A 57,671-nucleotide genomic window follows, 5' to 3' on the forward strand; every position below is an offset into this window, starting at 1 on the left:
GCCCCAAAACAGAGAGGGAGGCCCAGCGCCACCCTCTCTGTTTCAAGGCAATCCGGAAAGAGGCGGGATCTCGCCCAGCCCAAAAAGCGGTTTTTCCCATGGGGATCAACTGCCATAATTGACCTCAAATACCTTTGCACTATTTGGCCTCTATGCAAACACTGCAAAATCACTTCCTGCTTGCCATGCCAAGCCTGACGGATCCCTACTTCGAGCGCTCGCTGGTCTATCTGTGCGAGCACAACGAAGAGGGCGCCATGGGACTGGTCGTCAACATTCCGGTGGAGATGTCGCTGGAAACCATGCTGACCCAGCTCCAGCTCAATCCGCCCAACAACCCGGAGCTCAAGCAGCCGGTACTGCAAGGGGGGCCGGTTCACGCCGATCGCGGCTTCGTGCTGCACAGCTTCCGCCCCGGTTTCAACTCCACCCTGCAGGTGGGGGATGAGATGATGGTGACCACCTCCAAGGATATTCTGGAAACCCTGGGTACGAGCGAGGCTCCTGCCCATTGGCTGGTGGCCCTTGGCTATGCCGGCTGGAGCGCCGGGCAGCTGGAGCAGGAGCTGGTGGACGGCGCCTGGCTGGTGATCCCCCCCAATCCGGCTCTGGTGTTCAAGACCCCCATTCACAAACGTTGGCAGCAAGCTGCCGCCAGCATAGGGGTGAACCCGGTTCACCTCTCCAGCGACATCGGCCACAGCTGATCGGCTGGCCCGCTCCGCTCTCTATTTCGAGGATTTATCAGTTATGTCATCACGCAGCATCATGGGCTTTGACTATGGCACCAAGAGCATTGGTGTCGCCATCGGTCAGGAGCTGACTGGCACCGCCCAGCCTCTGCGCGCCCTCAAGGCCAACGACGGCATCCCCAACTGGGACGAGATTGAGAAGCTGCTCAAGGAGTGGCAACCGGACCTGCTGGTGGTCGGTCTGCCGCTGAACATGGATGGCACCGATCAGGAGATCACGGTACGGGCCCGCAAATTCGGCAACCGGCTGCATGGCCGTTTCGGCAAGCCGGTGGAGTTCAAGGATGAACGACTCACCACCACAGATGCCCGCGCCCGCCTGTTTGAGCGAGGCGGCTATCGCGCGCTGGAGAAAGGCAGTGTGGACGGGGTATCGGCGCAGCTGATCGTCGAAGCCTGGATGGAAGAGCAGTACAACTAAACCATCAACAGCAAGGCAAGGGTCGCCGCCCTTGCCTTGTCTCGCACTATCCCCTCATTACGCCTGTGATTGTCCCGCCACCAGCCCCTCGGCCTCTGTCGGCGTCGCATTCATCATCCGGTTGAGCCAGGGCACCATCAGCCCCATCACTACCGCAATCAGCAGGGTCGCCATCCCGATCTTGCCAAATACGCCGGTGTAAATGGGCAAAGTTTGCAGCGGATCCGTCATCCCTTGCGGCACGGCGGTAAAGGTCGCCACATAGCCACCCAGCAGGGATGCCATCGCCTGAGTCAGGAACCACATTCCGAGAATGAAGCCCATCAACCGTTGTGGCACCAGCGCGGCGACCATCGCCAGCCCCAGCGCACTGATCATCAGCTCGCCCAGACTCTGGAACAGGTAGATAAGCACCATAAACCAGGGGGAAGTCAGCCCCTGCTCATCGGCAAACCACCAGCCGGATGCCGCCGCCGTCAGAAAGCCCAGCGAGCAGAAGAACATCCCGAGGGTGAACTTGAGCGGCATGGTGAGATCCCGCCCCTTGCTGCCCATCCGGGTATAGATCATCGCGAGTACCGGGCTACCCACCACCACCCAGAATGGGTTGAGCGCCTGGAAGCTGATTGGGTTGACGCTCATGCCCAGCATCTCGTGGTGCATGTTGTTGATGGCAAAGAAGTTCAGAGACGTCGGCATCTGGGCATACAGCACGTAGAAGAGCACCGCCTCCAGCATCAGCACGAAGGCCACATACATCTTGTTGCGGCCCACGGTGTCAAGCTTGAACGCCTCACGAAAGAAGAAGATCACCACGGCGATGGTCACCGTCATCAGCACCATGTTGGCGATCACCACGTGGTGCATCAGCCAGGCGCAGAAGAAGACCATGGCTACCGAGCCCAATATAACCAGCAGCAGCTTGCTGTAATCGAGCGGCAGGTGATCCGGCGCGGAGCCAATATCCTTGACCATATTGCGGCAGGCAAAGAAGGTAAGCAGCGCAATAATCAGCCCCACCCCGCACAGGTTATAGGTCACGGTATAGCCGTAGTGTTCGGCAATTACCGGCGCGAGCGAGAGGGAAATAAGGGAGCCGATATTGATCGACATATAAAACAGGGTAAACGCCCCATCCAGCCGCGGATCTTTTGGCTGGTAGCATTTTGACAGCAGGCTGGCCGGATTGGCCTTGAACAGGCAGTTACCGACCGCAATGGTGCCCAGCGCATAGAAAATCAGGTCGGGATTGTAGATCGACAGACCGGTCATAAAGTAGCCTATCACCAGCACTACGGCCCCCAGCACCATGGTGCGCTTGGTGCCGAGAACATGGTCACCGACATAGCCACCGACCGAAATCAGGCCATATACCAGCGCCGAGAAGGCACCGAAGGTAATAAAGGATTGCTCTTGGGAAAATCCCAGTTGTTGCACAAAGAAGACCGCCAATATCCCCTGCACGCCGTAATAACCGAAGCGCTCCCAGAGTTCGACGAAAAATATCATAAAGAAGGGTTTGGGTTGTTGTAACAACCCGGTCGGTGCTGTTGCTGGACGCATATCAACCTGCCTTTGCTGAGATTTATTTTTATTAATCTGATGGTGGCTGCCGCACTATTTTTTGCCCGCCATTGCTATAACGGAGAGCACAGTCAGCCTGCCAATCTGGCTATTTTCGGGTGCAAGCGCCCCGTTCGATGAAAGGTGTTTTTCATCTAGCCGGTTTCAATTACGGGTTATCGGGGGATGGTGAGTGGCGTCTCCCAGTACAGTTACCGGCTCCGGGTTCTACCTTTGCTGCATCCCTTCACTCAAGCCGGTTTATCAACCTTGATGCTTATTCCTCTCTGCTCCGTCACTCATGGCTGGTGGCCAGATAGCCGGGGCATGACACGGCCACAGACGACCTGTGGGGCTGGCTCACGCCGCGCTCTACTGACAGTCACCTACGCAGGCGCTATCTAACCCCGCCATTCCAAGGGGTGTCATGCTATATCACTGCAAATACAGGAACTTAATGGTCGATCACACTTTAAAAGTGACCATTAGTGAAGTTTTCTAATGAAACCACATGAATTTTTTTCGTGAAAAGAGCTTCACTCGAGACGTGCAACCAAGGCTAATCTGTGCATAAAGAGAGTTGAATGGCACACAGTTGAACCCGAACTCGGCACTTAAGTCGTGCAAAAGCCCACTCATCCGGGCGATACGACAACAAAAAGCCGGAGCAGATGGCTCCGGCTGCTCGATGGGCACCGTCACGGCCACATTAGCGTGGCGATTCGTCGTTGTAGAGCCGCCGGATCTCGTTGCGCAGCCACATCACCTTGGCATCCTGATTGTGCCGTTTGTGCCACAGCAGGATGAAGGCGATCTCCAGCTGGGCGTAGAGCTTCTCGGGGAGCGGCAGCGGCATGGCGATCAGATTGTCGTGATGCCGACTGGCATAACCACCGCAGTAGGAAGGCGCCACCGCAATCAGTTCGTGGCTCGACTGGGAGGCAATATGCAGCGCCTGCTCGAAGCTTGAGACCATGATGGGCACCTCCCGCTTCAGCCCCTCGTCCTCCAGCAGACTGTCGAGGGCCCAGGTATCGTTCGCCTCCCACACCATGCTGATCTGGGGGCAGGCCAAAAAGTTCTCCAGCGACCACTTCTGCTCCAGCAGCGGGTGATCCTTGCGCAGGAACACCACCGGGCGATCGGTGAACAACACCTCGTGATCGATGTAATAAGGCAAGCGGTTGACCTTGGCCAGGGAGCGGCCATGGGTCTCGCGGGCGCAGAAGCCGAGATCCGCATCACCGTTGACGATGTCGTTGAGGGAGTGGTGATCCCACCCCAGCATCCTGACCACAGAGTTGGGGTACTTCTGGTAGATGGTCATGGGCAGATCGCTCAGGAAGCTGATGTAGAAGGGGGACTCCATCACCAGCGTGAAACGGGCACCGTCTGGGATCGCCTCGCTATTGAGCGAGGTGATGCTGTCGGTGAGCTGGAACCAGAGCTTCAGCTCCTCCTCCAGAGTCAGGGAGAGGTTGGTGGGCTGCAACCCCTGCCGCACCCGCACAAACAGGGGATCGTCAAACCACTCCCGCAATTTGGCCAGAGACTTGCTCACCGCCGACGGAGTGACACAGAGCTTTTTGGCCGCCCCTGCCACACTGCGCTCCTGCATCAGGTACTTGAACACCACCAGCAGGTTCAAATCGAGTTCACCCAGATTGCGCATATCCCCTCTCATCTTCCATCAGCCCTGCGACCGCACTTCACGAAGCGCGAGCCATGGTAACAGCCCTTTGACAGCCAGGTAACTGAGCAGTGCCAGCAGCAGAGCGCAGATCAGCATCTCGGTCGGGGCAAAGCCAAGTTGACCCAGCAGCCAGATATAGAGGCCGGAGAGGCTGATCTGCATGATGCAGAGCACGGCGCTGGCAAAGGCCACGTTATGCTGACAACCATCGAGCGCCTCCCCCATCGCCACCCCGAAGCCACAGGAGAAGCCGACACAGACCAGCGCAAACCCCGGCAGCAGCAGATGGATATCGCCCCCCGTCTGCCAGCTGCCGATCAGTGAGCACGCCGCCAGCAGATAGGAGAGATGAGACACCGCCAGCACTTTCTGTTTGCCCAGCCAGCGCAACAGCAGGGGCGTCAGGAAGGATGTGGACATACTCACGCCGGCCATCACCATCATCACGATGGAGTACTGCTCGGTGGTGAAGCCAAACTCCTTCATCAGGATCAGCGGCGAGACGCTGACATAAACCAGAATGGCGGTCACGCTGGCACTGGTCAGCAGGGAGAGCAACATAAAGCGCGGCGAGCGCAGCAGGGCAAAAGGCAGCGCAGCGCCACTGCCCGGTTGCCGGGTCGGGCGGGTCTCCTTGAGCAGAAGCAGGTTGACCAGACCGCTGACGGCCGCCACCAGCGCCATCGCCACGAAGATCCCGCGCCAGTCAAAATGGGACAGGATGAGGTAACCGAGCACCGGCGCCAGCACCGGGATCACGCAGATGACCCCGTTGATCATCGAGAGCGCCATCGCCAGCCGCTCCTGACTCAGCACATCCCGCAGCACGGTAAAGGTCATGATATAGAGCGCCCCCGCCCCGACTCCCTGCCAGAAACGGCCGAAATAGAACTGACTTATCCCCTCTGCGCTGCCTGCCACCAGCGAGGCGAGGACAAAGATCAGCGCGCCCCCGAGCACCACCCAGCGCCGCCCGTAGCGATCGGCAATCATCCCGCCCAGCAGCACGGTGGCCGCCATACCGAACAGATAGATAGAGAAGGCGGTGTGGATCTGCGCCTCGCTCGCCTGCAGGGCATCGGCAATCTGGGGCACAGCGACCAGATAGAGATCGATCCCGACCGGATAGAGAATGATCATCAGAAAAGTGCACAACAGGAATACAGGCATGGATGCTCCATAACAGATTGGCGTGCCGATGCCTGCCAGATCACAGCGACAGGCGAACAGTGGCGGGGCCAAGGTGGTGACAAAGCTAGCAACACAGCGCGTCGCAATGGGGCAACTATATGGGCGCCCAGCGCCCTCACCTAGTGAAGAGATGGCGATCAGTACATTCCAATCAGGAAATATTGTATTAAGCTACGTGCCTGATCGGCCATATTTAATCGAGCAGACTCAGCAATAAACCGGGTCACCTCCCGCTCATTGCCATCCCTGCGCTGCACTTTACCGCCCGTCTGTTATCTGCCTTCGCCCTTGCGGGCGTATAAGCTGTAGGTGCGACGCAATACAGGGAATGTGTATGAAGGGAATGAAGAGAGAAGAGCAGATTGCCGGGCTGCTGGCGGCACTGGAGCAAGTCATTCTGGGCAAGCCGCTACAGCTGAAAATCGCGCTGGTGACCCTGCTGGCGCGCGGTCATCTGCTGATCGAGGATCTGCCCGGTATGGGCAAAACCACCCTGGCCCACGCGCTGGCACAGGTGCTGGGGCTGGCATGCAGGCGCATGCAGTTCACCGCCGATCTGCTCCCCGCCGACCTGCTGGGGCTTCAGATTTTTGACCCCCAGCAACAAACATTTCGCTTTCACCCCGGCCCCATCTTCACCCAGGTGCTGCTGGCAGACGAGATCAACCGCGCCAGCCCCAAGGTGCAGAGCGCCCTGCTGGAGGCGATGGCCGAGGGCAAGGTGAGCATCGAGGGCCACACGCACCCACTCCCCATTCCATTTTTCGTCATCGCCACCCAGAACCCGGCGGATCAGGCGGGCACCTATCCACTGCCGGAGTCCCAGCTCGACCGCTTCGCCGTGCGACTCTCGCTGGGTTTCCCACCGCGAGAGGCGGAGCGCCAGTTGCTGCGGGGCAACCAGCCGAGCGGCCCATTACCCGCCATGCTGGATGCTACCGGACTCGCCACCTTGCAAAGCGAAGGGGATGCCATCCATGTTTCCGATGCCACCCTCGATTACCTGCTGGCGCTGGTGCACCAGAGCCGCTTTGATGGGGATCTGCCACAGCCCCTCTCCCCCCGGGCAGCCCAGACCTTGCTGGCGGTGAGCCGGGCCTGGACGCTGGTGGCCGGGCGGCGCTTTGTCACGGTAGAGGATGTGCAGGCAGTCTTCCCCTATGTGGCCGAGCATCGGCTGCGGGGCAGCTTTGGCGTGCAACACGGCGAAGCCTGTCCCCTTAGCCAGCGATTGCTGGCCCGGGTCGATCCGGACAATCCCTGATGAGCAAATTGCTAAACCGTTGGCAGCAGTGGCGAGCCCGCTGGCAGCGACGCTGGCTCGACCGCCGCATTCCCCCGGCCCGCCAGATCACGCTGGGTACCCGCAGCCTCTTTATCCTCCCCACCCGCATGGGGCTGCTCTATCTGCTGGTGCTGCTTGCCATCTATCTGCTCGGCACCAACTACCAGAACAATCTGGTATTGCTGGTGGCCTACTGCCTCGGCAGCCTGTTTATGGCCGCCATGTGGCTCACCCACCGCAACCTGCTGGGGCTGGAGCTACTGGGAGGCCCGCTGGTACTGGGGGAAGCGGGTAGCCAGCTTCCTATCCGTATCTTGGTGCAGAGCCCGCGCCCGGTGCAGGCACTTCACTTTAGCCTCAACGAAGGGACCCTCTGGCTGGCACAGGCCGACGCTGTGCCCAGCACAATTATCCTGCCAGTATCGGGCTCGCGCCGTGGGCCACTGCCCCTTGGCAGATTGCGGGTTGAGAGCCGCTACCCCCTCGGCCTGTTTCGCTGCTGGTCCCTGCTGGACTTGCAACTGGAGGGCTGGCTCACCCCCAAACCCGCGTTCGGGGCACTAAGAGGGGAACATGCGACCCAAAGCGAAGGGCATCAGGGCCAGCCCGCGCCAGCTCCCCTCGGTGACTTTGATACCCTGCGGACACATCAGGCCGGTGAGCCACTGAGCCGAGTCGCCTGGAAGCAACTTGCCCAAGGGCGCGGCCTGCTGACCAAACAGTTCCATGAACCGCAGCAGGATGACACTCACCTCACATTGCCGCGGGTCGCAGGCGGGGATCTGGAGCAACGGCTGGCGGTGCTGGCCTGGTGGTGCGCCGATTACGGCAAGCGGGGCATCCCCTTCACCCTGACGCTGGCAAACCAGACGCTGGGGCCCGATAGTGGCGCCACCTTTGTGCAGCGCTGCCTGCTGGCACTGGCCCAGTTCGATGCCACACCACCGAAGAGCACGCCAGATGCTGCTCGATAACCGCCGCCTGCTGCCACTCATCGCCCTGCAACAGCAGCTGCTGGTCGCGGCGCTCTGGCCCCAGTTGCAGCTCTGGGTGGTGGCGGTAAGCGCCATCACCCTCGGCGTCCGGGCCATGATGCTGTGGCGCGGCTGGCCGCCCCTGCCTGCCCGCGGGTTGGCGCTGCTGGCCATCACTACTGTGCTGTTGCTGGGACTACAGTGGCGTGGCTTGGGCACCCTGCCCGCCCTGATCAATCTGCTCTGGCTCGGTTATAGCCTCAAAATGATCGAGGTACGGCGCGAGCGGGATATCGAGCTGGTGCTGCTGCTCGCCTTCTTTCTCATCGCGCTGGCGCTGGTGCAGCGACAGAGCATCGGCTGGACGGCCGGAATGACAGTAGCGCTCTGGCTGGCAGTGACCGCGCTGGTGGCCGCCATCGCTCCCGAGCAGAAACGGCCTTGGCGCAGCGCGGGCGGCGCCCTGCTGCTGGCGCTTCCCCTGCTCATCACTCTGTTTCTGCTGCTGCCAAGGCTGCCGCCCCTCTGGCAGATGCCCACCACCAGCCGCGCCCTGTCGGGGCTCTCGGAAGAGCTGGCCCCCGGCGATATCAGCGAACTGGTCAACTCCTCGGAACTGGCCTTTCGGGTCACCTTTGCCGATGGCCCGCCCCCTGTCCGCGAGCGCTATTTTCCGGTGATGCGCCAAGAAGTTTTCGATGGTCACCGCTGGTTGCTGAGCCCCGAGGTCAAAGCATGGCAGCAGACAGTGCCGGTGCAGACCGGGCTCACCCTTCTGGCATCCTCTTCACGGGCAAGCAATCAGCTGGCAGATAGTCCATTACCCGCCGGGAGCTACGAGGTGATCGCCGAGCCCCAGCGCCACCGCTGGGCCTTCGCCCTCAGTGAACCGCGTCTGCTGGCGGGCCCGGTGCTGCTTACCCCTCTCGACACCCTCTATCGTCAGGGGAGCGGCGAGGTGGCGATCCGCTATCGCATTGGCCGCGGTGAAGCGCTGCCCGAGGATGACCACCAAGCCGCCCAGCGCAACCTGCAACTGCCAGCCGGAGGCAACCCGAGAGCGCGCGCCCACGGCCAAGGGCTGGCTGTGCGCTATCCGGATCGCGCAGCGCTGGTCGCCGCCCTACTCGCGCAGTTTCGCAGCCAATCCTATTACTACACCCTGACACCACCACGACTTGGCAGTGACGGGGTGGATGAGTTCCTGCTCGATACTCGGCGCGGCTTTTGCGGCCACTACGCCATGGCGACCGCTTTCGTGCTGCGCGCCGCCGGTATTCCGGCACGGCTGGTCACCGGTTATCTCGGCGGCGAGTGGAATCCCACGGGCAACTATCTGGCGGTACACCAGTTCGATGCTCATGCCTGGGTAGAGTATCTCGATGAAGATGGATCATGGCGGCGAATCGACCCCACTGCGGCAGTGGCACCGGAGCGTATTGAAGGCGGCGTGAGGGAGGCGCTGAACGACGAGTTTACCGCCGCCGACCCGCTCGCTTTGCAGCGTTATCGCAACTGGGCCCTGCTCAATCAGCTGCGCTGGTGGGGCAACAATATCGACTACCAGTGGAGTCGCTGGGTGATTGGTTACGATGCGGGTCAGCTCTGGCAGCAAATTGGCCTGCGCTGGCCCGCACTGGCGGGACACACTCCCTGGTTGATCCTCGCCAGCCTGATGCTGGTCGCCCTGCTGGTGAGTCTGCCCCTGCTGTTGCCCGCCCGCCTGCCGCCAGAGCGGCGCATCTGGCAGCCCCTGCTCAAACGGGGTAAACGCAGCGGCTCCCCACCAGAGCCCACCGAGAGCATGGGGGCATGGTGCGAGCGGCTGGCACGGCTGCGTCCCGACCTTGCCCACCCCCTGCTAAAGAGTGCGTGGCTCTATCGACTCTGGCGTTATGCCCCCCTCAGCGAACGGCAACAAGGGCGCTGCTGGCGCCAGTTGCGACGGCGTGTCAGACAACTCGCCCAGCGCTGGGATCAACAGCCAACGAGTGCGCCATAAAAGAAGGGGGAGCCACCGGCTCCCCCTTCAGGTTTTAATCAAGAGGTTTGACTCACCGCTTGTTATTTTTTGGTCGGATTGTCCCAGATCCCCTCTTCCAGCTGGGAGCGGATCTCAGGGTACTTGTTAGCATCAAAGGTGGGCACCTTGCCCAGCCGGAGCTGGTCGTTGTAATCCTTCGCCAGCTTGATGGCAACGCTGGAGAGCAGCAGGATCGCTACCAGATTGACGATGGCCATCAGACCCATGGAGACATCCGCCATCGCCCACACGATCGGCAACTCACCCACGGCACCGAACATCACCATCCCCAGCACGAACACCCGGAACAGCATCAGGCCACCCTTGTGGTTGTGCTCGAGGAACACCAGATTGGTTTCGGCATAGGAGTAGTTCGCCACGATAGAGGTGAAGGCGAAGAAGAAGATGGCTGCCGCAATGAAGATGTTGCCACCGCTGCCAATCTGGGAGGAGAGCGCCCGCTGGGTCAGCTCGACACCGGTCACGCCGGAGCCCGGCTCGAACTGACCGGACATCAGGATGATGGCGGCGGTACAGCTGCAGATGACGATGGTGTCCATAAAGACCCCCAGCATCTGCACATAACCCTGGGAGGCCGGGTGCGGCGGATAGGGAGTGGCAGTCGCCGCAGCGTTGGGCGCAGAGCCCATGCCCGCTTCGTTGGAGAAGAGACCACGCTTGATACCGTTGATCATCGCCTGGGAGATGGCATAACCGAGCGCACCTGAGCCTGCCTGCTCAATCCCGAAGGCGGACTTGATGATCAGCATGAAGACATGAGGCAACTCGGTGATGTTCATCGCTACAATGACCAGCGCCAGCAGAATGTAGGCCAGCGCCATAAAGGGCACTACCAGCTCGGCAAAACGGGCGATGCCACGAATGCCGCCGAAGATAATCAGGCCGGAGAGCGCCACCAGCGCCAGACCGCTGACCCAGTCAGGAATGCCAAACGCCACCTTCATCGCCAGACTGATGGAGTTGGCCTGCACCGCGTTGAACACCAGACCAAATGCCAGGATCAGGCAGAGCGAGAAGACCACCCCCATCCAGCGCATGCCAAGGCCTTTCTCCATGTAGTAGGCCGGGCCACCACGGTAGTTGCCATCCTCATCCTTGACCTTGTAGAGCTGGGCCAGGGTGCTTTCGACGAAGGCGGTCGCCATGCCGATAAAGGCAATCAGCCACATCCAGAAGATGGCGCCGGGGCCACCCAGATAGATGGCGACTGCCACACCGGCTAGGTTGCCGGTGCCGACACGAGCGGCAAGGCTGGTACAGAGGGCCTGGAAGGAGGAGATGCCTGCGTTGTCCGATTTACGGCTGTTTTTCAGCACGGAAAACATGTGGCCAAAGTGACGGATCTGGATAAAACCCAGGCGGAAGGTGAAAAAGATACCGACCCCGATGAGCAGGTAGATGAGCACGGCTCCCCACATCAGGTCGTTTAGCATCGCAATCAAGGTGTCCATAATTCTCTCGTTGTTATTCACATCCATGGCCAGTCTGCGCTGACCGTTTTCTGTCTGTCGTTTAATTAGCGTTTCGCTAAAGGGGCGGAATCTAGCACAGCGGGAGAGCCCGGAATAGTGATCCCGGTCACGCGAGACACAAAAAACGAACGGTAAAAGCCCATAAAGCTCCATTTAAATCGCAAACTTTCAACAAACTCAATAATTCAATCAGACAGGCCACCATTAAGCCCCATAAGAGAACCATTTTGATATATCCCTGATGAGCTATCCGAAAACGCAAACGCTTGCATGAAATGGCTTTCAAATGGCGACATTTCGCCAAACGTTTTCGCTGTAATTAAATTTCAAGTACGTAGCGAGATAATTTATGTGATCAACGACACAAATATGGATATTGGCTAAAAAAGTTCAGCTGAAAGCAAACCGGAGCGAGGTCGGGATGAAATGTAAAAAACCTTACTAATCATATAGTTTCAAGCCATAAAACGGGATAACTCAACAGCCTGAATGTTTAACAACCAAGCGCCCCTATTGCAGGATGCAGCACATCAGTATTAATTAGGCAGGCAATGACGATGGGCCGCCCCCATCGCGCTTTTCTGAGCCTGAGGCACCAAGATCCTGTAATTTTATTTCAGAACCACCGTCTCAAGCCCGCAACCCAGGGATTACTCCCTCATTAAGAGATGATATTCGCTATGGCCGATAAATTAACCCAGCTGAAAGCCCTGACCACTGTTGTTGCCGACACCGGTGATATCGAAGCCATCAAACGCTATCAGCCCATCGATGCCACCACCAACCCCTCTCTGGTTCTGAAGGCCTCCGAGATCCCCGAGTACGCTCCGCTGATCGAAGACGCCATCAAGTGGGCCAAAGCCCAGAGCCAGGACAAGGCACAGCAAATCATCGACGCGGGCGACAAGCTGGCCGTCAACATCGGTCTGGAAGTGCTGAAGATCGTTCCGGGCCGTATCTCTACCGAAGTGGATGCCCGTCTCTCCTTCGATACCGAAGCCAGCATCGCCAAGGCCCGCAAGCTGATCCGTCTCTACAACGAAGCCGGCATCAGCAACGACCGCATTCTGATCAAGCTGGCCTCCACCTGGGAAGGGATCCGTGCCGCCGAGGTACTGGAGAAAGAGGGTATCCAGTGCAACCTGACCCTGCTGTTCTCCTTCGCCCAGGCCCGTGCCTGTGCCGAAGCCGGTGCCTTCCTGATCTCCCCGTTCGTGGGTCGCATCCTCGACTGGTACAAGGCTAAAAATGGCCGTGATTACACCGCCAGCGAAGATCCGGGTGTGGTCTCCGTTACCTCCATCTACAACTACTACAAGCAGCACGACTACCCGACCGTGGTGATGGGCGCCAGCTTCCGCAATACTGGCGAGATCCTGGAACTGGCTGGTTGCGACCGCCTGACCATTGGCCCGGCCCTGCTGGAAGAGCTGAGCAAGACCGAAGGCGCCGTGGTACGCAAACTGGACTACACCGGTGAGCGCAAGGCCAAACCGACCCCGATGACCGAAGCCGAATTCCGCTGGGAACTGAACCAGGACGCCATGGCTCACGAGAAGCTGGGCGAAGGCATCCGCATGTTTGCCATCGACCAGGGCAAGCTGGAAACCATGCTGGCAAGCCGCCTGTAATCGGTTCTTTTTTCTGATAAAAACCGGGCCCCTAACAAGGGGCCCGGTTTTTTTTCATGGGCTTTTTTAGCGCTGTCATAGAGTCGTCACGAAAACGTTTTAATTTCAGATTCGTTATGTTATACGGGTGGTGAAAACGATAAAAACCAAGGAGGGAGCCATGGAAATGTTCAACTTCGATTATGACGAGGTGGTTGAACTCGGTTCGCGTAGCCGCGGGACAACGGGAAAAAAACGTAAATGGCGTGAAATCGAGGCGTTGAAAGACAAACATCGCCTGCAGAAGGAGCTGCAATCCATCGATATCGCCTATGAAGGTCTTACAGACGAGATTGAACTGTGATACTGCCAGACACCTGTAAAAGCGCTCCGCACAGCCGGGGCGCTTTTTTATGCCGCAATCGGATGATCAAGCGGCTTGTCATGCCACCGCTAGCAATGCCAAAGGATGCTGCAGGCTAATGACAGCCATCACCAATAACATGGCATACCAACCCTGCCCCTCACCCGCGAAGACTGAGCTGTGCCGTTTCAGGGCACGTTGGGGCACTCACCTGAATGACAGAACAACCGCAATAAAAAGCCCCCGTCGCTGACGGGGGCCTGAATACTCGGGGCTGACGGCTGCGCTTAGCAGTAGCCGTAGCCCAGCAGACGCTGGTAACGCTGCTCCAGCAGTTGCTCGGTATCGAGCGGACGCAGTGCGTCCAGATCCTGCTTGATGCGGGCCTTGAGGTTTTTGGCCATCTTCTCCACATCGCGGTGGGCACCGCCGAGGGGCTCGTCGATCACATGGTCGATCAGCTTGAGCTCTTTCAGACGCTGGGCAGTGATCCCCATCGCTTCGGCAGCCACGGAGGCCTTGTCAGCGCTCTTCCACAGGATGGAGGCACACCCTTCCGGCGAGATGACGGAGTAGGTGGAGTACTGCAGCATGTTGACGCGGTCACCCACGCCAATGGCAAGCGCACCACCGGAGCCACCCTCACCGATCACGGTGCAGACCACCGGCACGGTCAGACCGGCCATCACTTTCAGGTTGCGGGCAATCGCTTCGGACTGGCCACGCTCTTCGGCACCGACGCCGGGGTAAGCGCCCGGGGTGTCAATAAAGGTGATGATCGGCATCTTGAAGCGCTCGGCCATCTCCATCAGACGCAGGGCCTTGCGGTACCCTTCCGGACGCGGCATGCCGAAGTTGCGCTTGATCTTCTCTTTGGTCTCGCGACCCTTCTGATGACCAATCACCATCACCGGCTCACCGTCGAGACGGGCGATGCCGCCGACGATAGCCTTGTCATCGGCATAGGCGCGATCGCCAGCCAACTCGTCGAAATCGGTGAAGATATGCTCGATATAGTCAAAGGTGTAGGGGCGCTGGGGATGACGCGCCATCTGGGATACCTGCCAGGCCCCCAGATCACCGAAGATCTTCTTGGTCAGCTCTTCGTTTTTCTTCTCCAGCCGGCGGATCTCGTCTTTCAGATCCACGGCGTGATTGCCTTCACTCACATGTTTGAGTTCATCAATCTGCGCCTGCAACTCGGCAATCGGCTGTTCAAAATCCAGAAAAAGACTCATAGGGCCTTAGAACCTCTAATCAAAAACCAATTCAACCCGCTCTCGTCCAAGCAGGACTCGCAAGTCATCTATCAGTTGATCGGTGGGCGTCACCCGCCACTCGGTACCGAGCGTCAATCGCACCCGGGAGCCGGGGCGACGATAGTTTACCTGAACCGGACAGACTCCGGCACGGGCGGGCTCCAAAATCTCGCACAAACGCGGGAAAAAGCGATCATCAATCCGCTGTTCATCGAGGGAGATGCGGATTGCTCTGGCAAAACGCTCCCTCGCATCGTTGATATCCAGTAATTCTCGAGCCGACATTTTAAGGCCACCGGAGAAGTCATCAAAGCTGACCTGTCCAGAAACCACCAAAATGCGGTCTTTTTGCATCAATTCTTCATATTTTTCCAGCGCTTCACTGAACAGGGTCACATCGAGGCGACCGGAACGGTCGTCCAGAGTGAAGATCCCCATCTTGTTGCCACGCTTGGTCACCATGCTGCGGGCCGCGATCACCAGCCCAGCCGCCGTGGTTACGGTATCGCGGGAGGTGGGATGCAGATCGCACAGGCGACCCGAGGTATAGCGACGCAATTCGCTGCTGTACTGGTTGATGGGGTGGCCGGTGAGATAGAGCCCGAGGGTCTCGCGTTCCCCTTCCAGCCACACCTTGTCAGGCCAGTGCGGCACGTTGGCAAACGCCTTTTTGACGTCGTCAATCTCTTCAGTGAGCACGCCGAACATGTCGACCTGCCCCACTGCCTGCGCCTTGGCGTGCTGCTCGGCGGCCCGCATCGCCTCCTCCAGCGTTGCCATCAGGGCGGCGCGGTGGGGGCCGAGCCGATCCATGGCGCCGGAGAGAATGAGCTTCTCCATCACCCGCTTGTTTAGCTTCTTGATATCGACCCGGTTGCAGAAGTCGAACAGATCGCGGAACGGGCCGTCCTGATCCCGGGCGCTCAAGATCGCATCGATGGGGCCTTCACCGACCCCTTTCACCGCCCCGATCCCGTAGACGATATGACCATCTTCGTTGACCGAGAAGCGATAGCGGCCGGTGTTCACATCCGGCGGGATCACGGTGAGCCCCATCCGCTGACACTCATCCACCAAGGTCACGATCTTGTCGGTGTTGTCCATATCGGCGGTCATCACCGCCGCCATGAACTCGGCCGGGAAGTGGGTCTTGAGCCAGAGGGTCTGGTAGGAGACTAGCGCGTAGGCGGCGGAGTGGGATTTGTTGAAGCCGTAGCCCGCAAACTTCTCCACCAGATCGAAGATCTTCATCGCCAGTTCGCCGTCGACGCCATTCTTGACGGCGCCCTCCTCGAAACCGGCCCGCTGCTTGGCCATCTCCTCGGGCTTTTTCTTACCCATCGCCCGGCGAAGCATGTCCGCGCCACCCAGCGTATAACCCGCCAGGGTCTGGGCGATCTGCATCACCTGCTCCTGATAGAGGATGATGCCGTAGGTCGGTTCCAGAATCGGTTTCAGGCTCTCGTGCTGCCACTTCTCGTCCGGATAGGAGATCGCTTCATTACCGTGTTTGCGGTCGATGAAGTTATCCACCATGCCTGACTGGAGCGGGCCCGGTCGGAACAGGGCCACCAGAGCGATCATGTCTTCGAAGCAGTCGGGGCGCAGCCGCTTGATGAGATCCTTCATGCCGCGGGATTCGAGCTGGAATACCGCCGTGGTCTCGTAGCGCTGCAGCAGGTCGAACGACTTCTTGTCATCGATGGGGATGGCGGCGATATCCACCGGCGGCTTGCCCTCTTTGGCAAGACGCGGGTTTATCATGCCGAGCGCCCAGTCGATGATGGTGAGGGTGCGCAGACCCAGGAAGTCGAACTTCACCAGACCGGCGTACTCCACGTCGTTCTTGTCAAACTGGGTGACCGGGTGGTGGCCTTCGTCATCGCAGTAGAGCGGCGCAAAGTCGGTGATCTTGGTGGGCGCGATCACCACGCCACCGGCGTGTTTACCGGCGTTGCGCACGACCCCTTCCAAGCGGCGGGCCATGTCGATGAGGTCTTTGACCTCCTCATCCTGCTCGTAGAGCTCGGGCAGCTTGGGCTCGGCCTCGAATGCCTTGGCAAGCGTCATGCCCGGATCCGGCGGGATCAGCTTGGAGATACGATCCACAAAGCCGTAGGCGTGGCCCAGCACCCGGCCCACATCCCGCACCACCGCCTTGGCCGCCATGCTGCCGAAGGTGATGATCTGCGACACCGCATCCCGGCCATACATGTCGGATACGTGCTCGATCACCTCATCGCGCCGGTCCATGCAGAAGTCAACGTCGAAGTCGGGCATGGATACCCGCTCGGGGTTCAGGAAACGTTCGAACAGCAGGTCAAATTCCAGCGGGTCGAGGTCAGTGATCTTGAGGGCGTAGGCCACCAGAGAACCCGCCCCCGAGCCCCGGCCCGGGCCAACGGGAATGCCGTTGTCCTTGGACCACTGGATAAACTCCATCACGATGAGGAAGTAACCCGGGAAGCCCATCTGGTTGATCACTTTCAGCTCGATGTCGAGACGCTCGTCATACTCGGGACGACGCTCGGCCCGCACTTGCGGATCCGGGAACAGGAACTCGAGACGCTCCTCCAGACCCTCTTTCGATTTGGCCACCAGAAAATCTTCGGTGGTCATGTCGCCGGTCGGGAAGTTGGGCAGGAAGTACTCGCCAAGACGCACCGTCACGTTGCAGCGCTTGGCGATCTCCACCGTGTTTTCCAGCGCCTCGGGAATGTCGGCAAACAGCTCCGCCATCTCCTCCTGACTGCGCAGGTACTGCTGGGGGCTGTAGCGACGGGGGCGGCGTTTGTCCATCAGGGTATAGCCATCGTGGATGGCGACCCGGATCTCGTGGGCGTCGAAATCATCGGCGTTGAGGAACACCACCTCGTTGGTGGCGACTACCGGCAGCTCGAACTCGGTGGCGATGGCCACCGCCATGTGCAGGTAGACCTCTTCGTCGGGTCGACCGGTACGCAGCAGTTCGAGGTAGTAGGCATCGGGGAAGTGGGTCTGATAGAAGGCGACACACTGCTCGGTCATCTGCCGGTTGCCCTTGAGCAGGAACTTGCCCACATCCCCCTCGCGCCCGCCAGAGAGGACGATCACCCCCTTGGCATGCTCGGCGAGCCAGCTCTTGTCAATAACCGGACGCCCCTGCACGTGGCCGCGCTGGTAACCGCGGGAAATAAGCAGGGTGATGTTCTGGTAGCCGTCGTTATCCATGGCGAGCAGGGTGAGACGGAACTGCTCGTCGCCGAGCTCATCGCTCTGCACCCAGAAGTCGGCCCCGACGATGGGTTTGATCCCCTTGCCGTGAGCTGCGCCATAGAAGCGCACCAGACCGCACATGTTCATCTGATCGGTCAGCGCCAGCGCCGGCATGTTGTTGGCCGCCGCCGCCCCGACGATGGGATTGATCTTCTGCAGGCCATCGACCATGGAGAAGTCGGAGTGGACTCGCAGGTGGATAAAACGGGGTTCAGCCATCGTCATCTCCTCTCGCTGCTCAAACTAAATGGCATGGTCTACTCGATCCCCAATGCGCGGCGCACCGGTTTGAAGCTCTTGCGATATTCGGGCAACGGGCCCCGTTCGGCCAGAATGGCGAGGTGCTCAGCGGTCGGATAACCCTTGTGGCGGGCAAAACCATACTCGGGATGACGGCTGTCCAGCTCGGTCATCTCCGCATCTCGTGTCACCTTGGCGAGGATCGAGGCGGCGCTGATGGCGGCCACTAGGCTATCGCCCTTGACCACGGCACGCGCTTCCATCGGCAATGCCGGGCAGCGGTTGCCATCGATAAAGACCAGCTCGGGGGTGACCTTCAACCCCGCCACGGCACGCTGCATCGCCAGCATGGTGGCATGCAGGATGTTGAGCTCGTCGATCTCCCCCGGAGTGGCGCGACCGATGGCCCAGGCGAGCGCTTTTTCTTTGATCTCGTCAAACAGGGCGAGGCGCTTCTTCTCGGAGAGCTTCTTGGAGTCGTTGAGCCCCGCGATCGGATTGGCGGGATCGAGAATGACCGCAGCGGTGACCACGTCACCCACCAGGGGGCCACGGCCCACTTCGTCCACACCGGCAACCAGCTTGTCGTCAGGAATATCGATCATCATCTTGTAGCCTTGAATCAAAACAGGCCCCGTGGGGCCTGACAGGGGTCGACTGGCGCGGCATCACCGCTCGGAAAACGGATTAACGGGCTGTGCGGCGCAATCGACGGTCCGAAATAGCGTTATCTGCCAAGCAGATCCACCACCGCATCGGCGGCCTGCGAGTCTGCATTGCAGCGGATCAGCTGGTGCAGCTCGGTGAAGGTGTTGACCAGCGCACTGTTGTCGTGCTCGAAGTACTTGCTCACCTCTTCCACCAGATTCTCCGGGGTGCACTCGTGCTGGATGAGTTCCGGCACCAGCATGCGACCGGCCAGCAGGTTGGGCAGAGAGACAAATTCGGTCTTTACCAGTCGCTGGGCCAGCCAATAGCTGAAGGGCTTGAGCTTGTAGCCCACCACCATCGGCTTTTTCACCAGCATGGCTTCGAGCGCCGCGGTGCCGGAGGCCAGCATCACCACGTCGGCGGCGATCATCGCCTCGCGGCCCTGCCCTTCCAGCAGCACCATGTCGAGACCCGGCGCTACCTCGGCCTTGATGGCCATAAACTGCTCGCGCCGTTTCTGGTTGACCAGCGGCACGATGAAGCCGAGATCCGGATAGCGCACCGTCAGGTGTTTGCACGCCTCGAGAAACAGGGGGGACATAAAGCCCACTTCTGCGGTGCGGCTGCCCGGCAGCACCGCCAGCCAGCGGCGATTGGCATCGATACCGAGATTGCGACGCACGGCAGCCTGATCCGGCACCAATGGAATATCGTCCGCCATGGTATGGCCGACAAAACGGCAAGGGGCGTCGAAACGGTCGTAAAAGGCTTTCTCGAACGGCAGGAAGGCGAGCACCATGTCGGTGGCAGCCTTGATCTTGTGAATGCGGTTCTGGCGCCAGGCCCACACAGAGGGGCTGACATAGTGAACCGTCTTGATACCGGCGCGGCGCAGTTTCAGCTCCACTCCGATATTGAAATCCGGTGCATCCACGCCGATAAAGACATCGGGCGGATTGGCAATAAAATGGCGCAACAGTTCGCGACGGACCTTGAGGATGCGCGGCAGACGGCCCAGCACCTCGGTGATCCCCATGACGGAGAGCTCTTCCATCTCGAACAAGGCCTTGACGCCGAGGGCCTGCATCCGCGGCCCGGCGATCCCTTCGAACTGCGCATCCGGGTAGCGGGCCTGCAGCTCGCGCACCAGACCAGCGGCCAGAATGTCGCCGGAGACCTCTCCGGCGACGATACCGATACGAACCGGATCAGGCACGGATGATCCCGCGCTCGTTATCTTTGAGGAAGTCCACATAGAGCTGGACGGCCGGTTCGGCTTGCGCCATCTCGATCAGCACCGGCAGCACCTCTTCGATGGTCTTGCCGGAGCGGAAGATCTCTTTGTAGGCACGCTTGACGGCAGAGATTGCCTCGGCGCTGAAACCGCGGCGACGCAGACCTTCAGAGTTGACCCCGAACGGCTTGGCGTAGTTGCCGGCAGCCATCACGTAAGGCGGCACGTCCTTGTTCAGGGCGGCGCAGCCACCGACGAAGGCGTGGGAGCCGACGCGGCCAAACTGGTGAATGGCGGAGAGACCACCAAAGATCACGAAGTCACCGATCACCACGTGGCCCGCCAGGGTCGCGTTGTTGGCGAAGATGCAGTTGTCACCGATGATGCAGTCGTGGGCAACGTGAACGTTGACCATGAACAGGTTGCCGCTGCCCACCTTGGTCAGGGATTGATCCTGAATGGTGCCACGGTGGAAGGTGCAGTTCTCGCGAATGACGTTGTTGTCGCCAATTTCGAGGAAGGTGCGCTCACCGGCGTACTTCTTGTCCTGGCAATCCTCACCGATGGAGGTGTGCTGGAAGATCTTGTTGCCGCGACCAATCTTGGTCGGGCCCTTGATCACCACATGGGAACCTACCCAGGTGTTGTCACCGATTTCCACCTCGGCGCCGATGACAGAAAAGGGGCCGATTTCAACCCCTTTACCGATCACGGCAGACTCATGGACGATGGCAGTATCGTGAATGATGGCAGTCTGGTCGATCACGTGTGTTAAACCTCGCGTTTGGCGCACATCAGCTCGGCGGTACAGACCACTTCACCGTCGACGGTGGCGACACCGGTGAACTTGGCAATACCGCGACGCTCTTTCAGGAACTCCACGTCCAGCACCAGTTGGTCACCGGGGCCGACCGGACGCTTGAAGCGAGCGTTGTCGATTGAGGCAAAATAGTAGAGTTCGTTGGGAGACGGCTTGCCCACCATGGTAAAGGCCAGGATACCGGTGGCCTGTGCCATCGCTTCCAGGATCAGTACGCCCGGGAACACCGGCTTGGCCGGGAAGTGCCCCTGGAAGATCGGCTCGTTGAACGAGACATTCTTGATGGCGCGCAGGGTTTTACGCTCATCGCTGATCTCGTAGTCGTCTACACGATCCACCATCAGAAACGGATAACGGTGGGGCAGCAGATCCATGATTTCCTGGATACCCAGGCTCTTCTTTTCAGTAGTCAAAACAGTACCCTATACCAATCGTGATTATTCTTGATCCAGCTTCTTCTCAAGCTTGCTTAACCGCTTGTGCATCTCTTCGATACGCATCACCCGGGCGGCGGTCTTGCGCCACTCTTTATTGGTTTGCAGAGGGATGCCGGAAGAGTAGACACCGGGCTCGGTAATGGGTCGCATCACCATGGCCATACCGGTAACGGTGGCCTGGTCGCAGATCTCCATATGCCCGTTAAAGACGGAAGCGCCGCCAATGATACAGTATTTGCCGACCTTGAGACTACCAGCCATCACGGTCGAGCCCGCCACGGCGGTGCCGTAACCGATCTCCACGTTGTGGGCGATCTGGCACTGGTTGTCGATGATGACGTTGTCAGCAATGCGGGTATCTTCCAGCGCACCGCGGTCAATGGTGGTACAGGCACCGATCTCGACCCGGTTGCCAATGGTCACACCGCCGAGCTGGGGGATCTTGATCCACTCGCCACGCTCGTTGGCATAACCGAAACCATCGGCGCCGATCACTGTGCCGGATTGAACCAGACAGTCGGTACCCATGGTCACATTGTGATAGAGGGTGACGTTGGCCCACAGCCGGGAGCGGGCTCCCAGCCGGGTATTTTTGCCAACAAAACAGCCCGGGCCAATGCGTACATCGTCACCCAGCACGACGCCGGATTCGATCACTGCATTGGCGCCGATGGCCACTCTCTCGCCCAGTTGCACGTCAGCCGCGATAACGGCACTCGGATGAATATCCGTGGCCGGCTGCGGGGTAGTGTCCAGCAGTTGGGCTACCCGGGCAAAGCCCACATAGGGGTCTTTGAGCACCAGGGCATTGGTGGGACAAAATGGCAGATCCGCTTCTGTAATGAGCACGGCGGTCGCCTTGCTCTGCTCCAGATAATGCCGGTACTTTTTGTTGGACAGGAAGGTGATATCCCCCTCCCCGGCCTTTTCCAGTGTCGCTACCTTGCGGATTTCCAGGGTTCCGTCGCCATGGACCTGGGCCCCCAGTTGCTGGGCCAGCTGTGCGAGAGTGAATGCCATCAATTAGTTGCTCTTGCTTACCTGAGAAATAACCTGGCCGGAGATGTCCAGCTTGCTGGCGGCATACGGGGCGGCATTGCGCTCCAGCACCAGATCGTAACCATTGCTCTTGGCGATGGAATCGATGGCAGCCTGTACCTTGGTCAGGATCTTGTTGCGCTCTTCGGACTGACGGCGACCGTTGTCCTGCTCAAAGGCTTGACGCTTCTGGTTGAACTCCATCTGCAGCTTGGCCAGCTTCTCCTGGTTCTGCTTCTTCTGCTCGGCGCTCATGAAGGCTTCATCCTTGCGGAACTTCTCGACCAGCTTCTGGCCTTCCTGTTCCAGCTTCTGCAGCTCACGCATACGCGGCTCGAATTCACCTTTCAGCTTGGCTGCAACGGCTTCACGCTGGGGCAGCTTTTGGAAGACTTCGCCCATATCAACCACGGCGATCTTGGTCTCAGCGAAGGCAGAACCCATGCCGGCAGCCATCAGTGCAAAGCTCAAACCAGCTACTTTCAACGCTTTATTCACACTTACTCCTTGTTCCCTCATGGCGAGGGCTACCTGATTTACCCGATTATGCAAGCGGCGTTAGGACCGTCTTGTTACCTGGTGAGGCACGCATACCGCGCGTCCCATCATTGAAGACCCCCACCGCATGGGTGGGGGCGAAACTCTGCTTAGAAAGTACGACCGATGTTGAAGGAGAAGACTTCGGTGCGATCCCCTTCGTATTTCTTGATCGGCTTGGCCAAGGCAAACACCAGCGGGCCCATCGGCGAGAGCCACTGCAGGGAGACACCGGCAGAGACCCGGATATTGCCCGGGTTGGAGTAGTCCTGGCTCAGATAGTTGCAATCAGAACCGGCGGCGCAAGGATATGCCCCGTTGGCAAAATCAGTGCTCCATACGGTACCTGCGTCCATAAAGACGGTTGAACGGATCTGCGGACGATAGGTCTCGGAGACGAACGGGGTCGGGAAGACAAGCTCCAGTGAGGCGACGGCCAGAGCGTTACCGCCTACCGAGGTGTCGGAACCTTCGTAGTAGCCAGTTTCACACGGCTGAGAACCCGTGCAACTGCCAGCACCCGGCTTGTTGTAGGTCTTGTAGATCGCCTTGGGACCAATGGTATTGCTCTTGAAGCCACGTACCGTATCGAAACCACCGGCATAGTAGTTCTCGAAGAACGGCAGCATGGAGTCATCGCCATAGCCGTTACCGTAGGAGACACGACCCTTGCCGATCATTACCCAACTGTGATCCGCATCGAGCGGGAAGTAGTGGGCATCTTCGGCAGAGAGCTTGTAGTACTGCAGCTCCATGCCCGGTACGGTCACCTTGGCGTTGATACGCTGACGATCGCCAGAAGTCGGGAACATCCCCTTGTTCAGGGTAGAGCGGGTCCAGCCAGCGGTGACATCAACGGTCACGAAATCGAGGTTGGAACCATCCTGTGAATAGGCATTCCAGAACTGATCCATCTGTACCGACTGGCGGTTATCGTTCCACTGATCCCAGCAGTAGGTATTGCCATCAGTATCCGGATTGTCCTTCAGACACTCCTGATAGTTCTGGGCATTGAATGACGGACGACTCAGCTTGGTGCTCTCGATACCGGTACTGAAGTCGAGACGGTTGAACTCATTGACCGGGAAGCCGCTGGAGAGACGGAAACCGATGGTTTCGTTCTCGTAATCGACGATATCGGCATCATCGGCGCGGAACTGGTTGTAGTAGACACGACCACCCAGGCTGACACCATCCACGGTGAAGTAGGGGTCGTTGTAGCTCAGGTCAACGTTCTTGGAGTAGTCGTTGGTGCTGGCGTTGATGGAGACCTTTTTACCGGTACCCATAAAGTTGTCCTGGGAGATCCCCGCCTGTAGGCTCAGACCCGATTCGGTACCGTAACCGATACCTGCGTTGATGGAGCCTGCTGGCTGCTCCTTGACCTTGAAGTCGAGGTCAACCAGGTCATCGTTGCCCGGCACCCGTTTGGTGTCCACTTCGACGCTCTCAAAGTAGCCAAGGCGGTTGAGACGGCTCTTGGACTGCTCGATGTTGTCGGAGGAGAGCCAGGTGCCTTCCATCTGGCGCATCTCGCGACGCAGCACCTGGTCTTCGGTGGTGGCGTTACCGCTGAAGTTGATATTGCGCACATAGACACGGGGGCCCGGCTCAACGTTGACGATCAGCTCGACTTCCTTGGTCTTGTCATTGACCTGTGGGAAAGTGACCACTTTCGGATAGGCGTAGCCGTAACGGCCGAGGAACTTGGAGAGCACCTCTTCGGTATGAGTCACCTGACTGGCAGAGTAAGTGCTGCCGGCAGCGATCGGGATCAATCCCTTCATCTCACCACCACGATCGATCAAGTCACCCTTGAGCTGGACACCGGAGACCTTGTACTGATCCCCTTCCTTGATGTTGAGGGTGACGTAGACGCCCTTCTTGTCGGGGGTCATGGAGACCTGGGTAGACTCCTGCTGGAAGCGGATATAGCCGCGGTCCATGTAGTAGGAGCGCAGGGTCTCGATATCACCGGCCAGCTTCTGCTTCTGATAGCGCTGATCGGCGGTGAAGTTCCACCAGGGCACTTCGTCGCGCAGGGAGAGCTGGGCAATCAGCTTCTCTTCAGGGAAGACGCTGTTGCCGACAATGTTGATCTGCTGGATCTTGGCCGCTTCCCCTTCCACGAAGGTGAACTTGAGGTCGACCCGGTTGCGCGGCAACGGGGTGACGATGGCCTTGACCTTGGCGGAGTATTTACCCACGCCATAGTAGAAATCTTCCAGTCCCTTCTCGAGGGAGGTGAGTACGGTGCGATCCAGCGGATCACCCACACGAATACCGGAGGACTCCAGACTCTGGGTCAGTTGCTCCTCTTTGATATCCTTGTTGCCGGCAAACTCGATGCTGGAGATGGTCGGACGCTCCTTGACCATCACCTGCAGCACCTGGCCGTCACGGTAAACCTTCACATCCTCGAAGTTACCCGAGGCATAGAGCTTTTTGATGGCGCTGGCCAGAGCCACGGAATCGACGGTATCACCGACCCGGATCGGCAGGTTCAACAGTGCGGCACCCAGGGTCACCCGTTGCAGACCTTCGACCTGGATATCTTGCACCACAAAAGAGGCAGGGGCCGCCTGGGCCAGGAAACTGGCACCCAGCAGGCAACTCAACACCAATGCTTTTTTAACAGCCATTTTGTTCTTATGTGTCCTTGTTGATGCTCTGGCCTCAGAGGCGAGCGAAATCGTTAAACAGCGCAATGCCCATCAATAACATCAGAATGGCGGCGCCGATCCTGAAACCCACTTCCTGTATTTTCTCTGATACCGGCTTGCCGGTGACCGCTTCGATCAGGAAATAGACCAGATGGCCACCATCGAGCACCGGCAGGGGGAACAGATTGATAATCCCCAGGTTGACGCTGATCAGCGCCAGAAAACTCAAGAAATAGACCAGACCATAGTCGGCACTGCTGCCGGCGCCCTTGGCAATGGAGATGGGGCCGCTCAGGTTGTCCAGTGACACGATGCCACCGATCAACTTGCCAATCATGTCAAAGGTGAGCGTGATCAGGCTCCAGGTCTTGTCCGCGCCATGCCACAGCGCCTGCAAAGGCCCATACTGTAACAGAATTCGATATTCATCCGGTAATGGAACCAGTTGCGGCGAGAGACCGACGAATCCTACCAGCTTGCCCTGCACCTTGCGGCTATCCGGGGTCAGAGTCACGTTGAGATCACTGTTGTTGCGCTCAACCACCACTTGCAGGGGTTCACCCGGTGCCTGCTGCACCAGCTCGACAAACTGGGCCCACGCGGTAATAGGCTGATCGCCGACCTGTTTGATACGGTCACCAACCTGCAGCCCCGCCTTTTCACTGGCACTCTTGGCCACCACGGCAGCCACGACGGGCAGCACTTTGCCACTCAGGGGGACGATCCCCAAGCTGCCGATGGGCGACTCTTTATCCGGATCGAAGGTCCAGCCGGTCAGCGACAAGGTTTTATCGGTGGCATAGCTGGTATTGGGTGCCTGCACCTTGAGAGTCACAGCATCGTCACCCAGATGGCTGATAAGGGCGTAAGTGACGCTCTCCCAGTCACCGGTCTGCTCATCGCCGACCCCGACAATCTCCATCCCCGGCAGCACACCCGCCTCGGCTACGATGGATGCCGGACGCACTTCACCGATCACCGGCTTGACGCTCGGCACCCCGATGATAAACATCAGCCAGAGGGCAAACAGGGCAAAGACGAAGTTGGCCATGGGACCTGCGGCAACAATCGCCATCCGCGCCCAGACACTCTTGTGGTTGAAGGCATACTGCTCGTCACCGTGCTTGAGTTCATCGACCCGGCCATCGAGCATCTTGACGTAACCACCGAGGGGGATCAGCGCCAGCACATATTCGGTGCCATCCTTACCCATCCTGCGCCAGATCGCCTTGCCAAAACCGATGGAGAAGCGCTCAACCTTGACGCCACAACGACGGGCCACCCAGAAGTGACCAAACTCGTGCACCGCGACCAGCAGGCCCAGCGCAACAACAAAAGCACCGATATTCCACAACACACCGCCCATCAGCCAAGCTCCTCAATCAAAGTGTGAGCACGGGCTCTTGCCGCACCGTCCAGGGCAAACAGATCATCGAGCGAGCCGATGGCGCTGCTCTCCAGCGCCAGCATCACTGCCTCGTTGATCCGGGCAATATCCATAAAACCGATGCGCCCGGCCAGGAAGGCAGCAACCGCCTCCTCGTTGGCTGCATTCAGCGCAGTGGTCGCCGCTTGTCCCTTCTGGCAGGCATTGATGGCCAGCGCCAGACAGGGGTAGCGATCATAATCAGGCCGGATAAAGCTGAACTCTCCGACACTGAAGAAATCCAAAGGTTCCACACTGGAGGGGATGCGATTGGGATAAGCCAGCGCATGGGCGATGGGGGTACACATATCCGGATTGCCAAGCTGGGCCAGCACGGAGCCATCCTTATACTGCACCATGGAGTGGATCACCGACTGCGGATGGATCACCACCTGGATCTGCTCGGGCGCCGCATTGAACAGCCAGCGCGCCTCGATGTACTCCAGCCCCTTGTTGATCATGGTGGCAGAGTCGACCGAAATCTTGGCCCCCATCGACCAGTTGGGATGGGCGATGGCCTGCGCCGGCGTCACCTTGGCCAGCTCGCTGATCTCGGTGTAACGGAACGGGCCGCCGGAACCGGTCAGCAAAATCTTGCTGATCCCCGCCGCCGCCAGATCGCAAAAACCGGGCTGGCGCTGCACGGCAGTCGGCAGACACTGGAAGATGGCATTGTGTTCGCTGTCGATGGGCAGCAGCTCGGCGCCATGCTCGCGCACGGCCTCCATGAAGAAAGCACCGGACATCACCAGCGCCTCCTTGTTGGCCAGCAAAATACGCTTGCCGGCACGTACCGCGGCCATGGTCGGGGCCAGTCCGGCCGCCCCCACAATGGCGGCCATCACGCTATGGGCGTCGGGGTGAGCGGCAACCTCGCAGAGGGCTGCTGCACCAGACATGACCCGGGTCGCACTGCCGTGCGCTTTCAGACGGGCAGCCAGTTCACGGGCGGCATCCTCATCGACCATCACGGCAAAACGGGGGGAGAATTCGAGGCAGTCCCGCAACATGGCATCCACGTTGCGGGCGGCGGTCAACGCCAACACTTGCCAACTGCCCGGGTTATGGCGCAGCACTTTCAAGGTACTCTGACCAATGGAGCCGGAGGCCCCCAGAATAACCAGTGACTTGTGCATCAAAACTCCTGACTGAGTAGCAGATAACTGAGCAGAAACACCGGCAGGGCGGCGGTCAGGCTGTCGATCCGGTCGAGAATGCCGCCATGTCCAGGCAACAGGGTGCCGGAGTCCTTGATGCCCGCCTCGCGCTTGAACATGCTCTCGGTCAGATCACCGAGCACGGAAGCAAGCACCGCCAGCAGAGAGCAAAACAGCACGGTGATCATCTTGGCAGGAACAAATCCCATCGACCAGGTGACACCGATGGCCAGCAGGCTGGCGGTAAAGAGGCCACCGCACATTCCTTCGATGGTCTTGCCCGGACTGACGGCGGGGGCAAGCTTGTGCTTACCGAACGCCTTGCCGAAAAAATACGCGCCAGAATCTGCCGCCCAGACCAGTCCCATCACGAACAACAGGATCCAGGCCCCCATCATGGGGTCATGGTAAAAGTTGTAACCACGGATGGCGACCAGCGACCAGAAGAAAGGAACCAGGGTCACCAGACCAAACAGCGACTTGAGCCAGATAGACTCTTTCCACAGCTTGGCGCTTTGGGGATAGCGCAGCACCAGCAGCAGACCCAGCAGCCACCAGCTTACCGCTGTCCAGAGCACGCCCATCACGAGGGGGTGCAGGTGGGGCGTCCAGAGTTGCTCTACCGGCAGCCAAAAGAGGCTGGCACCGAGCAACAGACAAAATACGATGGGTAACCATTGCTGCGGAGCAGCAGAGACAAACCCGCTCCATTCGCGACTGGCCAACAAAAACACCAGCGCAGCCAACAGGGCAAAAAATTTCAATGGCAGAAAGAAGAGCGCCCCCAACACCAGGGGGATCAACATCAAAGCAGTAATAATTCGTTGTTTTAGCAAAAGAAACCTCTCTCTTGGGAGCGGGGTTTAGCCGGTCTGCTGCTCGGCGATCAATTCCCGTATCTGTTCACCCGTGCAACCGAAGCGACGCTCGCGGGCAACGAAAGAGGCAACCGCCTCACTGAACTCGGCCTCGTTGAAATCGGGCCACAATACCGGGGTAAAATAGAGCTCGGCATAGGCGAGCTGCCATAACACAAAGTTGCTGATGCGATGATCGCCACCGGTGCGGATCAACAGGTCCACGGGTGGCAGATCGGCCATGCAAACCTCGCGGGTCAACATGGATTCATCAATGTCGTCAGCGGCCAGTTCACCGGCCGCCACTGCTTTAGCCAGCTTGCGGGCCGCCTGGGCGATATCCCACTGGCCGCCATAGTTGGCCGCAATGTTCAGGGTCAACCCCTTGTTATTGGCGGTCAAGGCTTCCGCCTTGGCGATTTTGGCCTGCAACCGCTCACTAAAGCGAGCAGTATCGCCAATCACCTTGAGCCGGATCCCGTTGTTGTGCAGTTTCTGCACCTCACGACCCAGCACTGTGATGAACAGTTCCATCAAGGCACTGACCTCCCCTTCCGGGCGGCGCCAGTTCTCGCTGGAGAATGCAAACAGGGTCAATGCCTCGATCTTGGCACGCGCAGCAAAGGTAACGGCCTCGCGCACTGACTTGACGCCCGCCTTGTGGCCATAAACCCGCATCTTGCCTCGGTTCTGGGCCCAGCGACCGTTACCATCCATGATGATGGCGACGTGACGGGGTAAAGACGAGTTGGCACAATCACCCAACGCAGCCAAAAGCGACATGTAATTCTCCCACAAAGACAAAAGCGCCGTGCAGGGGCACTACACGGCGCTCGTAATATACCTTTCAGACGGTTAGATTTCCATTAGCTCCTTCTCCTTTACGGCAAGGGCCTCATCGACCAGCTTGATGTAGGAGTCGGTCAGTTTCTGGATCTCTTCCTGGGCGCGACGGTCATCGTCTTCGGAGATCTCTTTGTCCTTCAGCAGCGCTTTCAGATCAGCGTTGGCGTCACGACGGATGTTGCGCACGGCAACACGAGCGTTTTCCGCTTCGGCACGGACGATCTTGGTCAGGTCACGACGACGCTCTTCGGTCAGCGGCGGCAGCGGCACGCGCAGGGTCTGGCCATTGCTGGACGGGTTCAGGCCCAGATCGGAGGTCAGGATCGCCTTCTCTACCGCCTGGATCATGGAGCGGTCAAAAATGGAGATGGAGAGGGTGCGAGCATCTTCTGCCACGACGTTGGCCAACTGTTTCAGCGGAGTGGCAGCACCGTAATACTCAACCTGGATGCCGTCGAGCAGGCTCGGGTGAGCGCGGCCGGTACGGATCTTGGACATTTGGGTCTTGAGCGCTTCTACGCTCTTGCCCATACGGTCCTTGGCGTCGTTTTTAATCTCGTTGATCACAGTGGTTTTCCTTTTGGCGAACGAGCCGCTACACGGCCCGTGTCTATCTTATTTACTGACGTGATGGATAGGATAAGAGCGCCAGGTGGCTCACTTTATCTTATTTACCAACGTGGTGGATCAGAGTGCCTTCCGGTTCACCCATGACAACCCGGCGCAGGGCACCCGGTTTGTTCATGTTGAACACGCGGATCGGCAGATCATGGTCACGTGCCAGGGTAAAGGCAGCAAGATCCATCACCTTGAGCTCTTTTTCAAGAACTTCATCATAACTCAGTTCATGATACAGCACGGCATCCGGATTCTTGACCGGATCTTCGTTGTATACACCATCAACCTTGGTGGCTTTGAGCACCACGTCAGCTTCGATCTCGATCCCGCGCAGGCAAGCCGCAGAATCGGTAGTGAAGAAGGGGTTGCCGGTACCGGCAGAGAAGATAACGACTTTGCCAGCACGCAGCTGGCTGATTGCCTCGGCCCAGCTGTAGGAGTCGCAGACGCCCTGCAGGGAGATGGCAGACATCAGACGGGCATTCACATAAGCACGATGCAGGGCATCACGCATGGCCAGACCGTTCATCACGGTTGCCAGCATACCCATGTGGTCGCCCACCACGCGGTTCATGCCCGCTTTGGCAAGACCGGCACCACGGAACAGGTTGCCGCCACCGATGACCAGACCGACCTGAACACCCAACTCAACCAGTTCTTTGATCTCTTGGGCCATCCGCTCCAGCACCGCCGGATCAATGCCGAAACCCTCGGATCCTTGCAGGGCTTCACCACTCAACTTCAGAAGAACACGTCTGTATGCAGGTTTGGGATTGGTACTCATGTCACTGATTCCTGGTCATATAAAGACCGCGACATAAGTCGCGGTCTGGGGAAACGGAAAAACCGGTTCGATTAGGCCTTTTGAGCGGCCGCGATTTGGGCTGCAACTTCAGCAGCGAAATCGGTCTCTTGCTTCTCGATGCCTTCGCCCACTTCGAAACGGGTGAAGGAGACAACGTCAGCGCCTTCTTTCTTCAGCAGTTCGGCAACGGTCATGGAAGGATCTTTCACGAACGGTTGACCAGTCAGGGAAACCTCACCGGTGAACTTCTTCATGCGGCCTTCAACCATCTTCTCGGCGATCTCTTTCGGCTTGCCGGAGTTGATGGCGATGTCGATCTGGATTTCGCGCTCTTTGGCAACGACTTCAGCAGACACGTCTTCAGGCTTGACGAATTGTGGGCTGTTGGCAGCAACGTGCATGGCCAGATCTTTGGCCAGCTCGGCAGAACCACCGGTCAGCTTGGTGATAACACCAATGCGGGAACCGTGAACGTAGGTACCCAGGTTGTCACCTTCAACCAGCATCACGCGACGCAGGTTCATGTTCTCACCGATCTTGGCGATCAGGTTGGTGATAGTCAGCTCGACGGATTCGCCGTTACCGAAGTCAGCGGCTTTCAGCGCGTCAACGTCAGCAATTTTCTGGGTCGCAGCGATGTCAGCGATCTTCTGGCCCATTGCCATGAAGCTGGCATCTTTGGCGACGAAGTCGGTTTCGCTGTTCAGCTCGATCATGACGGCAACGTTGCCTTCGGTGCGAGCAAAGATAACGCCTTCAGCGGCGATACGGCCAGCTTTCTTGGCGGCTTTGGCCTGACCGGATTTGCGCATGTTCTCAATTGCCAGCTCGATATCACCAGCAGCTTCTTCCAGTGCTTTTTTGCAATCCATCATGCCAGCGGCAGTGCGCTCGCGCAGTTCTTTTACCAGGGCGGCAGTAACGTTAGCCATGTCCAGTATCCTCGGTCTTGAATTGACAAGAAACAGGGGCCACAAGGGCCCCTGCTAACCAATTACATCAGCTTGGTTAATAAGGGCTTTACAGTCCTTATCAATTACTCAGCTTCAACGAAGCCATCTTGTTCGGCTTGAACAACGATGTCCTGAGCGCGAGCTTCCAGTACGGTGTCAGCAGCAGCATTCAGGTACAGCTGTACGGCACGGATAGCGTCGTCGTTACCCGGGATGACATAGTCAACGCCGTCCGGGTTGGAGTTGGTATCAACGATGGAAACTACCGGGATACCCAGGTTATTGGCTTCTTTGATAGCGATATGCTCGTGGTCGGCATCGACAACGAACAGAACGTCAGGCAGGCCGCCCATGTTCTTGATACCACCCAGGCTCTTCTCCAGCTTTTCCATTTCGCGAGTACGCATCAGCGCCTCTTTCTTGGTCAGCTTGTCGAAGGTACCGTCCTGGCTCTGGGTTTCCAGATCTTTCAGGCGCTTGATAGACTGACGAACGGTTTTCCAGTTGGTCAGCATACCGCCCAGCCAGCGGTGGTTTACATAGAACTGGTCGCAACGCTCAGCGGCTTCTTTTACGGCTTCAGACGCGGCACGCTTGGTACCAACGAACAGTACCTTGCCTTTCTTGGCAGCTACGGAGCTGATGAAGTTCATGGCATCGTCAAACATCGGAACGGTTTTTTCCAAGTTGATGATGTGAACTTTGCTGCGGGCACCGAAGATGTAGGATTTCATTTTCGGGTTCCAGTAACGAGTCTGGTGACCGAAGTGAACGCCGGCTTGCAGCATGTCGCGCATAGAAACTTTAGCCATTTTATACCTCTGTATTGGGGTTAGGCCTCCACACATCCCATATAACCGACCCGTTAAGGCACCCCGGCATATGTGTCGATGTGTGTGTGTTGTTTAAGTAAGGGTGATGAAATCGGGACGCAAGTTCCCCATTCCGGCGCGCTTTATACCATAACTTTGTTCAGGACACCACCGGCCGACACCCTAAACAGGCGTAAATATGGATCCCGCCAGAGGATGCTGCGACGCCGATTTGACGTTGTGATGACAATCACACTGGAAGTACGCGGGGGTTGCGGATAAAATTTTGCCCTGATTGCAAACGCATCTATTTTTCATTACCTGTCCTGTCTGCCCTCGCAGGCCCAGCGGCAGGCCGCAAGAGAGATCCCATGTCCATTAAAATCAAGACACCGGAAGAGATTGAAAAGATGCGCGTTGCCGGCCAATTGGCCGCCGATGTGCTGGTCATGATTGCGCCCCATGTCAAAGCTGGCGTCACCACTGACGAACTGAACACCCTCTGCCACGACTATATTGTCGACGTACAACAGGCGGTTCCAGCTCCGCTCAACTACCACGGCTTCCCCAAATCCATCTGCACCTCGGTGAACGATGTGATCTGCCACGGTATCCCGAATCACAAGAAGCTGCGCGATGGCGACATCATCAACCTGGATATCACCGTTATCAAGGATGGTTACCACGGCGATACCTCGGCCATGTTCATCGTGGGCGAGACCACCCCGCTGCGCCGCCAGCTCTGCAAAGTTGCGCAAGAGAGCCTCTACGCCGCCATCAAGAAGGTGCGTCCGGGTGCCTGCATCACCGAGATTGGCGCTGTTATTCAGCCCATCGTCGAGAAGGCCGGTTTCTCCGTGGTGCGTGACTACTGCGGTCACGGCATCGGTGCCGAGTTCCACGAAGAGCCGCAGATCCTCCACTACCGCAACAGCGGCAAGCTGGAGCTGAAAGCAGGCATGTGCTTCACCATCGAGCCCATGGTCAACAGCAAGAAGTATCACTGCAAGGTCAATCCGAAGGATGGCTGGACCGTGACCACCAAGGATGGCGGCGACTCCGCCCAGTGGGAACACACCCTGCTGGTGACCGAGGATGGCTGCGAGGTGCTTACCCTGCGCCCCGATGACACTATCGACCGCTTCATCAAACACAGCTAACATCGAACCCCGGCCCTGAACTTCCAAAGCGCCGGGGTTTTTACTTCTGTTTCAGCTATTTGCCTGCCACTGTGTGTGAGATGCCATGGACGCCAGCCTGCTTTCCCCCCATTTGTTACCCGATGACCAGCTCACTCGCGACAACTGCAAAGAGTACCTGAGCCGCTTTCTCGGCTGGCTGCACGCCCGTTTTGATGCCGGCGACAACATCATCGAGCTGGTCGCCACCCGCTCCGAGTACATGGATCAGTTGCTCTGCCGGTTGTGGCAGAAGTTCGGCTTCGACAAGAGCGACCTCACCCTCATCGCGGTGGGGGGCTATGGCCGCGGCGAGCTGCACCCCCACTCCGATATCGACCTGCTGATCCTCTATGACGGCGACGAGCTGGACGAGGAGTTGGGACTGCGCATCGGCGAGTTCATCACCTTGCTGTGGGATCTCAAGCTTGAGGTGGGTCAGGCGGTGCGCAACGTGGCGGAGTGCCTCGAGCAGGGGCGCGCCGATATTACGGTCGCCACCAACCTCATTGAGGCCCGCTACATCACAGGTCGCCAGGAAGGTTTCCGACAACTGAAAGAGGCCACCGGCCCCCAGCACTTCTGGCCGAGCGAAGCCTTCTTTCGCGCCAAGCGCCAGGAGCAGGCTGAACGTCACCAGCAGTTTCTCGGCACCGCCTACAAGCTGGAGCCGGATCTCAAGAGCAATCCGGGCGGCCTGCGGGATATTCAGACCCTCGCCTGGGTCGCCCGCCGCCACTTTGGCGCCACCACCTTGTTCGAGATGACCAGCCACGGCTTTCTCAATCGCGCCGAGTATCGCGAACTACTCGACTGCCAGAATTTTCTCTGGAAGGTACGCTTTGCCCTGCACATGGCCATCAACAAGGGAGATAACCGCCTGCTGTTCGATCGCCAGCGCACCGTGGCCCAGATGCTGGGGTTCGAAGGGGAAGGCAACACCCCGGTCGAGCAGATGATGAAGCGCTTCTATCAGACGGTGCGTCGGGTCTCGGAGCTCAACGAGATGCTGCTGCAGCTGTTTGACGAGGCGATCCTCGGCAACACCGCCATGGATGTGCGCCGCCTCTCCGACGAGTTCCAGCTTCGTGGCCGCCTCATCGATGCGGTGGATGCGGAGCTGTTTAGCCGTGAACCGGCCGCTATTCTGCGCCTCTTCTATCAGATGGCCCAGCATCCCGAGATTGCCGGCATCCACTCGGCAACCCTGCGCCAACTGCGCGAGGCACGCCGCAAACTCAACTGCTGGCTGCAGGACTTGCCTGACTGCCGTCGCCTCTTTATGGCGCTGCTGCGCCACCCCAACGGCATCGGCCTGCCGCTCACCCTGATGCACAAGTACGGCATCCTCGCCGCCTATCTGCCCCAGTGGAACCTGATCGTCGGCCAGATGCAGTTCGACATGTTCCACGCCTACACGGTGGATGAGCACACCCACCGGCTGCTCAAGAACATCCACCAGTTCCCCAATCCGGCCAGTCGCCAGAGCCACCCGCTCTGCCACGAGGTCTTCACCCGGCTGCGCAAACCGGAGCTGCTCAGCATCGCCGCCCTGTTCCACGATATCGCCAAGGGGCGGCGTGGCGATCACTCGGAGCTCGGCGCCGTCGATGCGCTGGAGTTCTGCCAGCTGCACGGTCTGGATCGCTACGAGAGCCGACTGGTCGCCTGGCTGGTGCGCCATCACCTGCTGATGTCGGTTACCGCCCAGCGCCGCGATATCTACGATCCCGACGTGGTCACCGACTTTGCCCAGAAGGTGCGTGACGAGCAGCATCTAGATCTGCTCTACTGCCTCACCGTGGCCGATATCTGCGCCACCAATGACACCCTGTGGAACGACTGGAAGGGCACCCTGCTGCGGGAGCTCTACTTCGCGACCCAGAAGGCGCTGCGCCAAGGGTTGGAGAACCCGCCCGACATGCGGCTGCGCATTCGCGAGAACCAGCGTCAGGCCAAGCAACTGCTGGCACAACGGGATGTATCGGAAGAGGCAATCAACCAGCTCTGGGCCGATTTCAAGGCCGACTACTTCCTGCGTCACAGCCCGGAACAGATCGCCTGGCACTGCCGCCACATCATCGAGCATGGCGACAATCCGGCACCGCTGGTGATCATCGGCAAACATCCGACCCGCGGCGGCAGCGAGGTATTTATCTACTGCCGCGATACCCCGAATCTGTTTGCCACCGTCGCCTCGGCACTGGATCAGAAGAACCTCAACATCCACGACGCCCAGATCATGAACTCGCGCAGCAACTATGTGCTCGATACCTTCGTGGTGCTGGAGCCGAGCGGCGAGCCCATCAGCCCCAACCGCACAGCCACCATCAAGAAGGCGCTGGAGAAGGCGCTGCAGGAGCCTGGCAAGCTGGTGCTGCGCAACAAGCCGCTGTCGCGGCGCCACCGCCAGTTCAGCGTGCCGACCCGGGTGGTCTTCCTGCCCCACTCTTCGCCCACTAAAGGGGAGAGCCGTCACACCCTGATGGAGCTGACGGCCCTCGATACCCCCGGCCTGCTGGCGCGGATCGGTGCCGTTTTCCAGCAGTGCGGGCTGTCGCTGCACGCCGCCAAAATTGCCACTTTCGGTGAGAGGGTCGAGGACTTTTTCAGCCTGACCAGCCTCGATGGCGAGCCATTGACCGCCGAGCAGCAAAAACAGCTGGAAGAGCGACTGGTACACCAGCTCAATCCCCAGCAGTCGGTACTGGATTAAGCGAAGAGTGATTCGAAAGAGACTGATTGTCGGGCGTTTTTTGCCATGCCAAACAACTGGTTGGCGCACACCGGATGAAGAAATGGCCGCTGGCCGGAAGAATTCCGGTCAACCCCTTAAAAACAGTCGGAAAAGTGTGATACAACAAACAGAATTTTTTAAAGGAAACCTGTCATGACCGAGTTGCAACAGATCATTGAAGCGGCCTTCGAGCGCCGCGACACCATTACTCCGGGCTCCGTGGATAGCGCCACCAAGTCCGCCATCCTGCAAGCCATCGACCTGCTGGACTCTGGCAAGGCACGGGTTGCCGAGAAGATCGCCGGTGAGTGGGTTGTCCATCAGTGGTTGAAGAAAGCGGTACTGCTCTACTTCCGCATCAACGACAACGGCATCATCAAGGGCGACGATGCCCAATACTACGACAAGGTTCCCCTCAAGTTCTCCAACTACACCGCCGAGCAGTTCAAGGAAGCGGGTGTGCGCGTGGTGCCGCCGGCAACAGCCCGCAAAGGCTCTTTTATCGCCCCCAATACCGTGCTGATGCCCTCCTATGTCAACATCGGCGCCTTCGTTGACGAAGGTACCATGGTCGATACCTGGGCCACTGTCGGCTCTTGCGCCCAGATCGGTAAGAACGTCCACCTCTCCGGCGGCGTCGGCATCGGCGGCGTACTGGAACCGCTGCAGGCCAACCCGACCATCATCGAAGACAACTGCTTTATCGGTGCCCGCTCCGAAGTGGTTGAAGGGGTGATCGTCGAGGAAGGTTCCGTCATCTCCATGGGCGTCTTCATCGGCCAGTCCACCCGCATCTATGACCGCGAAACCGGCGAGATCCACTACGGCCGCGTACCGGCTGGCTCCGTGGTCGTCTCCGGCTCCCTGCCCTCCAAGTGCGGCAAGTACAGCCTCTACGCGGCGGTGATCGTCAAAAAGGTCGATGCCAAGACTCGCGCCAAAGTCGGCATCAACGCCCTGCTGCGCTCCATCGACGAGTAATCAGCATTGCTGTGATGAAAAGGGCGCCTGATGGCGCCCTTTTGATTTTGGCGCCCCTGTCACAGGCAAGCCATGAGGCATCGGTTAAGATGGATGAGACAGGATCGTTTCAAACCGAGGAAGCCTGATGTACGAGAATCTGAAGAGCCTGGGGATCCAGGATCCCGCCTCCGTCGACAGCTATACCCTGCGCCAGGAGGCCAACCACGACATCCTCAAGATCTACTTCAAGAAGCAGAAGGGCGAGTTCTTCGCCAAGAGTGTCAAATTCAAGTATCCCCGCCAGCGCAAGACCATGCTGGTCGACTCCGGTACCCATGAGTACAAGGATGTCACCGAGATCAACGCCAACCTCAAGTATGTGGTGGATGAGCTGGACAACCTGACCCAGGGCGTCCATCAGCAAGCCGACCCGGACATCAAGCAGAAGATCCTGCGCGACCTGCGCCATCTGGAAAAAGTGGTACAGAACAAGATCAGCGAAATCGAACGGGATCTGGAGAAACTCTAATCCCCTGACTCGACAAAAGAGCGCCCAGGTGGCGCTCTTTTTATTGGCTGGCTTTATGGGGCTATGGGGTTATCTGGCAATGCCGTGCGATAAGGTGAGCGGAGCACACCACCTTGTGCTGTTGGGCCACCATTGGGCAACCCGTTACATATCGCCCCTTGGGCAACGAGACTCCTGCCGAGATCGATCTACAGCGACTCGCACGCTCCATAACCACAAATAGCACGAGGGAGGCTTTCGCCTCCCTCTTCAAACACGCTGATATTCAGGCAACAGGATTAGTTGCTCTTCATCCAGATGTCCATGTCGGTTTTCAGGTTGTCGGACTTGGTACCGAAGATGGCTTGAACGCCGGAACCAGCCACTACCACACCGGCAGCACCCAGCTTCTTCAGACCAGCCTGGTCAACCTTGGCAACATCTTTCACGCCAACACGCAGACGAGTGATGCAGGCATCCAGAGAAGCGATGTTCTCTTTACCACCGAAGGCGGCAACCAGAGCAGCAGACATCTCATCTTTGCCTTGGCCAACGGCCTCTTCAGCAGTCTCGTCTTCACGACCCGGGGTTTTCAGGTTCATGGCACGGATAACGAAGCTGAATACCACGTAGTAGATAGCCGCGTAAACCAGACCCAGACCAACCAGCAGCAGCATGTTGTCGGCACGCGGTGATTGCACCACGAAGTCGATGAAGCCGTTGGAGAAGGTGTGACCGTGTACGATACCCAGAGAGTTGGTCAGCACATAAGCTAGGCCAGCCAGTACCGCGTGGATTGCGTACAGAACCGGAGCGATGAACAGGAAGGAGAATTCAATCGGCTCGGTGATACCGGTCAGGAAAGAGGTCAGGGCTGCAGAGGCCATGATACCAACGATCTTGGCACGGTTTTCCGGCTTGGCAGCGTGAGCAATGGCGAACGCAGCAGCAGGCAGACCGAACATTTTGAACAGGTAGCCACCAGCCAGCTGACCAAAGCCGTTACCGGCAGCGCGGGAAGCGTCATCAGCAGTCAGGAAGCAGGTCATGATACCGTGAACAGTTTCACCGGCACCGTTGACGCAGGTACCAGCCTGATAGAAGAACGGTACGTTCCAGATGTGGTGCAGACCGAACGGGATCAGGGAGCGCTCAACCACGCCGTAGATACCGAAGGCCAGTACCGGGTTCTGGTTGGCAGCCCAGTCAGAGAAGGCACCGATGGCGCCACCCACTGGCGGCCAAATCACGGACAGGATCACACCCAGACCGATGGAGAGGAAACCGGTGATGATGGGTACGGCACGTTTGCCCGCGAAGAAGCCCAGATACTCTGGCAGCTGGATCTTGTAGAAACGGTTGAACGCCCAGGCAGCGATACCACCGGCCAGGATACCACCCAGCACGCCGGTTTCGATGGTTTCAACACCCATCACAGGTGCCATGACCTTCAGGGTTGCGACCATGATGCCGTAGCCAACGATGGCTGACAGACCGGATACACCGTCGTTATTGGTAAAGCCCAGAGCAACACCCACTGCAAACAGCAGGGCCATCTGGCCAAATACGGAACCACCGGCTTGCTCCATCAATTGGGAGACAATTTCCGGCATCCAGCTGAAGTGGGCAGCACCCACCCCCAGCAGAATACCTGCGACTGGCAAGACTGATACTGGCAGCATCAGCGCCTTACCAACCTTTTGCAGATTAGAGAAAGCATTTTTGAACATTGTGTGCGCTCCTGAATGGATTGTCGTCCCTGAACGATCTATCTGGATGAAATAAGCACTGATTCATTCAGATATCTTCGAGTCGGGCTTGTTTATTTTGACCATCAGAATATAACCCAGCGGGTCATAAATTGCTGCTTTCGAAGGCGGGGGAATATTGAATTTGGAGGGAAGATCACAACTTGTTTAGCCGCTAAAAAACACATCTAATATAAGTTAATAATCCGCATTATCACTCTATTACAAAGACATATAAATAGCAGTTTCACTTTGTATTTTAATAATGCCATTTACATCAAACGGCAACTCATTGTAACTCAATGTAACGGAGTGATTTTTATTTATTACAGTCTACCGATTAAAAAGGCCTCCAACAAGGGAGGCCTCAATAAATATATCTGACCAGTAAATGGTCGTATTACTCTATTTTTGCGAGCGCTTGACCGCATCAATAAACACGCTTTTTGCCTTGGTTGAACCGGCCCGTTCGGCCTCGTTCACCAGCTTCATCGCCTTGTCGATATCCCCCGCCTTGACCGCTTTTTCGATCTGGCTCTGGTAGAAGGCTTCTGTTTCACTCAGCATGGCAGGAGCAGGTTTGGCTGCGACCGCAGCTGTTGCAGTTGTGGTAACGGCTGCAGTCGTCGCTATCGCGGCAACCTGCTGACCCTGGCTCATAGCCACCTTGTCGGCATATTCGGGTTTAAATACCGCTTCAAGGCCACTCCCACGGGCCATATCTTTGACTTTGATCTGCACCAAACCCCAAGGGGAGTGCGGGATCACCGGATCCTTGATATCAGGCTCAACGGTACCATTAGCACGAGCAAACGCTTTTGATGGATGCAGGATTGTTGTGCTGCCCGAGAGCTTATCCGCGGGCGCATAAACGATCATGTATGTTTCGCTGGCCGGGTTGCCAGGCATGCTGCGGTCAACAAAAACACGCCCTTCAATACGGTCGTTATCGAGCAAGTGAGCAGGCTGATAGCTGAATACTGACTCACCCAGGACCCGAGTCACCTTGAACTCGGCATCCAGTATAATAACCTTGGGCACCATCACGGTTTTACTCACCTGTGACGCCAGGCTGATCGCCAGATTGCCGGTGTTGGCCGGCAGGCGATAAGCCGCAAAGTAACTCATCCCCTCATCAAACTGAAAAGTGGGTTGCTTGCCATCGATGGCCAGCAAGGTCTCACCTTCAGGCAAGGGGGCATAACTGAAATCTTTAAACGCCACACAGCAGCTGGAGGCTTTGGCCAACGCTTGCTTGGCTTGATCTGCATCGCTCAAGATAGAGCCATGTTCTTGCAGAGGAACAACCATGTTTCCGGCACAACCGGTTAATAGCGCAGTGATTACGGCTGCAATAGACATCTTTACCCGTTTCATTTTTCTTATCTCCATAATCCGGTGGCCGTGATCCGGCGAAACAAAACTGCCCCCATAAGGGGGCAGTCACTAACTTAACTTAAACTTTTGCTTACCACCAAGCTTCTGCTTGAACACCAAAGTTCCAAGTATCCTTGGCTGTTTTACTGTCGTATGGTGTGCCAGCCATGTCGTTGTCGTCTAAAGCGACATAGGAGGCAAACACACGGATCTCAGGACGAGCCCAGAAGCTGGAACCGGCAGACCAAGCTTGAGCCAGAGTCAGCTTGTAACCAGAATCCTTGGCTTCAGAGCCATCGGTAGACTTATTGGTATCTTTGAAGTAACCGCCTTCGAAGATGGTCTTGTTGAAATCATCCCACTTGTACATAGGACGAGCAACAACAGACATGGTTTCCCAGCTGTCGTTGGTATCCCACATATCGTTACCTACACCGTAGACCAGCTGGTGACCCATCTCCCAGGAGTTACCCATTGGGATCACACCCCAGTTGATCAGGCGATAACCATCGGCACCATCTTTGGCTTCAGCACCGTACCAGGAACCATCACCATAGAAAGCCATGGTCTTGGAATAACCTTCGGTACCGTATTGCAGCACAGTCTTGTTGAAACCACCCAATACACTGGCAGTCAGTTCAGCAGTCAACATGACGCCATCTTTGGCATTTTTGTACTGAGCGTTTGAAGAGTTCTTCTGGGCATCGGTCGGGTTAACAATTGCATAGTCAACGCCCATTTCCAAAGAAGCATCTTGCCACAACGGAATGCCTGCATAGCGCAGATCAAGGGTATTCACATCCATTCCGTCAAACTTGGTCCAACCGTCCTTACCATCCCAGCCGCGGTCATTACGAACCCATGCAAAAGAAACTTTACCTGGACCAGCTTGAACACCTTCAATACCCGCACCAGCACCGGAGATATTCCAGTAGTAGAAGTCAGAAATATGGATATCGTGGCGCTGGTAGTAACGCTTACCAGCCCACAGGGTTGCTTCTGGAGCAAAGTTCAGCAAGCCTTTGGCTTGTACGTTGAACTGGCGCAGAGCGAACTCAGAGTCACCGTTACACTGCTTTTCATCGAAGTTACATACTGAGCCAGTACCTTCCCAGTCATTGGAACCGTTAGAGCTCATGGCAAACATGGAGTCAACATAGAAAGTCTTGCCATCTTTGTTGAACACTTCCTGACCCAGCTGAACTTCACCATAAGTGTCATCTTCGTTACCAAGACGGCCCACTTTTTGTTTGCTCAGAGTCTGCATGTCTCCATCTTTGGAAACGCCAACACCGGAACGGAAGTAACCGTGGAAATCTACGGCAAAGGCGGCTTGGGAAGCCAGGGCGGCAGTAACAGCTGCTGCAATCGGGAGCCACTTCATTTTCATTGTCATATTCCTTATTTCCCGCAGTGAGGAGTGTGATCCTGAATATTCAACTTCTTATCACCATGTAATCCTGTTGGTGATAACCGAGGTTGATTATAGGGAGCGTATTTCACGACAAATATGAAGCGACTCACAAAATGGCGACAAATCGCTCGGCAAACGATAGCCACAACACCTGCCAGCAAAAAAACGGCCAACAAGGCAACAGTTAACCAATAAAACCGCAAAACAAGCAATCACATCAAATCTGAAAGCGTTACCAGCAATTAATTCGCGACTGAACCAAAGTCATTATTTTACGATCGAATGACAAAAACATGACTGAGATCGCTTTCAAGATTGAACTTTTATTTGGACGACGGGTCTGCGGTACGCTTGAAACCATTACACCGATGGAATGCCAAAAGGGGAAAATATCCCTCCGTCACTATCGACAATAAGAGTGGGGAATATGCTTGCTGAGTGAGATGACATTTGTGCAAATAACAATCCCCTGCCGGTTAAGGATCAGGGGATTGATATGGCTCTATTTCAGAGAATATTCAGGGCTGAATATCACACTTTTTCAGCCAGCTGAGTGCCACCTGTTCGGGTTCATCGTGCACGGTAGCATCTAGCTCCAGCGGGGGAATCACTCGCGTGGCGCCCAGCTCTTGCAGCAATCCGTCCAGCCGACGGCCCGCACCACAAAAATGGTCATAGCTGCAGTCCCCCATGGCAATCAGGGCATACCGCAGCCCCTTGAGCCAGGGCGCCTTGTCAGCCAGCTCGCTGGCAAAGGGCTGCAGATTGGGAGGAATGTCCCCCTGTCCTGTAGTGGCACTGACCAGCAATAAAAAACGGCCGGGGTCTATGTCCGCCAGCCGTGCTTCTTCGTGCAGAGAACAGTGATGCCCCTTGCGTTCCAGCTCATCTGCCAAGGTCTCGGCCACCAGCATGGCTGCGCCATAGACAGTTCCTACCACGATATCGATCTGCGCCATTCTCCTCTCCCTGCTTGAGTCACTCTTTTGAGCAACTCTATCAGCAAGCTGGCGTCAGATGCCACCGGTTCAAGGCTGAGGATCAGGCGCTTAGTAGTCGCTCTCGCTGGCGGGCCAGCCCAGCTCGGCAAACAGGCGCAGCACATCCTGACCGAGTGGCGCCTGGATCCGCATCGGCACCTTGAGCACCGGATGGGTAAAGCTCAGGGTGCGGGCCACCAGCAGCAGCCGTTCGCAGCCAAAGTGCTCGCGAAAGAAACGGTTGTGACGACCATCCCCATGGGTGGTATCCCCGACGATAGGGTGGAACAGGTGATCCATATGGCGGCGCAGCTGATGCTTGCGGCCGGTCTTCGGGAACAATCTGACCAGACTGTAGCGACTGGTGGGGTGCTTCTTGGAGACCGCGTGGGGCAGCTCGACCTGATGCAGGCGCCGGAAGGTGGTGACGGCATCCTGCGCCGGACGATCCGGGTTGCTCATGGCATCGGCAATCTTGTCCAGCTGCTCCTTGAGGGGGTAGTCGATCACCCCCTGCTCGGGCGCCCAACCGCGCACCAATGCCAGATACTCCTTGTGCACCTGACGTTGGGTGAAGGCTTCGGTGAGTGCGCGGGCAATCACCGGATCGAGCGCAAACAGCAGCACACCGGAGGTGGGTCGGTCGAGGCGATGCACCGGATAGACATGGCGACCACCGATGAGATCCCGGGTCATCTGCATGGCAAAACGGGTCTCGCCCTTGTCGAGCCAACTGCGGTGCACCAGTAGACCGGACGGCTTGTTGACCGCCACCAGCCACTCATCCTGATAGAGCAGGGTCAGCTTCAAGTCACTCTCTTCTCGGGTTTGATCTGGCATCATTGTTCGATCACTTTGCCGGAAAGCAGCAGATCGAAGCGGGCGATCAGGCGCAGCAGCGCTTCTGCTTCGGCCAGATCTTCTTTGTAGACTTCGCTGGCCATGGGATAGAGGGAGACGCTGGTCGGCAACGGCGCCTGCAACATCACCAGCTGCTCCATGCGCGGGATCAGCACGAACTGCAGCCACTGATCAAAGCTCAGGGTATCGACACAAAAAGGCAGGGTGCTTGCCAGGGCTTCGTCACCGGGATGGTCAGCTTGCCAGCGCTCAAGGCGCTGCAACTCGGCGGTGAGTTCCCCCAACAGGCCAGCTACCAGCAAATATTGATTCATCTCGCTCTCTTCCTCATAACCACAAATTGATCCGCCGACCCGACAGGGTCAGCCAGGATGCCGATACATTCAGTCGCACAGCACCGGCGGTTCAGCCGAGTCAACGACATACACGGCAACCAGCGCGGCCTGCCGCCTTTAAAAAAGGGCGATACTATACACCTCCCCCCGCATGGCTGCCATGTTGATATCTGCCGCAGCGCACGTCTGCTGCCACTGGCTATCCTCGGCAAGGGCCTTATAATCGGCCCGCATCACCATTAGCCGGATCTCACCATGTCTGCGACGCCTACTGCCATCAATACCTTGACCGAATTTCTGACTCAGGCTGGCACCCAGTTCCAGCTGTTTGACATGGGCCGCCAGGTGCGGTCACTGGCAAGCGATACCTTTGTCCGCATCGAACAGCAGCAGGAGCCCTATCCCTGGCCGCTGCAACAGTACGCCTGGCTGGGTGTGCACTTCTTCCAGCCAAGCGAGTCTCGCCACTACCTCTGGTTCCTCAAGTTTGCCCTCGATGAGCGCGGCCTGCTGATGTCAAATGGCCCCAAGCTGTTCATGGATCAGGTGGTGGAGACCCTGGGCTACAAGCTCACTGGCGATCTGGATGAAGAGAAAGCCCAGCGCTTGGCCGACAATCCCTACACCTTCCGCCCAGCGGAGGCAAAAATGGCCAGTCTGCACGCCAAGCTGGCGCGCCAGCTGGAGCAGGCCCCTTCCGCCTATTACGATGCCCTCTGCCACTATCTGGCCGCCCCCAACGACACCGGTTGGCAAACGCTGGGGCTGCAGGGCTTTGCCGATCTGGCCGAGCGACTCCATGATGAGCGCAATCTGGCGCTGATCTGCAAGGCGCTGCCCAAACTGCCGCAAGAGCCGCTCTACGCCCTCTGCCAGAGCCTTGAAAACGCCCCGCTGCCGCCGGCAGTACAAGGCGCCCTGCTCGAGCGGATCGGCAAGGAGCAGGAGTGCGCCGCCCCCAACCCGGAGACCCTGGCCTACCTCTGCCGCGCCATGGCCTCCTGTCCCGGCAGCACGCTGCGCACCAACAAGCTGCTGACCCTGCTGCAAACCCAGCCAAGCCCTGCGCTGCTGCTCGCCATCGCCGGCCGGCTCTGGCACGATCTGAAAGATGCCAATCTGCTCAGCCACTATCTGGAACAACTGGCACAGCAACCGACCCAGTTCTTCAATCAGGTTTTTGCCGAGTTGGTCACTTTACCGGCCCTGCGCAATGATATGCTGGCCAGACTGCGCGACCCCGAGCGCAGCGATGCGCTGGGCAAAGCCATCGGCCGTCTGTTTGCCTCGGCCTGATCCCTCGCCTCCCCCTCACGCCACGAGGCAACACGGCGGGAAATAGAAAAGGAGATCGGGAGTGCCGAGCAGGACTCCCGGTTATCGACATCACGATAAGGAAGCCCGCCTATGGGAGAGATGCTCGGAATTTTGTTGCTGATTGCCGTAGCCGGCCTGTTCTGGCTGCAACGCCAACAGGCAGAAGTGGCCTGGCAATACATGCGCCGCTACTGCCAGCACCATGATCTGCAACTGCTGTCACTGGCCCGCAGCCGCCGTGAACTGGCCGGCAAGCCGCTCAGGCTGCTCACCCACTACCAGTTTGAATTCTCCAGCGATGGCGAGAGCCACTATCAGGGCACCCTCAAGATGCAGGGGCTGCACGTCGTGGGCGTTGATCTGCCACCCCATCGAATCCCCTCAGCCTGATCCCCAATCTCGTCTCTGCGCCCGATGGCTGTGCCTGTCTATAATCTCAGGGATGAAACAAAGGGAGAGACGAGATGGAACCCCTTGTCCACGATCTGCCAGCCCTGTTTGCCCAGCTCGGGATGGCCAACGACGAGCTGAGCCTGCACCGCTTTGTGCACGACCATCACCTCGACAATGAAACCCTGCTGCCGGAGGCCGGTTTCTGGAACGCCGCCCAGGCCAGCTTTCTGCGCGATGCCCTGTGGAACGACTCCGACTGGTGCGAGGCGATCGACCAGCTCGATGTGATGCTGCGCCAGCCCCGCTAAGCCGCCCGCCCCTTTCCTCCCCTGCTGGCTTTGGTTAAGATCCCGCCCCGATATCGATCCCCCCTTCTCACCCAGAGCATGCTTATGTCCGCCCACGAGATCATCCGAATTGCCAACGAGCTGGCCGCCAAGGGCCTGACGCCCACCACCGCCATGATCAAGGCCCGCCTCACCCAGTCTGTGCCGATGGCCGAGCTGCTGAAAGTGCTGAGCCAGTGGAAGCAGCAGCCAGTTGCGACCGCCGAGAGCGAGATCCTGCCAGAGGCTGTGCCTCAGCCAGCACCGGAGCTCACCCTGCAGCAACTCGCCGAACAGCTCGCGCGCATCGAACAGAAGGTGGATCGCCTGACCGACCTGCTCCTCCAGCAGGGGCAAGGCTGAGCCATGTATATCGTCGAACTCTGCTTTGAGTGTTACCGCGATACCTCCCTTGGCGAAGCCGAGCGGGCCATCGTCAACTACCTCGACATGTTGCGTTATCAGGGTCAGATCCTCGGGCGGGAGTTCCCCACCAGCATGCATGACGGCTATTTCGTCAGTCGGGTGGTCTGCCCGGAGCAGGATAGCCTGCACCCCGACAACCAGAGCGAGCAGGTCAAACTGGCCGAGCAGCAGCTCAACCAGGCCGGGCTGCTGGCGCCCAAACTCCAGCTGCAGGGGGCGGATCTGCTCTCCGACAGCACAGATCCTTGCGGCCAGCAGGGCGAGCGGCCGAGCTGGATGCTGCTCTACACCAGCTTCCTGCACACCTGCTCGCCGCTGCGCTGTGGCGACCACTTCGCCCCCATTCCGCTCTACCAACTGCCCGCGGTCGCCAACGGCGATCAGAAGCAGATCATCAAGTGGCAGGAGGATTGGGAGGCGTGCGATCAGTTGCAGATGAACGGCTCCATCGCCGAACATGCGGCGCTGCACGAAATCGGCGAAGTGGGCAGCCGCCTCTACCGGCGCGGCAGCGATCTGGCCAAACGGCTGGAAGTGCTGAGCGGCATCCCCACCTACTACTACCTCTATCGGGTGGGCGGGCTGAGCGCCGCCGAGGAGAAGGCGCGCCCCTGTCCCAGCTGTGGCGGTGAGTGGGCGCTGGCAGAGCCACTGCACGAGATCTTCGACTTCAAGTGCGACAGCTGCCGTCTGGTCTCCAACCTCTCCTGGGATTTCAAGGATTAAGCGCGTTCCCTGTACGCGATGCCATAAAAAAGAGCCTTGCCGCATGGCAAGGCTCTTTTCGTTCCGATGGGTAACCTTGGCTCGAGCAGGTGCTATTGCGGCAACGTCTCAAGCCGTTCCAGAAACGCCGGCAAGGAGGGCGCCAACGCCAGACGGCGGCCGGAATCGAGCCACTCCAGCCACACCTGACCACTCTCGTTATCCAGCGAGATGAGCGTCATCTCGTTGCGGGTGGTGGCAATAAAGATGGAGGGGGTTCGTTTTAGCTTGCGCAGCATCAGCAGGTGGCCGATGAGGTTCTCCCTGAGCAGGTCGAGATCCGACTCGTTCCACGGCAAGATCAGTTCAAGGCGCAGCCCCTTGAAGAGGCAGGGCACAGGGCGACTGAACCAGTGTCCGAACAAGGCAATGGCGCTGGGATGAATCGTCAGCTCAAGGGCATCGGCCATGGCTGTAAAGTCGGCGGGCTCGGGGCGATGGTGAGGACGCCAGGCCACCCGACCATCGGCGGGCTCACCAAGTTGGCAGGGGGAACGCCAGTCCGCCTCCCACTCGCACAGGGGCAGGCCTCGTCTGGCCTCGCCATCCCGTTGCCAGCGGGCAAAAAAGTGCTCCAGGGCAGACAAAACTTGATCCGACATCGAAAATCCCCACAATTGCTGGCAAAGTCCGCTATTGCACCACCAAACCCGGTAACAGACAAGGTTGCCGGCCGACCTTGCGACCCGGGAAACAGAACCCGGGATATAGAGAGGCCGACGCCCAAGCCAAACGGCTGCAACCATCCGGCTCTGCAATGGCCTGTTTCATTCCACTCATCATGAGCACATTACGTGAGCAACCCTGTGAGCAAACAAGATAGATACGCCGGGGCCAGCGCCCTGACCGGCCTGAGCCTGGGCCAGCAATCCGATTACATTAGCCAGTACACCCCCTCCCTGCTGCAGCCGGTTCCACGTAGCCTGAACCGGGATGATCTCCAGCTGGGCGATGACCTGCCCTTTAGCGGTTGCGATGTCTGGACCCTCTATGAGCTCTCCTGGCTCAATGCCAAGGGCAAGCCGATGGTGGCGGTGGGTGAAGTGACCATTCCGGCCACCAGTGCGAATCTGATCGAATCCAAATCCTTCAAGCTCTACCTCAACTCCTTCAACCAGACCCGTTGCGACTCTATCGAGGCAGTCGCCGCCATGCTGACCAGGGATCTGAGCGCCTGTGCCGGCGAGACCGTCAAGGTGACCTTGTTCCCCCTCGACAAGGCGCCGCACCAGATTGCCCTGCTGCCTGGCGAGTGCATCGATGAGCAGGATATCGAGGTAGACAATTACGAGTTTGATGCGTCCCTGCTGCAAGGGGCAGCCGGTAGCGATCAGGTAGAAGAGACCCTGCACAGCCACCTGCTCAAATCCAACTGTCTGGTCACCAGCCAGCCCGACTGGGGCTCTGTAGTGATCCGCTACAAGGGGCCGAAACTCGATCGGGAGAAGCTGCTGCGCTATCTCATCTCGTTCCGCCAGCACAACGAGTTCCACGAGCAGTGCATCGAGCGGATCTTTATCGACCTCAAGCACTATTGCCAGCCTGAGCAGTTGACCGTCTATGCCCGCTATACCCGCCGCGGCGGCCTCGACATCAACCCGTTCCGCTCCGATTTCGAAGCCGTGCCCGCCAACCTGCGTCTAATCCGCCAATAAAGTCGAGTTGCGACAGAGAGGGCAGTCGCACTGCCCTCCATGACTGGCAAAAAGGTTTCGATCGATGCTTTACGCAGCTGTGATAAGGGGGCTGGATAATAAAATCCAGACGAAACCCACTTGCCGGCCACCAGCAAACCACAGTAAACGCTGGACTCGCAGGGGGGGGCTTGGATAACATGCCAACACCTCTGCGCCGTCCTTAATCCAATGAATCAACTGTTTTTTCTGGCCATGATGATGTCCTCCCTGTCAGCTCCGAATCTGGATCTCGACAAGGAGCAACTCTCTATCGATCTGCAACAAGCGCAATCGATGGTACTGACCGATCCTGCCAGATGCGTCCAGATCACCACCGCCTTCCTGACGCGCGCAGCCAATAATCCCCAGCAAATCATCAGCAATCGCCAGGAGTTCGGTTATCGCGAACCCATCCTGAGTTACAGCACGGCAGCCCAGACCATCGGCGCCCATCTGCTCAAAGGGGAGTGTCTGCTGCAACTGGGCCAATATCAGGCCACCCAGCAAGCGCTCGACAAGGCGATGGCGCTGGCAGACAAAGAGCGGCAACCGGAACTCAAGGCCCACGGCCTCTATCTCAAGATCCGCAGTCAGGCCCTCAAACCGGATAACCAGAGCACCAGCCGCGCCCTGATGGATCAACTGGACGAACAGCTGGCCGTCCCCACGCTCAAGCAGAGCCAGCTGCAGATTTATGGCCGCCTGCAACGCACCAGCTACGACATCGAGAACCAGCACTTCGATGATGCCAAGGCCCACTTGGCAGATGCGCGGATCTGGGCCGCCAAGACCCCCAATCCCCTCGCCAGTGCCTGGGTCAGCGCCATCAGCGGCGACCTTTATCGCGCGCTGCAGCAGCCACAGCTGGCGCTGGGGGAATATATTGATGCCCAGCAACAGGCTAAAAGTTTCAATGACCCGCTCTTTCTCGGCCTGCTGTCGAACCAGATAGTCAAACTTTACCAGCAGGAGCAGGAGCCCCAGAAAGCGCTGCAGTATGCCAATGAGGCGGCCAACTACTTCCACTCCATCGGCAACCCCTCCCTGCTGTGTGACTCCCTGATGGTGCTGGCGCGACTCAACCGCGAGCAGGGCGACCTCAATATGGCGCTGGTCTACTTCTTCAATGCGCTGGATCTGCTCGATGAGGGGAGCAACCGACCGCAGGCCTCCTTGCTCAAATACGAAATCGGCAAAACCTACCTGCAAAGCGGCAACCTCTCGCTGGCCAGCAACTACCTCAATGCGGCCCGTCAGTCCCATGAGCTGAGCGATGCCAAAGAGCCGCTGATCGATACCCTGTTGCTGCTCGGCGAGCTCTATCTGAAGAAGCAGGAGGCCGCCATCGCCATCCTGCAGTTGGAGAACGCCCGCGCGCTGGCCAATCAGCTCGGCGATACTCGCCGTCAGTACGAGGTATTCCGCCTGTTATCGCTGGCCTATGAGCAGAAGGGGTATCTGCGTCAGGCTCTCGACAGCTACAAGCGCTTCCACCGTCTTGGCGAGGAGGTGCGCCAGCAGGAGCAGGCCATGGAGCAGGCGGCGATCCGTGACAACTATGTTCAGGTCGAGCGGGTGCAACATATCAAGGAGCTGGAGCAGCGGCTTAACAACAGCCAGCATCAGCAGGAGCGCTATCTCTGGTCGAGTATCACCACCAGCCTGCTGCTGGCGCTCTTTATCTACCTCTTCTTCACCCTCTGGCTCAAGCTGCGTACTGCCCGCCTGCAACTGAAACGGACCAATGAGGCCCTGCTGATCGAGCCACGCTCGGGGCTGGCCAACTGGCAGCGGTTGATGAACCGCTGGCCGCGGGAGATGGCAAAGCGCCAACTCAAATCGGATCGCTGGTACCTCAGTGAACAGCCCTCCAGCGAGTTCGATGACAAGCTGCACTATCTGCTGTTCCGGGTGCCTTTCCTGGTCAACACGCTGGAGCGCCACGGCTATCAGGCCAGCAGAGAAATCGAGCAGGCCTTCGGTGCCTATATGGACACCCTGACCCCGCAAGATGGCCGTATCTATGACTTGCGTGAAGGACACATGCTCTATGTGGTGCCACAGCGCCACGTCACCAACCTGCATCAACTGGCGGGAGACCTGCTGACCGCCATCGCCGCCTTCCCTTGTAACTATCCGCTGGATCGCCAGCTCAGCCTCGGGATTGTCAGTCACCCCTTCCTGCCGAAAGCGGCGACCGCGCTCGATCACAATGGCCTGTTTGACCTCTGCTATCTCGCCCTGTCGGGAGCCATTCAGCTCAGTGATAAATGCCAGCAAAACGCCTGGTTGGAGCTGGCTGCGATCGATTGCCAACAAGCGGCATTTTTTAATGGAGATGTGTGGCAATGCGGCCTGATGGCAATTGACAAGGGACTGGTAAAAGTCAATTCTTCTCATGAAAAGCAATGGGTTAATTGGCCCAGCCTTGCAAGGAAGCCGGCAGCCGATAACCACCAGGAAATAATGTAGATAACAGGCGAGGATCGAAACCAAGTTCGACCACTGTTGCTATCCAACACCAAAAACAATAATGACAACAGGGCGACCTGATAATGAATGACATCGCTGCCGTAGCAGGACAATTGGCAAGGCTCAGGGAATCCCTTCAGCAGAAACAGCTGGAACTCGACGGCGTACTGTCGTTTTCCGATGCAGAGCGTGCCCGTGGTATCCAGTTTATCAACAAGTTGATGCTCTCCTGCCGTGGCTTCGACCGCGAGCTGGACAATCGCTTCGCCAAGCTCAAGCAGAAACTGGATAACAATCCCGCATTTACCGCGCTAGACGAGGATCTGCTGGCCATTGAAAAACTGCTGCAGCAGCACAGCAATGCGCTGGAAGAGTCGATCACCCTGACCCAGACCGCCATCGAACTTGGTTCCAAACAGCTGAAAAACATCAAGGGCTTCCCGGAAGAGACCCGCAAGTCCCTCAAGGAATTTCTGGCAAGTCCCGCCGGTTACGGCATTGCCGATCACCAAAAGAAGGTGATCAAGCTGCTGGAGTTCTACCAGCAGGCGATCAAGATCCAGCTGCTGCCAAGCCAACCCCTGTTGGCACCGTCAGGTGCAACTCAACAAGCAAGCGATACTGCCAGCAACGATGGCCAGCCCGATGTAGACCCGTTTGATCTAAAGGATCACGCTCGCATCGCCGATGAGCTGCAGCGGCTTATCACCGAACTCGACTTTGCCGGCGCCATCGGCGAGAGCCTGAGCGACATTCGCCGCCAACTGCTGATCGGGATCAACCCTGCCCTGCTGGCGGAAACCTGCCTGCAGGTGATCGAGCTCATCATCGAAGGCACCCGTGAGGAGCGCAAAGCCTCCCGCGCCTTCCTCAGCTCCCTCAACGAAAGCCTCTCCGCAGTACATGTCGGGTTTACCGAATCCCTCGATGAGGGGCGTGCGCTGCAAAATGAAACCCGCGAGACCCGCGAGGCGCTGGTCAACGAGTTGCAGGCGATCGATCACTCCCTGGCCAGCCATAACTCCATCGATGCGCTCAAGCGCGCCATCTCCGGCCATATGGGCGCCATCAACCTGCTGCTGCAGGAGCGTGACAGCACGGCGGCGCGGGAGCGCCACCTGCTCACCCGCCTCTCCACCATGGAGTCCAAGCTGCGCTTGATGAAGGAGGAGACCGCCGAGTACAAGAAGCGGCTGACCATTCAAAAACACAAGCTGTTCCTCGACAGCCTGACCCAGGTGCACAACCGGGCCGCCCTCGATGAACGGTTGGAGCAGGAATACAAACGTTGGCTTCGTTACCGCACTCCGCTCTGCATGGCGATCATCGACATCGATCACTTCAAGAACATCAATGACAACTACGGCCATATGGCGGGTGACAAGGCGTTGAAAGTGGTCGCCAAAGCGCTGCAGAGTGCACTGCGTGACACAGATTTCATCGCCCGTTTTGGTGGGGAAGAGTTCGTGGTGTTGCTGCCCAACATCAACCCGGACAAGTTCCAGAAGCCGCTGGAGACCCTGCGCCAGACCATCAAGAGCATCCCGTTCCGTTTTCGCGATGCCAAGGTGGAGATCACCATCTCCATCGGCGCAACCCTGTTCAAGGATGGGGACAACCCGTCAGATGTGTTTGAACGGGCGGACAAGGCGCTCTACCACTCCAAGCACACCGGTCGGGATCAAGTGACACTGGCCTGACAAGCGGCTAAAAAAACAGCGAACAGTCGTCGCCCTATTTCCCTCCACCCTCTGTTACCACTACTATCGATCTCAGGGGATGCAACATAGCGTCCCCTTTTCTCCCCAGGGAAAAACACAACGATAACAAGTGAGTAAAGGGGAACCTATGATTACGCACATCAATCCCGTTGGCAGCATGGATTTGCTGTCACAGCTCGAGGTGGATCGCCTCAAGCAGACTGCCTCCAGCGATATCTATCAACTGTTTCGCAACTGCTCGCTGGCAGTGCTCAATTCAGGTAGCCATACCGACAGCTCCAAGGAGATCCTGGAGCGCTTCAAATCGTTCGATATTCATGTGATCCGGCGCGAGCGCGGGGTCAAGCTGGAACTGTTCAATGCCCCCGAGCACGCCTTTGTCGATGGCGAGATCATTCGCGGCATTCAGGAGCACCTCTTCTCTGTGCTGCGCGACATTCTCTATGTCTCCAATCAGCTCGAATCGAACCGCCTGGTCAACCTCACCAATTCGACTCATATCTCCAACGTGGTGTTCGCCATCCTGCGCAACGCCAAGGTGATCCTGCCCGGCGCCGATCCCAACCTGATCGTCTGCTGGGGTGGCCACTCCATCAACGAGATCGAATACCAGTACACCCGCGCCGTGGGCAGCGAACTGGGCTTGCGCGAGCTGAACATCTGTACCGGCTGTGGCCCTGGCGCCATGGAGGGCCCGATGAAGGGGGCCGCCGTCGGCCATGCTAAACAGCGGGTAAGAAACGGCCGCTACATCGGCCTCACGGAGCCTTCCATCATCGCGGCCGAACCGCCCAACCCCATCGTCAACGAGCTGGTGATCCTGCCGGATATCGAGAAACGGCTGGAAGCCTTCGTGCGCCTCGGCCATGGCATCATCATCTTCCCGGGCGGGGTCGGCACCGCCGAAGAGCTGCTCTATCTGCTCGGCATCATGATGCATCCGGCCAACGAGCGGCAGCCGATGCCCATCATCCTGACCGGCCCGAAAGAGAGTGCCGACTACTTCCGTGCCATCGACGACTTCATCAAGGCGACCCTCGGTGAACCGGCGACCAAGCTCTACCGGATCATTGTCGGCGATGCACCGGAAGTGGCCCGGGTGATGAAAGAGGCGATGCCGAAAATCCGCGAATACCGCAAATCGGTCGGCGATGCCTACTCTTTCAACTGGTCCCTCAAGATTGAACCGGAGTTCCAACTCCCCTTCGAGCCGGATCACGCCAGCATGGCAAGTCTGGATCTGCACCGCAACCAGCCGCCCCAGTTGCTGGCAGCCAACCTGCGTCGTGCCTTCTCCGGTATCGTCGCCGGCAACGTCAAGGAAGGGGGCATTCGCGCCATCGAGAAGAAAGGCCCCTTCAAGCTGCACGGCGACAAGGAGCTGATGCACCTGATGGACAAGCTGCTGGAGAGTTTCGTCAAGCAGCAGCGGATGAAGCTGCCGGGCAGCCAGTATGTGCCCTGCTACGAAATCGTCCGCTAGGGTACAGATACATCATCGACAGAGGGGCGCATCGGCGCCCCTCTTTATTGGCTCAATGCCTTCCCGACCGCCATCAATCCCCCATAAGGCGAGCGGTTTGTTACAATGGGGCGTCCCGACAGCCAAGAGTGCCCCATGTCAACTATCCGGCCACACCTGCTCATCATCGATGCCCTCAACCTCATTCGCCGTCTGCACGCGGTACAGGCCCAGCAGGCACTGACCCCTGCCCAGGCGCTGGTTGCATCCCGCGCCAACCTTATCAATACCTGCCGCAAGCTGCTGGCCAATAGCGAGCCGACCCATGTCATTGCCGTGTTTGATGGCGAGGTGCATAGCTGGCGCAAAGAGGTCTATCCGGCCTACAAGGAGGGGCGAACTCCCATGCCCCCCGAACTGCGTGAAGGGCTGGCGACCCTGCAGGATGCCTTTTGGGAGTGCGGGGTCGATGCCCTGCTCTCCGAGACCGATGAAGCGGATGACCTTATCGCCACCCTCGCCTGCGGCATCGCCAGCCATGGCCATCAGGCGACCATCATCTCCACCGACAAGGGGTTCTGCCAACTGCTCTGCCCGCAGATCCGGGTGCGCGACTACTTCAACAAGCGCTGGCTGGATGCCGCCTTCGTCCAGCAGCAATATGGGGTAGCCCCTGCTCAGCTGGTCGACTTCTGGGCCCTGACCGGTATCAGCGGTTCCAATATCAAGGGGGTTCCGGGGATCGGCCCCAAGACCGCCACCCAACTGTTGCAGCAATATGGCAATCTGGCAGCCATGCTCGAAGCCTGTCAGCAAGAGGACGCCGCCAAGCCACTGCTCAAGCTGCGCCAGCATCAGGATGAGGCCCTGCTGGCCCAGCGGCTGGTGCGCTTGCAGCGGGATATTCCGCTGGGATTCAACCTGCGGGACATCCGCTACCCGCCCCAGCCGGACTAAAGTGCCGAACAAAAATGCAGGCAAGGGCGTGAACCATGACGAGACTCACCCTCGCTGTTGATAAAAGTGAGTAGAATGTAAAGGAATGTGGTTGGTTTGCTGAGTAAATGCTATAAAGCAGCCCCATCCTCCCCTATACCCTGGAAGTGGAACCCTCTCATGTCCAAAAGAAAAATTACCGTGATCCCCGGCGACGGCATTGGCCCCAGCATCATTGAATCAGCCATCCAGATCCTGACCCATGCGGGCTGTGACTTTGAGTACGAATACGCTGATGCGGGTCTGGTTGCCCTCGAGAAGCATGGCGAGCTGCTGCCCCAGGCTACCCTGGATCTGATTGAGAAGAACAAGGTGAGCCTGAAAGGGCCATTGACCACCCCGGTCGGCGGCGGTTTTACCTCCATCAACGTCTCCCTGCGCAAGAAATTCAACCTCTACGCCAACGTGCGTCCGGTCATCTCCTTCAAGGGCACCAGAAGCCGTTACGACAACATCGACATCATCACAGTGCGTGAAAACACCGAAGGGATGTACTCGGGAGCAGGTCAGAAGCGCAGCGATGACAACAAGAGTGCCGAGGCGATGAGCATCATCACCCGCGAAGGGGCCGAGCGCATCGTCAAGTTCGCCTTCGAGCTGGCCCGTCAGGAAGGGCGCAAGAAGGTCACCATCATCCACAAGGCGAACATCCTCAAGTCGACCTCCGGCCTGTTCCTCGAAGTGGCACGTGACATCGCCAGCCACTACCCGGATATCCAGAGCGAAGAGATGATCGTCGATGCCGCCTGCATGAACCTGGTGATGTACCCGGAGCGTTTCGATGTCATGGTCACCACCAACCTGTTCGGCGATATCCTTTCGGATCTTTGCGCCGGTCTGGTTGGCGGCCTTGGTATGGCGCCCGGCGCCAACATCGGCGATGGCGCCGCCATCTTCGAAGCGGTGCACGGCTCGGCACCGGATATCGCAGGCAAGAATATCGCCAACCCGACCTCGGTGATCCTAGCCTCCATCCAGATGCTGGAGTACCTCGGCATGCAGGATAAAGCAGAGCGGATCCGCGAAGCAGTACGAGCCA

At 58.2% G+C, this 57,671-nt stretch carries 50 protein-coding genes (1 of these 50 running past the window's edge); 22 read left to right on the forward strand and 28 right to left on the reverse strand.

Features of this window, described 5'->3' with window-relative positions; translation table 11 throughout:
• Window positions 1-152 precede the first annotated feature (152 nt).
• Both AB5Z09_RS13755 and ruvX read left to right on the forward strand, forming a co-directional pair.
• Window positions 153-707 carry a YqgE/AlgH family protein gene (locus tag AB5Z09_RS13755; protein ID WP_005349793.1) on the forward strand — a complete coding sequence of 185 codons (555 nt, stop codon included), beginning with the start codon at window positions 153-155 and terminating at the stop codon, window positions 705-707.
• 43 nt (window positions 708-750) lie between these two features.
• On the forward strand, window positions 751-1,173 hold the full coding sequence (gene ruvX, locus AB5Z09_RS13760; protein ID WP_005343821.1) for a Holliday junction resolvase RuvX: 423 nt from the start codon (window positions 751-753) through the stop codon (window positions 1,171-1,173).
• A gap of 57 nt (window positions 1,174-1,230) precedes the next feature.
• Here ruvX and dtpB read toward each other — a convergent pair whose 3' ends face one another.
• The 3 genes from dtpB to AB5Z09_RS13775 form a co-directional block, all read right to left on the reverse strand.
• Window positions 1,231-2,736: a dipeptide/tripeptide permease DtpB gene (gene dtpB / locus AB5Z09_RS13765; RefSeq protein ID WP_368195500.1), complete on the reverse strand. Its 1,506-nt coding sequence runs from the start codon at window positions 2,734-2,736 to the stop codon at window positions 1,231-1,233.
• Between the two features lie 709 nt (window positions 2,737-3,445).
• Window positions 3,446-4,408, reverse strand: coding sequence for an HTH-type transcriptional regulator YidZ (gene yidZ, locus AB5Z09_RS13770; protein ID WP_368195501.1), 963 nt, complete (start codon window positions 4,406-4,408; stop codon window positions 3,446-3,448).
• A gap of 18 nt (window positions 4,409-4,426) precedes the next feature.
• On the reverse strand, window positions 4,427-5,599 hold the full coding sequence (locus tag AB5Z09_RS13775) for an MFS transporter (protein ID WP_368195502.1): 1,173 nt from the start codon (window positions 5,597-5,599) through the stop codon (window positions 4,427-4,429).
• Window positions 5,600-5,963: 364 nt separating this feature from the next.
• Here AB5Z09_RS13775 and AB5Z09_RS13780 point away from each other — a divergent pair, with 364 nt between their 5' ends.
• The 3 genes from AB5Z09_RS13780 to AB5Z09_RS13790 are packed head-to-tail and all read left to right on the forward strand — an operon-like array spanning window position 5,964 to window position 9,881.
• Window positions 5,964-6,884: an AAA family ATPase gene (locus AB5Z09_RS13780; RefSeq protein ID WP_323909908.1), complete on the forward strand. Its 921-nt coding sequence runs from the start codon at window positions 5,964-5,966 to the stop codon at window positions 6,882-6,884.
• Window positions 6,884-7,879 (forward strand): DUF58 domain-containing protein, encoded by a 996-nt coding sequence (locus AB5Z09_RS13785; protein WP_368195503.1) that lies wholly within the window; start codon window positions 6,884-6,886, stop codon window positions 7,877-7,879. Before AB5Z09_RS13780 ends, AB5Z09_RS13785 begins: the two co-directional genes overlap by 1 nt.
• Window positions 7,866-9,881 (forward strand): transglutaminaseTgpA domain-containing protein, encoded by a 2,016-nt coding sequence (locus AB5Z09_RS13790; RefSeq protein ID WP_368195504.1) that lies wholly within the window; start codon window positions 7,866-7,868, stop codon window positions 9,879-9,881. Before AB5Z09_RS13785 ends, AB5Z09_RS13790 begins: the two co-directional genes overlap by 14 nt.
• Window positions 9,882-9,943: 62 nt before the next feature.
• Here AB5Z09_RS13790 and AB5Z09_RS13795 read toward each other — a convergent pair whose 3' ends face one another.
• On the reverse strand, window positions 9,944-11,374 hold the full coding sequence (locus tag AB5Z09_RS13795; protein WP_013724018.1) for a sodium:alanine symporter family protein: 1,431 nt from the start codon (window positions 11,372-11,374) through the stop codon (window positions 9,944-9,946).
• A 701-nt stretch (window positions 11,375-12,075) separates the two neighbouring features.
• Between AB5Z09_RS13795 and tal the strand changes: the two genes are divergently transcribed.
• Together tal and AB5Z09_RS13805 are read left to right on the forward strand one after the other, a co-directional pair.
• A complete protein-coding gene (gene tal, locus AB5Z09_RS13800; protein WP_005349780.1) occupies window positions 12,076-13,026 on the forward strand; it encodes a transaldolase in 951 nt (316 codons plus the stop codon).
• Window positions 13,027-13,186: 160 nt separating this feature from the next.
• A complete protein-coding gene (locus AB5Z09_RS13805) occupies window positions 13,187-13,369 on the forward strand; it encodes a DUF3545 family protein (RefSeq protein WP_005338547.1) in 183 nt (60 codons plus the stop codon).
• A 287-nt stretch (window positions 13,370-13,656) separates the two neighbouring features.
• On the opposite strand, the gene accA is transcribed toward AB5Z09_RS13805, so the two are convergent.
• The 17 genes from accA to rpsB all read right to left on the reverse strand — a co-directional run bounded on the left by accA (window position 13,657) and on the right by rpsB (window position 32,977).
• Complete coding sequence (gene accA / locus AB5Z09_RS13810; RefSeq protein ID WP_005338549.1) at window positions 13,657-14,607, reverse strand: acetyl-CoA carboxylase carboxyl transferase subunit alpha; 951 nt, start codon at window positions 14,605-14,607, stop codon at window positions 13,657-13,659.
• 15 nt (window positions 14,608-14,622) lie between these two features.
• A complete protein-coding gene (dnaE, locus tag AB5Z09_RS13815) occupies window positions 14,623-18,102 on the reverse strand; it encodes a DNA polymerase III subunit alpha (RefSeq protein ID WP_043818966.1) in 3,480 nt (1,159 codons plus the stop codon).
• Window positions 18,103-18,140: 38 nt separating this feature from the next.
• A complete protein-coding gene (gene rnhB / locus AB5Z09_RS13820) occupies window positions 18,141-18,731 on the reverse strand; it encodes a ribonuclease HII (RefSeq protein WP_368195506.1) in 591 nt (196 codons plus the stop codon).
• A gap of 119 nt (window positions 18,732-18,850) precedes the next feature.
• A complete protein-coding gene (gene lpxB, locus AB5Z09_RS13825; protein ID WP_368195507.1) occupies window positions 18,851-19,990 on the reverse strand; it encodes a lipid-A-disaccharide synthase in 1,140 nt (379 codons plus the stop codon).
• A complete protein-coding gene (gene lpxA / locus AB5Z09_RS13830; RefSeq protein ID WP_005338557.1) occupies window positions 19,983-20,774 on the reverse strand; it encodes an acyl-ACP--UDP-N-acetylglucosamine O-acyltransferase in 792 nt (263 codons plus the stop codon). The genes lpxB and lpxA overlap by 8 nt, the downstream gene beginning before the upstream one ends.
• Window positions 20,775-20,779: 5 nt before the next feature.
• Window positions 20,780-21,241 (reverse strand): 3-hydroxyacyl-ACP dehydratase FabZ, encoded by a 462-nt coding sequence (fabZ, locus tag AB5Z09_RS13835; protein ID WP_005338559.1) that lies wholly within the window; start codon window positions 21,239-21,241, stop codon window positions 20,780-20,782.
• A gap of 24 nt (window positions 21,242-21,265) precedes the next feature.
• On the reverse strand, window positions 21,266-22,285 hold the full coding sequence (gene lpxD / locus AB5Z09_RS13840; protein WP_005338561.1) for a UDP-3-O-(3-hydroxymyristoyl)glucosamine N-acyltransferase: 1,020 nt from the start codon (window positions 22,283-22,285) through the stop codon (window positions 21,266-21,268).
• A 3-nt stretch (window positions 22,286-22,288) separates the two neighbouring features.
• Window positions 22,289-22,801 (reverse strand): OmpH family outer membrane protein, encoded by a 513-nt coding sequence (locus tag AB5Z09_RS13845; RefSeq protein WP_005338563.1) that lies wholly within the window; start codon window positions 22,799-22,801, stop codon window positions 22,289-22,291.
• 149 nt (window positions 22,802-22,950) lie between these two features.
• Window positions 22,951-25,482 (reverse strand): outer membrane protein assembly factor BamA, encoded by a 2,532-nt coding sequence (bamA, locus tag AB5Z09_RS13850; RefSeq protein ID WP_075114987.1) that lies wholly within the window; start codon window positions 25,480-25,482, stop codon window positions 22,951-22,953.
• Between the two features lie 34 nt (window positions 25,483-25,516).
• Entirely contained in the window at window positions 25,517-26,869 is a 1,353-nt protein-coding gene (rseP, locus tag AB5Z09_RS13855; protein WP_368195508.1) for a sigma E protease regulator RseP, read from the reverse strand.
• Window positions 26,869-28,065 carry a 1-deoxy-D-xylulose-5-phosphate reductoisomerase gene (ispC, locus tag AB5Z09_RS13860; protein WP_139460060.1) on the reverse strand — a complete coding sequence of 399 codons (1,197 nt, stop codon included), beginning with the start codon at window positions 28,063-28,065 and terminating at the stop codon, window positions 26,869-26,871. Before ispC ends, rseP begins: the two co-directional genes overlap by 1 nt.
• Window positions 28,065-28,922 (reverse strand): phosphatidate cytidylyltransferase, encoded by an 858-nt coding sequence (locus AB5Z09_RS13865; protein ID WP_026034918.1) that lies wholly within the window; start codon window positions 28,920-28,922, stop codon window positions 28,065-28,067. The genes ispC and AB5Z09_RS13865 overlap by 1 nt, the downstream gene beginning before the upstream one ends.
• A gap of 27 nt (window positions 28,923-28,949) precedes the next feature.
• Complete coding sequence (uppS, locus tag AB5Z09_RS13870; RefSeq protein WP_005338574.1) at window positions 28,950-29,726, reverse strand: polyprenyl diphosphate synthase; 777 nt, start codon at window positions 29,724-29,726, stop codon at window positions 28,950-28,952.
• A 72-nt stretch (window positions 29,727-29,798) separates the two neighbouring features.
• Window positions 29,799-30,356: a ribosome recycling factor gene (gene frr, locus AB5Z09_RS13875; protein ID WP_005338576.1), complete on the reverse strand. Its 558-nt coding sequence runs from the start codon at window positions 30,354-30,356 to the stop codon at window positions 29,799-29,801.
• 100 nt (window positions 30,357-30,456) lie between these two features.
• Window positions 30,457-31,191: a UMP kinase gene (gene pyrH / locus AB5Z09_RS13880; protein ID WP_005338577.1), complete on the reverse strand. Its 735-nt coding sequence runs from the start codon at window positions 31,189-31,191 to the stop codon at window positions 30,457-30,459.
• Window positions 31,192-31,262: 71 nt separating this feature from the next.
• Window positions 31,263-32,144 carry a translation elongation factor Ts gene (gene tsf, locus AB5Z09_RS13885; protein ID WP_005338578.1) on the reverse strand — a complete coding sequence of 294 codons (882 nt, stop codon included), beginning with the start codon at window positions 32,142-32,144 and terminating at the stop codon, window positions 31,263-31,265.
• Window positions 32,145-32,248: 104 nt separating this feature from the next.
• Window positions 32,249-32,977, reverse strand: coding sequence for a 30S ribosomal protein S2 (gene rpsB / locus AB5Z09_RS13890; RefSeq protein WP_005303470.1), 729 nt, complete (start codon window positions 32,975-32,977; stop codon window positions 32,249-32,251).
• A gap of 371 nt (window positions 32,978-33,348) precedes the next feature.
• On the opposite strand from rpsB, the gene map reads away from it, so the two are divergent.
• From map to AB5Z09_RS13910, 4 genes are all read left to right on the forward strand, one after another.
• Window positions 33,349-34,137, forward strand: a complete 789-nt coding sequence (map, locus tag AB5Z09_RS13895; RefSeq protein ID WP_005338579.1) for a type I methionyl aminopeptidase — start codon at window positions 33,349-33,351, stop codon at window positions 34,135-34,137.
• 85 nt (window positions 34,138-34,222) lie between these two features.
• Window positions 34,223-36,871, forward strand: coding sequence for a bifunctional uridylyltransferase/uridylyl-removing protein GlnD (glnD, locus tag AB5Z09_RS13900; protein ID WP_368195509.1), 2,649 nt, complete (start codon window positions 34,223-34,225; stop codon window positions 36,869-36,871).
• Window positions 36,872-37,045: 174 nt separating this feature from the next.
• Window positions 37,046-37,873 (forward strand): 2,3,4,5-tetrahydropyridine-2,6-dicarboxylate N-succinyltransferase, encoded by an 828-nt coding sequence (gene dapD, locus AB5Z09_RS13905; protein WP_005338581.1) that lies wholly within the window; start codon window positions 37,046-37,048, stop codon window positions 37,871-37,873.
• A gap of 127 nt (window positions 37,874-38,000) precedes the next feature.
• Window positions 38,001-38,384, forward strand: a complete 384-nt coding sequence (locus AB5Z09_RS13910; protein ID WP_005338583.1) for a DUF3461 family protein — start codon at window positions 38,001-38,003, stop codon at window positions 38,382-38,384.
• Window positions 38,385-38,662: 278 nt separating this feature from the next.
• On the opposite strand, the gene ptsG is transcribed toward AB5Z09_RS13910, so the two are convergent.
• The 6 genes from ptsG to AB5Z09_RS13940 all read right to left on the reverse strand — a co-directional run bounded on the left by ptsG (window position 38,663) and on the right by AB5Z09_RS13940 (window position 45,057).
• The gene (ptsG, locus tag AB5Z09_RS13915) at window positions 38,663-40,093 is read right to left on the reverse strand and encodes a PTS glucose transporter subunit IIBC (RefSeq protein WP_005338586.1); all 1,431 of its coding nucleotides are present in this window, start codon (window positions 40,091-40,093) and stop codon (window positions 38,663-38,665) included.
• Between the two features lie 423 nt (window positions 40,094-40,516).
• The gene (locus tag AB5Z09_RS13920; RefSeq protein ID WP_368195510.1) at window positions 40,517-41,488 is read right to left on the reverse strand and encodes a MalM family protein; all 972 of its coding nucleotides are present in this window, start codon (window positions 41,486-41,488) and stop codon (window positions 40,517-40,519) included.
• Window positions 41,489-41,579: 91 nt separating this feature from the next.
• Window positions 41,580-42,878, reverse strand: coding sequence for a maltoporin (locus AB5Z09_RS13925; RefSeq protein WP_325793917.1), 1,299 nt, complete (start codon window positions 42,876-42,878; stop codon window positions 41,580-41,582).
• A gap of 542 nt (window positions 42,879-43,420) precedes the next feature.
• Window positions 43,421-43,861, reverse strand: a complete 441-nt coding sequence (locus AB5Z09_RS13930; RefSeq protein ID WP_368195512.1) for a flavodoxin — start codon at window positions 43,859-43,861, stop codon at window positions 43,421-43,423.
• 90 nt (window positions 43,862-43,951) lie between these two features.
• Window positions 43,952-44,725 carry a tRNA pseudouridine(65) synthase TruC gene (truC, locus tag AB5Z09_RS13935; RefSeq protein ID WP_041202291.1) on the reverse strand — a complete coding sequence of 258 codons (774 nt, stop codon included), beginning with the start codon at window positions 44,723-44,725 and terminating at the stop codon, window positions 43,952-43,954.
• Entirely contained in the window at window positions 44,722-45,057 is a 336-nt protein-coding gene (locus tag AB5Z09_RS13940; protein ID WP_005338596.1) for a YqcC family protein, read from the reverse strand. The genes truC and AB5Z09_RS13940 overlap by 4 nt, the downstream gene beginning before the upstream one ends.
• Window positions 45,058-45,333: 276 nt before the next feature.
• Between AB5Z09_RS13940 and AB5Z09_RS13945 the strand changes: the two genes are divergently transcribed.
• From AB5Z09_RS13945 to AB5Z09_RS13965, 5 genes are all read left to right on the forward strand, one after another.
• Entirely contained in the window at window positions 45,334-46,374 is a 1,041-nt protein-coding gene (locus tag AB5Z09_RS13945; RefSeq protein WP_368195513.1) for a DUF3549 family protein, read from the forward strand.
• Window positions 46,375-46,485: 111 nt separating this feature from the next.
• A complete protein-coding gene (locus AB5Z09_RS13950) occupies window positions 46,486-46,785 on the forward strand; it encodes a DUF3301 domain-containing protein (protein WP_058057872.1) in 300 nt (99 codons plus the stop codon).
• 74 nt (window positions 46,786-46,859) lie between these two features.
• Window positions 46,860-47,096: a DUF2789 family protein gene (locus AB5Z09_RS13955; protein ID WP_005338602.1), complete on the forward strand. Its 237-nt coding sequence runs from the start codon at window positions 46,860-46,862 to the stop codon at window positions 47,094-47,096.
• A gap of 84 nt (window positions 47,097-47,180) precedes the next feature.
• The gene (locus AB5Z09_RS13960; RefSeq protein ID WP_201991792.1) at window positions 47,181-47,477 is read left to right on the forward strand and encodes a DNA-binding protein; all 297 of its coding nucleotides are present in this window, start codon (window positions 47,181-47,183) and stop codon (window positions 47,475-47,477) included.
• A gap of 3 nt (window positions 47,478-47,480) precedes the next feature.
• Window positions 47,481-48,266 carry a Zn-ribbon-containing protein gene (locus AB5Z09_RS13965; RefSeq protein ID WP_244775414.1) on the forward strand — a complete coding sequence of 262 codons (786 nt, stop codon included), beginning with the start codon at window positions 47,481-47,483 and terminating at the stop codon, window positions 48,264-48,266.
• A 92-nt stretch (window positions 48,267-48,358) separates the two neighbouring features.
• Here AB5Z09_RS13965 and syd read toward each other — a convergent pair whose 3' ends face one another.
• Window positions 48,359-48,907: a SecY-interacting protein gene (syd, locus tag AB5Z09_RS13970; protein WP_368195514.1), complete on the reverse strand. Its 549-nt coding sequence runs from the start codon at window positions 48,905-48,907 to the stop codon at window positions 48,359-48,361.
• 204 nt (window positions 48,908-49,111) lie between these two features.
• Here syd and queF point away from each other — a divergent pair, with 204 nt between their 5' ends.
• The 6 genes from queF to AB5Z09_RS14000 form a co-directional block, all read left to right on the forward strand.
• Window positions 49,112-49,960 (forward strand): NADPH-dependent 7-cyano-7-deazaguanine reductase QueF, encoded by an 849-nt coding sequence (queF, locus tag AB5Z09_RS13975; RefSeq protein WP_368195515.1) that lies wholly within the window; start codon window positions 49,112-49,114, stop codon window positions 49,958-49,960.
• A gap of 210 nt (window positions 49,961-50,170) precedes the next feature.
• Window positions 50,171-52,453, forward strand: a complete 2,283-nt coding sequence (locus tag AB5Z09_RS13980) for a tetratricopeptide repeat protein (RefSeq protein WP_368195516.1) — start codon at window positions 50,171-50,173, stop codon at window positions 52,451-52,453.
• Window positions 52,454-52,536: 83 nt separating this feature from the next.
• Window positions 52,537-54,153, forward strand: coding sequence for a diguanylate cyclase (locus AB5Z09_RS13985; protein WP_139399615.1), 1,617 nt, complete (start codon window positions 52,537-52,539; stop codon window positions 54,151-54,153).
• Window positions 54,154-54,301: 148 nt separating this feature from the next.
• Window positions 54,302-55,657: a nucleotide 5'-monophosphate nucleosidase PpnN gene (gene ppnN / locus AB5Z09_RS13990; protein ID WP_019445906.1), complete on the forward strand. Its 1,356-nt coding sequence runs from the start codon at window positions 54,302-54,304 to the stop codon at window positions 55,655-55,657.
• A 135-nt stretch (window positions 55,658-55,792) separates the two neighbouring features.
• On the forward strand, window positions 55,793-56,593 hold the full coding sequence (gene xni, locus AB5Z09_RS13995) for a flap endonuclease Xni (protein ID WP_368195517.1): 801 nt from the start codon (window positions 55,793-55,795) through the stop codon (window positions 56,591-56,593).
• A 159-nt stretch (window positions 56,594-56,752) separates the two neighbouring features.
• On the forward strand, window positions 56,753-57,671 hold the 5' portion of the coding sequence (locus AB5Z09_RS14000) for an isocitrate dehydrogenase (protein WP_136501477.1). The gene runs 89 nt beyond the window's last position; only the first 919 of its 1,008 coding nucleotides appear in the window; it begins with the start codon at window positions 56,753-56,755; the stop codon falls past the right edge of the window.

The organism is Aeromonas sp. R2-2, assembly GCF_040908355.1.
GTDB lineage: Bacteria > Pseudomonadota > Gammaproteobacteria > Enterobacterales > Aeromonadaceae > Aeromonas > Aeromonas veronii.

Coding starts and splice junctions, on each gene's coding strand:
- rseP (WP_368195508.1), bottom strand. CDS start 26,869: ATGGGCGGTGTGTTGTGGAATATCGGTGCTTTTGTTGTTGCGCTGGGC.
- AB5Z09_RS13755 (WP_005349793.1), top strand. CDS start 153: ATGCAAACACTGCAAAATCACTTCCTGCTTGCCATGCCAAGCCTGACG.
- AB5Z09_RS13940 (WP_005338596.1), bottom strand. CDS start 45,057: ATGAATCAATATTTGCTGGTAGCTGGCCTGTTGGGGGAACTCACCGCC.
- dapD (WP_005338581.1), top strand. CDS start 37,046: ATGACCGAGTTGCAACAGATCATTGAAGCGGCCTTCGAGCGCCGCGAC.
- map (WP_005338579.1), top strand. CDS start 33,349: ATGTCCATTAAAATCAAGACACCGGAAGAGATTGAAAAGATGCGCGTT.
- AB5Z09_RS13930 (WP_368195512.1), bottom strand. CDS start 43,861: ATGGCGCAGATCGATATCGTGGTAGGAACTGTCTATGGCGCAGCCATG.
- accA (WP_005338549.1), bottom strand. CDS start 14,607: ATGAGTCTTTTTCTGGATTTTGAACAGCCGATTGCCGAGTTGCAGGCG.
- AB5Z09_RS13790 (WP_368195504.1), top strand. CDS start 7,866: ATGCTGCTCGATAACCGCCGCCTGCTGCCACTCATCGCCCTGCAACAG.
- dnaE (WP_043818966.1), bottom strand. CDS start 18,102: ATGGCTGAACCCCGTTTTATCCACCTGCGAGTCCACTCCGACTTCTCC.
- lpxD (WP_005338561.1), bottom strand. CDS start 22,285: ATGGCATTCACTCTCGCACAGCTGGCCCAGCAACTGGGGGCCCAGGTC.
- rpsB (WP_005303470.1), bottom strand. CDS start 32,977: ATGGCTAAAGTTTCTATGCGCGACATGCTGCAAGCCGGCGTTCACTTC.
- AB5Z09_RS13795 (WP_013724018.1), bottom strand. CDS start 11,374: ATGGACACCTTGATTGCGATGCTAAACGACCTGATGTGGGGAGCCGTG.
- ptsG (WP_005338586.1), bottom strand. CDS start 40,093: ATGTTCAAAAATGCTTTCTCTAATCTGCAAAAGGTTGGTAAGGCGCTG.
- AB5Z09_RS13910 (WP_005338583.1), top strand. CDS start 38,001: ATGTACGAGAATCTGAAGAGCCTGGGGATCCAGGATCCCGCCTCCGTC.
- AB5Z09_RS13960 (WP_201991792.1), top strand. CDS start 47,181: ATGTCCGCCCACGAGATCATCCGAATTGCCAACGAGCTGGCCGCCAAG.
- glnD (WP_368195509.1), top strand. CDS start 34,223: ATGGACGCCAGCCTGCTTTCCCCCCATTTGTTACCCGATGACCAGCTC.
- rnhB (WP_368195506.1), bottom strand. CDS start 18,731: ATGATGATCGATATTCCTGACGACAAGCTGGTTGCCGGTGTGGACGAA.
- ppnN (WP_019445906.1), top strand. CDS start 54,302: ATGATTACGCACATCAATCCCGTTGGCAGCATGGATTTGCTGTCACAG.
- AB5Z09_RS13980 (WP_368195516.1), top strand. CDS start 50,171: ATGAATCAACTGTTTTTTCTGGCCATGATGATGTCCTCCCTGTCAGCT.
- AB5Z09_RS13945 (WP_368195513.1), top strand. CDS start 45,334: ATGTCTGCGACGCCTACTGCCATCAATACCTTGACCGAATTTCTGACT.
- AB5Z09_RS13775 (WP_368195502.1), bottom strand. CDS start 5,599: ATGCCTGTATTCCTGTTGTGCACTTTTCTGATGATCATTCTCTATCCG.
- AB5Z09_RS13785 (WP_368195503.1), top strand. CDS start 6,884: ATGAGCAAATTGCTAAACCGTTGGCAGCAGTGGCGAGCCCGCTGGCAG.
- ruvX (WP_005343821.1), top strand. CDS start 751: ATGTCATCACGCAGCATCATGGGCTTTGACTATGGCACCAAGAGCATT.
- AB5Z09_RS13950 (WP_058057872.1), top strand. CDS start 46,486: ATGGGAGAGATGCTCGGAATTTTGTTGCTGATTGCCGTAGCCGGCCTG.
- xni (WP_368195517.1), top strand. CDS start 55,793: ATGTCAACTATCCGGCCACACCTGCTCATCATCGATGCCCTCAACCTC.
- tal (WP_005349780.1), top strand. CDS start 12,076: ATGGCCGATAAATTAACCCAGCTGAAAGCCCTGACCACTGTTGTTGCC.
- AB5Z09_RS13920 (WP_368195510.1), bottom strand. CDS start 41,488: ATGAAACGGGTAAAGATGTCTATTGCAGCCGTAATCACTGCGCTATTA.
- pyrH (WP_005338577.1), bottom strand. CDS start 31,191: ATGAGTACCAATCCCAAACCTGCATACAGACGTGTTCTTCTGAAGTTG.
- truC (WP_041202291.1), bottom strand. CDS start 44,725: ATGATGCCAGATCAAACCCGAGAAGAGAGTGACTTGAAGCTGACCCTG.
- yidZ (WP_368195501.1), bottom strand. CDS start 4,408: ATGCGCAATCTGGGTGAACTCGATTTGAACCTGCTGGTGGTGTTCAAG.
- AB5Z09_RS13955 (WP_005338602.1), top strand. CDS start 46,860: ATGGAACCCCTTGTCCACGATCTGCCAGCCCTGTTTGCCCAGCTCGGG.
- AB5Z09_RS13965 (WP_244775414.1), top strand. CDS start 47,481: ATGTATATCGTCGAACTCTGCTTTGAGTGTTACCGCGATACCTCCCTT.
- AB5Z09_RS13780 (WP_323909908.1), top strand. CDS start 5,964: ATGAAGAGAGAAGAGCAGATTGCCGGGCTGCTGGCGGCACTGGAGCAA.
- tsf (WP_005338578.1), bottom strand. CDS start 32,144: ATGGCTAACGTTACTGCCGCCCTGGTAAAAGAACTGCGCGAGCGCACT.
- bamA (WP_075114987.1), bottom strand. CDS start 25,482: ATGGCTGTTAAAAAAGCATTGGTGTTGAGTTGCCTGCTGGGTGCCAGT.
- syd (WP_368195514.1), bottom strand. CDS start 48,907: ATGTCGGATCAAGTTTTGTCTGCCCTGGAGCACTTTTTTGCCCGCTGG.
- uppS (WP_005338574.1), bottom strand. CDS start 29,726: ATGTCGCTTTTGGCTGCGTTGGGTGATTGTGCCAACTCGTCTTTACCC.
- AB5Z09_RS13925 (WP_325793917.1), bottom strand. CDS start 42,878: ATGAAAATGAAGTGGCTCCCGATTGCAGCAGCTGTTACTGCCGCCCTG.
- dtpB (WP_368195500.1), bottom strand. CDS start 2,736: ATGCGTCCAGCAACAGCACCGACCGGGTTGTTACAACAACCCAAACCC.
- AB5Z09_RS13985 (WP_139399615.1), top strand. CDS start 52,537: ATGAATGACATCGCTGCCGTAGCAGGACAATTGGCAAGGCTCAGGGAA.
- ispC (WP_139460060.1), bottom strand. CDS start 28,065: ATGCACAAGTCACTGGTTATTCTGGGGGCCTCCGGCTCCATTGGTCAG.
- AB5Z09_RS13805 (WP_005338547.1), top strand. CDS start 13,187: ATGGAAATGTTCAACTTCGATTATGACGAGGTGGTTGAACTCGGTTCG.